46 protein-coding genes and 1 tRNA gene (2 of these 47 running past the window's edge) are annotated in these 57,671 nt (G+C 67.2%); 22 read left to right on the forward strand and 25 right to left on the reverse strand.

Going from position 1 to position 57,671, the window contains the following annotated elements; translation table 11 throughout:
- The 4 genes from Q3A80_RS03065 to Q3A80_RS03080 form a co-directional block, all read right to left on the reverse strand.
- Positions 1 to 81 carry the start of an alpha/beta fold hydrolase gene (locus Q3A80_RS03065; RefSeq protein WP_446327602.1) on the reverse strand. It extends 1,014 nt beyond the left edge of the window, so the window shows 81 of its 1,095 coding nt (coding positions 1-81); it begins with the start codon at positions 79 to 81; its stop codon lies beyond the left edge, outside the window.
- Between the two features lie 227 nt (positions 82 to 308).
- The gene (locus tag Q3A80_RS03070) at positions 309 to 2,435 is read right to left on the reverse strand and encodes a TonB-dependent copper receptor (protein WP_446327603.1); all 2,127 of its coding nucleotides are present in this window, start codon (positions 2,433 to 2,435) and stop codon (positions 309 to 311) included.
- Between the two features lie 83 nt (positions 2,436 to 2,518).
- Positions 2,519 to 2,878 (reverse strand): DUF2946 family protein, encoded by a 360-nt coding sequence (locus tag Q3A80_RS03075; RefSeq protein WP_446327604.1) that lies wholly within the window; start codon positions 2,876 to 2,878, stop codon positions 2,519 to 2,521.
- Between the two features lie 157 nt (positions 2,879 to 3,035).
- Positions 3,036 to 3,572: a cytochrome b gene (locus tag Q3A80_RS03080; protein WP_446327605.1), complete on the reverse strand. Its 537-nt coding sequence runs from the start codon at positions 3,570 to 3,572 to the stop codon at positions 3,036 to 3,038.
- A 230-nt stretch (positions 3,573 to 3,802) separates the two neighbouring features.
- Here Q3A80_RS03080 and Q3A80_RS03085 point away from each other — a divergent pair, with 230 nt between their 5' ends.
- Positions 3,803 to 4,441: a Pr6Pr family membrane protein gene (locus tag Q3A80_RS03085; protein WP_446327606.1), complete on the forward strand. Its 639-nt coding sequence runs from the start codon at positions 3,803 to 3,805 to the stop codon at positions 4,439 to 4,441.
- Positions 4,442 to 4,489: 48 nt separating this feature from the next.
- Here the strand turns inward: Q3A80_RS03085 and Q3A80_RS03090 are convergent, their stop codons facing one another.
- Positions 4,490 to 5,224: a peptidoglycan DD-metalloendopeptidase family protein gene (locus Q3A80_RS03090; protein ID WP_446327607.1), complete on the reverse strand. Its 735-nt coding sequence runs from the start codon at positions 5,222 to 5,224 to the stop codon at positions 4,490 to 4,492.
- A 425-nt stretch (positions 5,225 to 5,649) separates the two neighbouring features.
- Between Q3A80_RS03090 and Q3A80_RS03095 the strand changes: the two genes are divergently transcribed.
- A complete protein-coding gene (locus Q3A80_RS03095; protein ID WP_446327608.1) occupies positions 5,650 to 5,970 on the forward strand; it encodes a hypothetical protein in 321 nt (106 codons plus the stop codon).
- Positions 5,971 to 6,085: 115 nt separating this feature from the next.
- Here Q3A80_RS03095 and Q3A80_RS03100 read toward each other — a convergent pair whose 3' ends face one another.
- The 4 genes from Q3A80_RS03100 to Q3A80_RS03115 all read right to left on the reverse strand — a co-directional run bounded on the left by Q3A80_RS03100 (position 6,086) and on the right by Q3A80_RS03115 (position 9,677).
- Positions 6,086 to 6,430, reverse strand: a complete 345-nt coding sequence (locus tag Q3A80_RS03100) for a DUF4148 domain-containing protein (RefSeq protein WP_446327609.1) — start codon at positions 6,428 to 6,430, stop codon at positions 6,086 to 6,088.
- A gap of 199 nt (positions 6,431 to 6,629) precedes the next feature.
- Positions 6,630 to 8,042 carry an NADP-dependent phosphogluconate dehydrogenase gene (gndA, locus tag Q3A80_RS03105; protein ID WP_446327610.1) on the reverse strand — a complete coding sequence of 471 codons (1,413 nt, stop codon included), beginning with the start codon at positions 8,040 to 8,042 and terminating at the stop codon, positions 6,630 to 6,632.
- Between the two features lie 97 nt (positions 8,043 to 8,139).
- Positions 8,140 to 8,784, reverse strand: coding sequence for a DUF938 domain-containing protein (locus Q3A80_RS03110; RefSeq protein ID WP_446327611.1), 645 nt, complete (start codon positions 8,782 to 8,784; stop codon positions 8,140 to 8,142).
- Complete coding sequence (locus tag Q3A80_RS03115) at positions 8,781 to 9,677, reverse strand: NAD-dependent protein deacetylase (protein ID WP_446327612.1); 897 nt, start codon at positions 9,675 to 9,677, stop codon at positions 8,781 to 8,783. Before Q3A80_RS03115 ends, Q3A80_RS03110 begins: the two co-directional genes overlap by 4 nt.
- Before the next feature lie 749 nt (positions 9,678 to 10,426).
- On the opposite strand from Q3A80_RS03115, the gene Q3A80_RS03120 reads away from it, so the two are divergent.
- The 3 genes from Q3A80_RS03120 (at position 10,427) to Q3A80_RS03130 (ending at position 14,509) form a co-directional block, all read left to right on the forward strand.
- The gene (locus Q3A80_RS03120; RefSeq protein WP_446327613.1) at positions 10,427 to 10,714 is read left to right on the forward strand and encodes a hypothetical protein; all 288 of its coding nucleotides are present in this window, start codon (positions 10,427 to 10,429) and stop codon (positions 10,712 to 10,714) included.
- Positions 10,711 to 11,670 carry an LLM class oxidoreductase gene (locus tag Q3A80_RS03125; protein WP_446327614.1) on the forward strand — a complete coding sequence of 320 codons (960 nt, stop codon included), beginning with the start codon at positions 10,711 to 10,713 and terminating at the stop codon, positions 11,668 to 11,670. Before Q3A80_RS03120 ends, Q3A80_RS03125 begins: the two co-directional genes overlap by 4 nt.
- A gap of 358 nt (positions 11,671 to 12,028) precedes the next feature.
- The gene (locus Q3A80_RS03130) at positions 12,029 to 14,509 is read left to right on the forward strand and encodes a mechanosensitive ion channel family protein (RefSeq protein WP_446327615.1); all 2,481 of its coding nucleotides are present in this window, start codon (positions 12,029 to 12,031) and stop codon (positions 14,507 to 14,509) included.
- 78 nt (positions 14,510 to 14,587) lie between these two features.
- Here Q3A80_RS03130 and Q3A80_RS03135 read toward each other — a convergent pair whose 3' ends face one another.
- A complete protein-coding gene (locus tag Q3A80_RS03135; protein WP_446327616.1) occupies positions 14,588 to 15,382 on the reverse strand; it encodes a CerR family C-terminal domain-containing protein in 795 nt (264 codons plus the stop codon).
- A gap of 92 nt (positions 15,383 to 15,474) precedes the next feature.
- Here Q3A80_RS03135 and Q3A80_RS03140 point away from each other — a divergent pair, with 92 nt between their 5' ends.
- The 9 genes from Q3A80_RS03140 to Q3A80_RS03180 all read left to right on the forward strand — a co-directional run bounded on the left by Q3A80_RS03140 (position 15,475) and on the right by Q3A80_RS03180 (position 29,641).
- Positions 15,475 to 16,593, forward strand: coding sequence for an HlyD family secretion protein (locus tag Q3A80_RS03140; protein ID WP_446327617.1), 1,119 nt, complete (start codon positions 15,475 to 15,477; stop codon positions 16,591 to 16,593).
- The gene (locus Q3A80_RS03145; protein WP_446327618.1) at positions 16,586 to 18,181 is read left to right on the forward strand and encodes a DHA2 family efflux MFS transporter permease subunit; all 1,596 of its coding nucleotides are present in this window, start codon (positions 16,586 to 16,588) and stop codon (positions 18,179 to 18,181) included. Before Q3A80_RS03140 ends, Q3A80_RS03145 begins: the two co-directional genes overlap by 8 nt.
- A gap of 13 nt (positions 18,182 to 18,194) precedes the next feature.
- The gene (locus Q3A80_RS03150; protein ID WP_446327619.1) at positions 18,195 to 19,682 is read left to right on the forward strand and encodes an efflux transporter outer membrane subunit; all 1,488 of its coding nucleotides are present in this window, start codon (positions 18,195 to 18,197) and stop codon (positions 19,680 to 19,682) included.
- Positions 19,683 to 19,997: 315 nt separating this feature from the next.
- Complete coding sequence (locus Q3A80_RS03155; RefSeq protein WP_446327620.1) at positions 19,998 to 21,158, forward strand: efflux RND transporter periplasmic adaptor subunit; 1,161 nt, start codon at positions 19,998 to 20,000, stop codon at positions 21,156 to 21,158.
- Between the two features lie 19 nt (positions 21,159 to 21,177).
- Positions 21,178 to 24,321, forward strand: coding sequence for a multidrug efflux RND transporter permease subunit (locus Q3A80_RS03160; protein WP_446327621.1), 3,144 nt, complete (start codon positions 21,178 to 21,180; stop codon positions 24,319 to 24,321).
- A gap of 4 nt (positions 24,322 to 24,325) precedes the next feature.
- Positions 24,326 to 25,771, forward strand: a complete 1,446-nt coding sequence (locus tag Q3A80_RS03165; protein WP_446327622.1) for an efflux transporter outer membrane subunit — start codon at positions 24,326 to 24,328, stop codon at positions 25,769 to 25,771.
- A complete protein-coding gene (locus Q3A80_RS03170) occupies positions 25,768 to 26,457 on the forward strand; it encodes a response regulator (RefSeq protein ID WP_446327623.1) in 690 nt (229 codons plus the stop codon). The genes Q3A80_RS03165 and Q3A80_RS03170 overlap by 4 nt, the downstream gene beginning before the upstream one ends.
- Positions 26,454 to 27,077 (forward strand): histidine kinase, encoded by a 624-nt coding sequence (locus Q3A80_RS03175; RefSeq protein ID WP_446327624.1) that lies wholly within the window; start codon positions 26,454 to 26,456, stop codon positions 27,075 to 27,077. The genes Q3A80_RS03170 and Q3A80_RS03175 overlap by 4 nt, the downstream gene beginning before the upstream one ends.
- A gap of 728 nt (positions 27,078 to 27,805) precedes the next feature.
- The gene (locus tag Q3A80_RS03180; RefSeq protein WP_446327625.1) at positions 27,806 to 29,641 is read left to right on the forward strand and encodes a S53 family peptidase; all 1,836 of its coding nucleotides are present in this window, start codon (positions 27,806 to 27,808) and stop codon (positions 29,639 to 29,641) included.
- 81 nt (positions 29,642 to 29,722) lie between these two features.
- On the opposite strand, the gene Q3A80_RS03185 is transcribed toward Q3A80_RS03180, so the two are convergent.
- A complete protein-coding gene (locus Q3A80_RS03185; RefSeq protein ID WP_446327626.1) occupies positions 29,723 to 31,273 on the reverse strand; it encodes a phospholipase D-like domain-containing protein in 1,551 nt (516 codons plus the stop codon).
- A gap of 243 nt (positions 31,274 to 31,516) precedes the next feature.
- Between Q3A80_RS03185 and Q3A80_RS03190 the strand changes: the two genes are divergently transcribed.
- Positions 31,517 to 32,869: an NERD domain-containing protein gene (locus Q3A80_RS03190; RefSeq protein ID WP_446327627.1), complete on the forward strand. Its 1,353-nt coding sequence runs from the start codon at positions 31,517 to 31,519 to the stop codon at positions 32,867 to 32,869.
- A 126-nt stretch (positions 32,870 to 32,995) separates the two neighbouring features.
- On the opposite strand, the gene Q3A80_RS03195 is transcribed toward Q3A80_RS03190, so the two are convergent.
- The 6 genes from Q3A80_RS03195 to Q3A80_RS03220 all read right to left on the reverse strand — a co-directional run bounded on the left by Q3A80_RS03195 (position 32,996) and on the right by Q3A80_RS03220 (position 39,843).
- Positions 32,996 to 33,074: transfer RNA gene (locus Q3A80_RS03195), tRNA-Ile, on the reverse strand.
- Positions 33,075 to 33,212: 138 nt separating this feature from the next.
- Positions 33,213 to 35,630: an RNA polymerase sigma factor RpoD gene (rpoD, locus tag Q3A80_RS03200; RefSeq protein ID WP_446327628.1), complete on the reverse strand. Its 2,418-nt coding sequence runs from the start codon at positions 35,628 to 35,630 to the stop codon at positions 33,213 to 33,215.
- 89 nt (positions 35,631 to 35,719) lie between these two features.
- Positions 35,720 to 37,594: a DNA primase gene (gene dnaG, locus Q3A80_RS03205; protein ID WP_446327629.1), complete on the reverse strand. Its 1,875-nt coding sequence runs from the start codon at positions 37,592 to 37,594 to the stop codon at positions 35,720 to 35,722.
- Between the two features lie 73 nt (positions 37,595 to 37,667).
- The gene (locus tag Q3A80_RS03210) at positions 37,668 to 38,114 is read right to left on the reverse strand and encodes a GatB/YqeY domain-containing protein (protein ID WP_446327630.1); all 447 of its coding nucleotides are present in this window, start codon (positions 38,112 to 38,114) and stop codon (positions 37,668 to 37,670) included.
- A 185-nt stretch (positions 38,115 to 38,299) separates the two neighbouring features.
- Positions 38,300 to 38,512, reverse strand: a complete 213-nt coding sequence (rpsU, locus tag Q3A80_RS03215; RefSeq protein ID WP_006479415.1) for a 30S ribosomal protein S21 — start codon at positions 38,510 to 38,512, stop codon at positions 38,300 to 38,302.
- A gap of 101 nt (positions 38,513 to 38,613) precedes the next feature.
- Positions 38,614 to 39,843, reverse strand: coding sequence for an NAD(P)/FAD-dependent oxidoreductase (locus Q3A80_RS03220; RefSeq protein ID WP_446327803.1), 1,230 nt, complete (start codon positions 39,841 to 39,843; stop codon positions 38,614 to 38,616).
- 122 nt (positions 39,844 to 39,965) lie between these two features.
- On the opposite strand from Q3A80_RS03220, the gene tsaD reads away from it, so the two are divergent.
- Complete coding sequence (gene tsaD / locus Q3A80_RS03225; RefSeq protein WP_446327631.1) at positions 39,966 to 41,006, forward strand: tRNA (adenosine(37)-N6)-threonylcarbamoyltransferase complex transferase subunit TsaD; 1,041 nt, start codon at positions 39,966 to 39,968, stop codon at positions 41,004 to 41,006.
- A 114-nt stretch (positions 41,007 to 41,120) separates the two neighbouring features.
- Here the strand turns inward: tsaD and folE2 are convergent, their stop codons facing one another.
- The 4 genes from folE2 to Q3A80_RS03245 all read right to left on the reverse strand — a co-directional run bounded on the left by folE2 (position 41,121) and on the right by Q3A80_RS03245 (position 45,244).
- Positions 41,121 to 41,930 (reverse strand): GTP cyclohydrolase FolE2, encoded by an 810-nt coding sequence (gene folE2, locus Q3A80_RS03230; protein ID WP_446327632.1) that lies wholly within the window; start codon positions 41,928 to 41,930, stop codon positions 41,121 to 41,123.
- 154 nt (positions 41,931 to 42,084) lie between these two features.
- Positions 42,085 to 43,989: a 1-deoxy-D-xylulose-5-phosphate synthase gene (dxs, locus tag Q3A80_RS03235; protein ID WP_446327633.1), complete on the reverse strand. Its 1,905-nt coding sequence runs from the start codon at positions 43,987 to 43,989 to the stop codon at positions 42,085 to 42,087.
- A gap of 80 nt (positions 43,990 to 44,069) precedes the next feature.
- Positions 44,070 to 44,954, reverse strand: a complete 885-nt coding sequence (locus tag Q3A80_RS03240) for a polyprenyl synthetase family protein (RefSeq protein ID WP_446327634.1) — start codon at positions 44,952 to 44,954, stop codon at positions 44,070 to 44,072.
- Positions 44,951 to 45,244, reverse strand: coding sequence for an exodeoxyribonuclease VII small subunit (locus tag Q3A80_RS03245; RefSeq protein WP_107309864.1), 294 nt, complete (start codon positions 45,242 to 45,244; stop codon positions 44,951 to 44,953). The genes Q3A80_RS03240 and Q3A80_RS03245 overlap by 4 nt, the downstream gene beginning before the upstream one ends.
- A 271-nt stretch (positions 45,245 to 45,515) precedes the next feature.
- On the opposite strand from Q3A80_RS03245, the gene Q3A80_RS03250 reads away from it, so the two are divergent.
- Complete coding sequence (locus tag Q3A80_RS03250; protein WP_446327635.1) at positions 45,516 to 46,622, forward strand: aromatic ring-hydroxylating oxygenase subunit alpha; 1,107 nt, start codon at positions 45,516 to 45,518, stop codon at positions 46,620 to 46,622.
- A gap of 117 nt (positions 46,623 to 46,739) precedes the next feature.
- On the forward strand, positions 46,740 to 47,609 hold the full coding sequence (locus Q3A80_RS03255) for a sulfurtransferase (RefSeq protein WP_446327636.1): 870 nt from the start codon (positions 46,740 to 46,742) through the stop codon (positions 47,607 to 47,609).
- Between the two features lie 82 nt (positions 47,610 to 47,691).
- On the opposite strand, the gene Q3A80_RS03260 is transcribed toward Q3A80_RS03255, so the two are convergent.
- The 3 genes from Q3A80_RS03260 to polA form a co-directional block, all read right to left on the reverse strand.
- Positions 47,692 to 48,567, reverse strand: a complete 876-nt coding sequence (locus Q3A80_RS03260; RefSeq protein WP_446327637.1) for a dienelactone hydrolase family protein — start codon at positions 48,565 to 48,567, stop codon at positions 47,692 to 47,694.
- A 388-nt stretch (positions 48,568 to 48,955) separates the two neighbouring features.
- Positions 48,956 to 50,290 carry an NAD(P)/FAD-dependent oxidoreductase gene (locus Q3A80_RS03265; RefSeq protein ID WP_446327638.1) on the reverse strand — a complete coding sequence of 445 codons (1,335 nt, stop codon included), beginning with the start codon at positions 50,288 to 50,290 and terminating at the stop codon, positions 48,956 to 48,958.
- Between the two features lie 279 nt (positions 50,291 to 50,569).
- Entirely contained in the window at positions 50,570 to 53,323 is a 2,754-nt protein-coding gene (gene polA / locus Q3A80_RS03270) for a DNA polymerase I (RefSeq protein ID WP_446327639.1), read from the reverse strand.
- Position 53,324: 1 nt separating this feature from the next.
- Between polA and Q3A80_RS03275 the strand changes: the two genes are divergently transcribed.
- Both Q3A80_RS03275 and Q3A80_RS03280 read left to right on the forward strand, forming a co-directional pair.
- Positions 53,325 to 54,086 carry an LOG family protein gene (locus tag Q3A80_RS03275; protein ID WP_446327640.1) on the forward strand — a complete coding sequence of 254 codons (762 nt, stop codon included), beginning with the start codon at positions 53,325 to 53,327 and terminating at the stop codon, positions 54,084 to 54,086.
- 393 nt (positions 54,087 to 54,479) lie between these two features.
- A complete protein-coding gene (locus Q3A80_RS03280; RefSeq protein ID WP_446327641.1) occupies positions 54,480 to 54,758 on the forward strand; it encodes a hypothetical protein in 279 nt (92 codons plus the stop codon).
- A gap of 126 nt (positions 54,759 to 54,884) precedes the next feature.
- Here Q3A80_RS03280 and Q3A80_RS03285 read toward each other — a convergent pair whose 3' ends face one another.
- Positions 54,885 to 56,411 carry an AMP nucleosidase gene (locus Q3A80_RS03285; protein WP_446327642.1) on the reverse strand — a complete coding sequence of 509 codons (1,527 nt, stop codon included), beginning with the start codon at positions 56,409 to 56,411 and terminating at the stop codon, positions 54,885 to 54,887.
- Between the two features lie 140 nt (positions 56,412 to 56,551).
- On the opposite strand from Q3A80_RS03285, the gene Q3A80_RS03290 reads away from it, so the two are divergent.
- Together Q3A80_RS03290 and Q3A80_RS03295 are read left to right on the forward strand one after the other, a co-directional pair.
- Positions 56,552 to 56,959: a hypothetical protein gene (locus Q3A80_RS03290; protein WP_446327643.1), complete on the forward strand. Its 408-nt coding sequence runs from the start codon at positions 56,552 to 56,554 to the stop codon at positions 56,957 to 56,959.
- Positions 56,960 to 57,067: 108 nt separating this feature from the next.
- On the forward strand, positions 57,068 to 57,671 hold the 5' portion of the coding sequence (locus Q3A80_RS03295; RefSeq protein WP_446327644.1) for a homoserine kinase. Its footprint extends 395 nt past the window's final position; 604 of the gene's 999 nt are visible here — the first part of the coding sequence; the start codon lies at positions 57,068 to 57,070; its stop codon lies beyond the right edge, outside the window.

The following is a 57,671-nucleotide window of genomic DNA, read 5'->3' on the forward strand; positions in this document are numbered from 1 at the left end:
GGTCGTCCCCGCGAACGGCGCGACGCTCATCGCGCATGCCACTGCCCCTGCCACCACCCTGGAACGCATCGATCTGGCCATGCATGTTCTCCTGATTATTGTGCTGCCGGTGCGAATGAGGACCGACGCGCGCGGCGATTCGCGACCAGGCGAACGCACCGTGCGCGTCGAATGCGGGAGTGAATCACGAGTCGCGAACGTTTGCGCCCTGACTAGACATGGTTCTCTAATCGGTTGACGCGCGCCGCCCGTTCGGGCGGTGGCGCACCGATGCGCGCGCATGCTGCATCGCACACGCGCGCCGCGCGTTACAGTTTCGCGCTCACGCGCAGCCATGCGGTACGCCCCGGCTCCATCACCGGGGCATTCGCCGGATAGCCGAAGCCCGCGTTGCCGGCGAGGTTCAGGTGCTCCGTATAGGCCTTGTTCAATACGTTGTCGACGCCGACCGAGATCTGCACCTTCTTGCCGACGTTGTACTGCGCATGCAGCGACAGCACGCCGAAGCCGGCGCTGGGGCCGAAGTCCTTGCCGACCACGTTGCCCTCGTTCGGTGCATAGCGATGCTGCGGCGCAACGATCCGCCACAGGCCGCCCGCCGACCATGCGCCGTGCGTGTATTCGAGCCCGACGCGCGCCTCGAGCGGCGGCATCTGCGGCAACGGATCGCCGCCCGCCGCATTGCGCCCCCATGCATACGCGAGCGACGTCTCGACCCGCAGCGGTGCGATCGGCCGCCACGACACGCCGGCTTCGCCGCCCATGATCTGCGCATTGACGTTGGTCGCCTGCGTGGTCGGGCCCATCATCCCGGCCGCGTAATTGAACAGGATGTAGTCCTGCACATACCCGGCGTAAGCCGACACCCATGCATCGACGCGGTCGCTCTTGTACTGCGCGCCGATGTCGAGCTGCGTGGTCTTTTCCGGCTGCACTGCCGAGAACGCGTTGATCGAACCGGCGGGCCCGCGTTTCGCGGAAAACAGCTCCCAGTAGTCCGGATAGCGTTCCGCGTGGCCGACGCCCGCGTACCACGTGACCGGCAGCGACGCGAGATCGCGCTCGTAGCGCATGAAGCCGCTCGGCAGCACGCGCGCGCGATCGTCGTCGAAGGTCGGATTCGGCTTGCTCGCCATCATCCCGCTCGTCGTTGGACGCTTGTCGCGCGCGCTCGCGTAGTCGACCCGCGCGCCGCCGATCACGCGCGACGCATCGCTCGCGTACCACGTCAGTTCGCCGAATGCACCGGCGTTCCACATCGTCGCCCGCGCATTCCACGGCTGGTCGCCGTAGTTCTGCCGCCCCATCGCGGAACGCGCGTCGAGCCGGTTCGACTGCGCGTCGACGCCGGTCACGAGCTTGAAGTCGTCGCCGAAGCGCAACGTCGCCGCCGCCCGCGCACCGACCGTACGGCGCCGCACCTCGGACGCCATGCGCATCGGCATGCTGCTGGTCGGGTCCGGTTGCCGCAGCGAGTAGTTGTCCATCACGTGGTCGGCTTCGTTGTAGTACACGCGCGCATCGATCCGGTCGAGCACGTCGCCGAGATGCCGCTTGTCGAACGACAGGCCGAACGTCTCGCGGCGGAAATGCGCACCGTCCATTCCGCGCCCCGCGTAGCGCGCATAGCCATCGCCGGTACCCGCCGTCAGTTCGACGCGCGTGTGGTCGTCGGGTGTCCAGCCGAGCGCCGCATCCGCATTCCACTTGTCCCATTGCGACGGCACGGTATTGCCGTTGCCGTCCTCGTAGTCCTGCGCATGCGCGTGGTTCGCGCTCACGCGGCCATAGACGTCCGGCGTGCCGGCCGTCACGTCGACGTTCTGGTCGTTGCGGCCGAACGAGCCGCCGACCACGCTGCCGTCGAAGCGCATGCCGGGACGCTCGAAGCGCGGCGTCACGCGCTCGAACAGCACGGTGCCGGCCGACGCGCCGGGGCCGTACAGCACGGTCTGCGGACCCTTCACGACCGTGACCTTGTCATAGCTTTCCGGCGCGATATACGAGGTCGGCGCATCCATCCGGTTCGGGCACGCGCCGAGCGTCGGCAGCCCGTTCGCGAGAATGTTCAGCCGCGAACCGAACATCCCGCGCAACACGGGGTCGCCGTTCGTGCCGCCGCTGCGGATCGACGTGAAGCCGGGAATCGTCTTCAGATAGTCCGCGCCGTCGCTCGCCGGCAGCGGCTGGCGCGGCGTCTTCGGATCGGTGACGACGACGAGCGGCGTCGTCAGCGGCGACGCGACGACCTCGACGGGCGGCAGCAGCGCGGCCGCATCGTCCGTCGGCACGGCCGCCGCACGCGCGGTTTCGGCAGCAGCAGCGGTCATCGCGCCGACGGCGAGCGCGGGAACAGTGAGTGTCAGCATGCGCGGCACGCGCAGCGCACGGGAATGGCGCGACGCCGTCGGCGCGCGCAACGAAAAAACGGTCATGATCGAAAGCCCGAGTGACGCCCTCCACGCGGCCTCGACGGACCGCACGGATATCGGCGATGAAAGGAACGGAAGACAGCGCGTCAGGCGCGCTCGGGCGGTGCGCGCGGGTAAGCGCGCGGATAGCGTTCGGCGCGCGCCGCGACGGCAGGCGGCGCGGCGGCGGAAACGGTCTTGGCGGGGACGCAAGCGAACGATGCGGCGGCGGCGGCGCCGACGGCGGGCGCGTGCGCGAAGAAGCCGCAATAGCCGCACGCATCGAGATGAAGCGCATGATCGTGCGCGGCGGCGGCGCGATGCGCACCATGCTCGGCACTGCAGACGGTCGCGTCGGGCACGGCCGCCTGCGCGATGCGCCACTGCGACACCAGCGGCGCCGCGATCGCGAGCCAGATCGCGAACACGCCGAGCCAGGCGGTCAGGTGACGATGTCGATGCAGCATGCGCGGCGATGCGTAAGCGGAATGTAAAAACAGCCGAGATGTTACAGAATGTTCGTCGCGCTGGCCAGCCGCGCACGGCGGTAAACGAACCGGGGGCGCATGGTTGTCGACACAACCATGCGCCCCCGGGCCGATGCGCGGCTTCAGCGCGCGGCGATCACGGCGCCATGCGCCGCAGCACGTCGTCGCGCCGGATGAAATGGTGGTAAAGCGCGGCGAGCGCATGCAGGCCGATCACGAAATAGAACGCGTTGCCGATCAGTTCGTGCGCTTCCTTGATCGTCGGCCGCAGCGCCTTGTCGGGGCCGAACAGCGTAAACGACACGCCGATCCAGTCGAGCGATACGGGCTTGCCGCCCATGTTGACCATCATGATCCCGAGCAGCGGCTGCGCGATGATGAATACGTACAGCGCGAAATGCGCGAGCTTCGACAGCCACTTGAGCACCGTTGCCTGCGGAATCGGTTCCGGCACGCGGCTGACTACCCGCCACAGCACGCGCAGCACCGACAGCACGAGCACGGATGTCCCGGCGAGGAAATGGACGTTCATCCAGAACGCGCGACTGTCGCTGCCTTTCGGCCCGCGAATCTCGATGGCCAGGTAGGCCAGCGCCACCAGCAGGAACACGATCCAGTGGAAGAAAATGGCCGGCGAACTGTAGCGCGTCTGTTTCGCGAGGATGTTTTTCATGCTTTGTCTCGTCTTTCTCGTGTGGTATGCGGGGCAGGCACATGCCGCGGCTGGCCGGTGCCCGGCGATTGCCCCGATTGTAGCGTCACGTGCGGCCGGCATTGCACGACCCGATCAAATATCCGAAGAATCGGCACTGCCCGGCGCCGCCGCGCCATAAGGAAAATCCGCATCGCGCCCGCGCGCCGCTGTGGCACGATGAAGCTTTGGTGCGACGTTGCGCGGGCATCATGAGCAAAGCGTTCTTCGTTGCGGCCTACCGGCTGATCGCCGCGTTGCTCGCGGTGTCGACCACGCTGCACAGCGTCGCCGACTACTGGGACATGCCGACCTTTCACCTCGGCAATTTCCTCAGCTACTTCACGCAACTCAGCAGCCTGTATGCGGCGGCGATGCTGGTCGCGGGGCTGTCGCGCGTCACGCGCCCCGGCTCGGCGCGCTACGAATCGATGCGCGGCGCGGCCGTGCTGTACATGCTGATCACCGCGATCGTCTACGAACTGCTGCTCGCGCGGCTCGATGCACTGCATCACATCACGCCGGCGTTCAACAACTGGGTGCTGCACCGGATCGTGCCGTTCGTCGTGCTGTGCGACTGGCTGTACGTGGAGCCGCGCTCGCCGGTCCCGCGGCGCAGCGCGTTCGCGTGGCTCGGCTTTCCGCTCGTCTATCTCGGCTATACGCTCGTGCGCGGCGCGGTGGAGAACTGGTATCCGTACCCGTTCGTCGATCCGCGGCCGCACGGCTACCTGCCGGTCGCCATCCAGTGTTCGCTGATCGCGCTCGGCGCGGCGGGGCTCGCACTCGGCATTCGCTGGCTCGGCAATCATGCGCGGCAGTCGGGCACCGCGGAGCTCAAGGAGGGGTGAAGGCGGGAACGTGTGCGCCGTGCGGCGCACACGTCGCGATGCGGCCCGTCAGCCGCCGTTGCGCGGCAGGAAGTTCAGCGGATCGACGGCCTTGCCGTTCTGCCTGACTTCGAACTCGAACGTCGCGCGGCCGCTCGCGTCGGTGCCCATTTCGGCGACCGGCTGGCCCGCACGCACCGCATCGCCTTCGTTGACGAGCAGCTTGCCGTTGTGCCCGTACGCGGTGATGAGCCCGTTTTCATGCTTCAGGATCACCAGCGGGCCGTACGCCTTGACGCCCGAGCCGGCGTAGACCACCCGCCCGTTTGCCGCGGCACGCACCGAATGGTCGGGGCCGGTCGCGGCGATCACGATGCCGCGCGTCTTGCCGGCCGAGAACGGCGTCACGACTGCGCCCGTCGCCGGCCATGCCAGCGAGCCCGGCTGCGCGGCCGCCGCGGGCGGCTGCGCGAGCGACGTCGCGGCCGGCGGCGGCGCCACGCGCAGCACCTGGCCGGGCGACACGGCGTCGTTCGGCGACATGTGGTTCCAGCTCGCGACGTCCTGCACGCGCTGCCCGTACGCGGCGGCGATGCCGGCGAGCGTGTCGCCCGGATTCACGCGGTAATAGCCGGCGATCACGCCCGGCGTCGCAACCGACGCCGGCGTCGACGGCCGCACCGGCTGCCAGTTGTCGGTCCACGGCGTCATCGTGCAGCCCGTCAGCGCCGCGGCCGCGGCGACGAACGCCGCCTGCGGCAACCAGCGCGTCAGCGCATCGTGGATCGGAATCGTTTTTCTCAAGGGTCCTCCCGGATTTGCGTCGTTGCGCCGCCCACCGCCCCCCGGCGTGCGACGCACGATGTCCGGCCGAACGGCCGGACCAACCAGTATCCGACCGCTGTCGCGGCCGTCAGTTTCCACTGCGGGACGTCAGCGCGAAGCGGCTCACCGGCCCCTTTTTCGCACCTTTCTCGCGTCGTCCCGATCGGGAAAGATACCATTTGTCGCGGTCGGGGCTGCGACAGCCGGCCGATCCGGCAACAATCTTGCGGTGCGACGCGCGGCCGTCGCGGCGCCGCGAGCCGCGCCACGCGGCGCGTCCGGCCGGCGGGACGGCCGCCTCCCGGCGCGTTGCGCCGCTCGCGCCGAGCCCCGCGGCCCGGCGGCCGGGGCCGCCTCCTATACTCGCAGATGCACCGGGCGATCCGGACAACGAGGAGATAACGATGAACAATGCGACGTTTCTGTCCGTGCAGCTGAACGCCGAGGATTTCGACGGAACCGGCGGCCTCGTCGAACTGCTCAACCGGCACCTGCTGTTCGCGACCGACGTCGCCGAAGCAGCGGACGCGCTCGTCCAGCTCGCGAGCGTCGCGCACCTGAGCGGCGCGACCCGGCACAGCGTCGAGCTGCCGGTGCTCGCGATCGAACGGCTGCGCGATGCGCTCGATACGCTCAGCGGCCACGACGTGGCATGGCTGCAGGCGCTCGCGCCGACCGATGCGCTGTTCCGGGAAATTGGCCGCGGCCCGCGCCCGCTGCACTGATGCGGCCCGGCGCCACCAATGAAAACAGCCCGTCGTTCCGCGATGCGGAACGACGGGCTGTGCGTACTGCTCGGGGCCGGATCAGGCCGCGGCTGCGGCCGACGGCCGAGGCCGATTAACGACCCTTGTAAACCGGTGCGCCATCCGACACGCGCTTGACCTGCCAGCCGGTCTTGCCGACGGCCGGCGCGCCCGACTCTTGCTGGCCGACCGGTTGTGCACCGTAGCCGCTCGTATCGGCAGCGGCGACGTTCTGTTGCGGGTTCAGACGGGCTTCAGCTGCCTGAATGCCTGCCGGATAGTCGGTCCGGTCGCTGCCCAGCTTGTAGCCGGCTTGTTGCAGGGCGGACAGTTCGGCCTTCACCTGCGCACGGGTGACGGGCGCGTTCTGTTGGGCGAACGACACGGCGGGGACGGCGAGGACAGCAGCTGCAGCGAACGTTGCGATCAGCGATTTCATGATTACCTCCGGGATTTTTTTGCTTCGCCGCACACACCATGTCTGCAGCGATTGATCAAAGTTTAGTCCGGAGATCACCTAGGGAAAACCATGAAAGAACGAAAACACTGTTTCCTCGGAGCCAACAATTCCAGCATCCGGGACTGAAAAACCCTACTCAAAGAATAGAATTTCGCAACAATGCCGCCTCGCCCGCCGGTTACGACCAGTTCGCGTGGAAGCTGCCCGGCTTGTCGGTGCGCTCGAACGTGTGCGCGCCGAAGAAATCTCGCTGCGCCTGCACAAGGTTCGCCGGCAGCCGCTCGGACCGGTAGCTGTCGAAGTACGCGACCGCCGATGCGAACGCCGGCACCGGCACGCCTGCCTTCACCGCGGCCACCACGACGTCGCGCAGCGACGCCTGGTAGTTCGCGGCGATGTCCTTGAAGTACGGGTCGAGCAGCAGGTTCGCGAGCGCCGGATCCTTTGCATACGCGTCCGTGATCTTCTGCAGGAAGCGCGCGCGGATGATGCAGCCGGCGCGGAAGATCTTCGCGATCGTGCCGAGGTCGAGGCTCCAGCCGTACTCTTCGGACGCCGTGCGCAGCTGCGCGAAGCCCTGCGCGTACGAGATCACCTTGCTCAGGTACAGCGCGCGGCGCACCGCTTCGATGAACGCCGCACGGTCGCCGGCGAACGGCGCGGCGGCCGGGCCCGACAGGATCTTGCTGGCCGCGACGCGCTCGGTCTTCAGCGACGACAGCACGCGTGCGAACACCGACTCGGTGATGAGCGGCAGCGGCACGCCGAGATCCAGCGCGTTCTGGCTCGTCCACTTGCCGGTGCCCTTCTGCGCGGCGCGATCGAGGATCACGTCGACCAGGTGCTTGCCGGTTTCGTCGTCCTTCTTGCCGAAGATCTTCGACGTGATCTCGATCAGGTAGCTGTCGAGCTCGCCCTGGTTCCACTCGGTGTACACCGCGCCGAGTTCGTCGTTGGTCAGGCCCGCGACGTCCTTCAGCACCGCATAGCTCTCGGCGATCAGCTGCATGTCGCCGTACTCGATCCCGTTGTGGACCATCTTCACGTAGTGGCCTGCGCCGTCCGGGCCCATGTACGCGACGCACGGCTCGCCGTCCGACGGTGCCTTCGCCGCGATCTGCTTGAGGATCGGCTCGACCAGGTCGTACGCGTCGCGCTGGCCGCCGGGCATGATCGACGGACCGCGCAGCGCGCCCTCCTCGCCGCCCGACACGCCGGTGCCGATGAAGTGCAGGCCCGATTGCGCGAGCTCCTGGTTGCGGCGGATCGTGTCGGTGAAGTGCGTGTTGCCGCCGTCGATCAGCACGTCGCCCTTCTCGAGCAGCGGCTTGAGCGATGCGATCGTCGCATCGGTCGCTTCGCCGGCCTTCACCATCATCAGGATCCGGCGCGGCGTTTCGAGCGACGCGACGAACTCCTCGAGCGTGTAGGTCGGCACCAGATTGCGGCCGGGGAATTCGGCGATCAGTTCGTCGGTTTTCTCGCGGCTGCGGTTGTACACCGACACCGCGTAACCGCGGCTCTCGATATTGAGTGCGAGATTGCGGCCCATCACCGCGAGCCCGATCACACCGATTGCTTGTTTGCCCATTAGTCAATTCTCCGGAAAAAACGGGGCGCGACCCGAACCGGGCCGCGCGCACAGGCGAAAGGATAGTGGAAACCCGGCCGCGATGCGCGCGAACGCGTCATTGTTCGGCGTGCGGCAGACGCCGGAACACGACGCTCAGGTTGTTGGCCGGCATGTCGACGACTTCGATGCAGTCGAGCCCGCGATCGAGGCCGAGCGCGACGACCGCCTCGAGATCGCGCACGCCCCACGACGCATCGCGGCTGCGCAGCTGCCGGTCGAACGCTTCATTGGACGGCGCCGTGTGGCGTCCTTCGCGGCGATACGGGCCATACAGGAACAATACGCCGCCGGGGCGCAACACGCGCGCTGCGCCGGCGAACAATGCTTCGGCGCTGGCCCACGGCGAGATGTGGATCATGTTGATGCAGACGACCGCGTCGCGCGTCGCGGCCGGCCACGACGACGCGTCGCGCACGTCGAGCGCGAGCGGCTCGACCAGATTCGGCAGGCCGGCATGGGCGACCCACGCGGCGATCGAGCGGCGCGCGTGCGCGTCGGGGTCGCTCGGCTGCCAGTGCAGCGCCGGCAGCGCCTGTGCGAAATGGACCGCGTGCTGGCCGGTGCCGCTCGCGATCTCGAGCACGCTGCCGGCGGCCGGCAGTACGCGGCGCAGTACGTCGAGGATCGGCCCGCGGTTGCGCTCCGCGGCCGGCGCCGACAGCCGCGCGGACGGATCGGGCGATGCGGCCGGCCCGCTCACGATGCGTGCTCCGCCGCGCTGCCGGCGATCCCGAGCCGCACATTCAGTGCATCGAGCGCGGGTGCGCAGCGCGCCTCGACCTTCAGCGTCAGCATCGGATCCGCACGCGTATGGCCGAGGTTCAGCGCGGCGACGGGCTTGTGCTGTGCATGCGCCCATACGCAGAACCGGTAGCCGGAATACACCATCAGCGACGAGCCGACGACCAGCAGCGCATCGGCCGCGTCGAGCGCCTGCGACGCGAGCGCGACGCGTTCGCGCGGCACGTTCTCGCCGAAGAACACCACCGCCGGCTTCAGCAGCCCGCCGCACGCGGGACAGGCCGGGACGCGGAACGTGTCGAGCGCCGCCCATTCGAGGTGCGCGTCGCCGTCGGCGGCCGGTTCCGCCTGCGCGCCGAGCAATTCGGGATTGTCCGTCTCGAGCACGGTCTGGATCGTCGCGCGCGCGTGATGCGCGCCGCAATCGAGGCACGTGACGCCGTGGATGCCGCCATGCAGTTCGATCACGTCGCCGCTGCCCGCGCGCTGATGCAGGCCGTCGACGTTCTGCGTGATGAGCCGCTCGATCCGGCCGCTGCCGCCGAGCTGCGCGAGCGCAACGTGCGACCGGTTGGGCTGCGCGCGGCCGACCACGGGCCAGCCGATCATGCTGCGCGCCCAGTAGCGCCGGCGCGCCGCGTCGGAGCCGAGGAACTCGTGAAGCTGGATCGGCGGCGAGCGCATCCATCGACCGTTGCGGTCGCGATAGCCGGGAATGCCGGAATCCGTGCTGATGCCCGCGCCGGTCAGCACGAGCAGCCGCGGATGGCGCTCGACGAACGTGTGCAGTGCATCGAGCGCGGCCGGATCGATGCTGGCGGATGAGGGGTCGTGCAGGGTGGTGTCGTTCATGTCGGCGGCGCATGTTCGGGCGCTGGCCGCCCGTGCGGGCGCACGGGCAGCCGACGCTGCCAGCACATGATACCGAACGCCGCGCGATCGGGCCCGGGTCCCCGCAGGAATCCGGCAGCTCAAAAAAAGACGCCCATCAGCCATGGGCGATGGGCGCTTCAACAATTGATCCATCGGGGTAGTGGATCAACTGACAGCACAATGTCGTCTGAGCCGCCGCAGTACGGCCGGCGGGCCCTTCCCCTGGACTACCGCTTCGAATGCGTGATATCGCGCGGATCGCCGCGCGAGCCTTTCCCTGTTGCCCGGCCCGGTCTTGCCGATTCGCCGCGCATAGCCGCGGGCGGCATGCAGATGCATGCGACGCGCGCGGCGCACCGGCGTTTCGCGCGCCTGAATGACGATCCGGAATTCATGCTCGCCCATCAGCGTGTACGGGCGGTTGCTTCGCGACGGCCCCTGCGCATCGGCCGGGCCTCGTGCGTCACGCATGCACGCCGTCGTTCGGAACACACCCGCGCGGTTCGGATGGAACGGAAAGCCGTGCGTTCACGTCGCCGTCATCAGCGGCGAAGCGAACTCACGGGCAGGTCGGCGATTCATGTTTGCAACACGACACGTTGCGATTCGGTCTGTTCTCATTCTCTTGTCCCCGTCTTCGATGCGTCCGACCCACTGAAGCGATTGCCCGGCCCTTACCGCACCGGTGATCGCGCTCACGGCGCATACAGATATGCAAGGAGCGCACCATGCTTCGCAGCGCAAGGCTGCACGGGCCCTCAAATGACCGCGATGCAGATCGCGCGGCGGCACATACGCGCGAATGTTTCGAAATTGAAACGACCGGAAACCGCCGGCGGGATCCGCCGCCGGTCACAACGCCGTGGTTGCAGGAATGGATCGGGCGTCGATCTCGCGCGCGCATCTGCGCGACGCCGACGATCCGCTTACAATCGGCCGATCCCGGCCGCGCATGCAGGAACGATCGAATCCGCTCGTCGATCCTGCGCGCCCCGTCTCCGAAGGAATGGACATGACCCTGCCCGCTTCCGGTCGCGCCGACGTCGCGCGCCGCGTGTTCTCGGCCGAGCGGCTGTCGATCGGCCTGACGCTGCCGCTGCTGCGCCGTGGCCCGACGGTCGCCGATTTCAACGAGCAGCTCGAACTCGCGGCACTCGCCGATTCGCTCGGTTTTCGCGCGCTGTGGATTCGCGACGTGCCGCTGAACAGCGCCGACTACCCCGACCCGGTCGGGCACCTCGATCCGTGGGTCCTGCTCGGCGCGCTCGCGTCGCGCACGCGCCGGATCGTGCTCGCCAGCGGCGCGATCGTGCTGCCGCTGCGCCATCCGCTGCATGTCGCGAAAGGCGCGCTGTCGGTCGCGACGCTGTCCGGCGGGCGCTTCATTCTCGGGCTCGGTTCCGGCGACCGGCCGCCCGAATACGCGGCGTTCGGCGTCGATGCGGACACGCGGCGCGACCGCTATCGCCGCCATTGGGACATCGTCGCGGCCGCGCTCGGCGTGCCGTCCCGCGTGCTGCCCGACGAGACGCCACCCGATGCGCCGGACTTCGCGCTGTTGCCGCGAGGCGACGATTCCGTGCCGATGCTCGCGGTCGGCTCGGGCGGACAAAGCGTCGACTGGATCGCGCGGAACTCGATCGGGTGGATGACGTATCACCGCGATCCGGACACGCAGCGCGCGCGTCATTCGATGTGGCGCGCGGCCGTCGAGCGGCTCGCGCAACCGGCGTTTCGCGCGTTCGGCGTGTCGATGCGGCTCGACCTCGATGCGAATCGCGCCGCGCCGGCCACCGCGCTGTCACTCGGCTACGCGACCGGCCGGAACGCACTGATCGACATCCTGCGCGACATGCGGGCGGCCGGCACGCACCACGTCACGCTGAACCCGGGCTCGGACCGGCCCGTGCGCGAGGTCGTCGAGGAACTCGCCGAACATGTGCTGCCGGTCTTTCACGACGAGGACGACTGATTCGTCAGGAATCCGCAATGCGTTGCGTCACGTGCGCTGCAGAAGCCCGGTATTGCAACGAGCCGGTTCATCGGTTCATCGGCGAGCAGGTTTCGTTCCCGCCCTGCCTGCCGCACGCGCAACCTCGTTGCGTGAAGCTCGGGCCGTAGCGACCTGCTCGAATCCCGGAATGTGAACGGCGCGGGCGCAGCGCCGCCTGCTGTCGAAGCGCGCGCCCCTCATCGGCACCCGCGTGCCGGCTACCCCCGATTCGACGATTCGTCGCCGGAACTATTCGGTTCCGATCGCGATCATGTTAACTTCCGTCCATCGACTCGACCGCCGGGCCACGCACCGATGCGCGCCCGCATGCCTACCCATGCGACATTTCCTGCTCGGCTGGCTGCTCGCCGCCGTCGTAGCGGCTGCCCATGCGGCCGCTCCCGCCCCTGCCGCCGCATCGGCTGCGTCCGCTGCCGTGCCCGCGCTGACGCCGCAGCAGGCGCAGCAGGCGCTCTCCGTGCTGCAAAACCCGCGCGAACGCCAACAGGTCGAAACGACGTTGCGCGCGATCGCGGCCGTCGGCGTGCTGAGCACGCCCGCGCTGCCGGCGAGCGGCGCAGAGCCGGCCAGCGCGGCATCGGGTACGGCTGCCGCCGCACTCACGACGAACGGGCTCGCTTCGATGCTGGTCCGCCAAGGGGCGCGCTGGGCCGGCCAGATCGGCGGCGCGTTGAACGAATCGCTGCGCTCGCTGCTCGACGTCGGTTCGGTCGGCGTCTGGTGGCAGGAGCGGCTCGCGAACGCCGACGAACGTGCGGCCCTCGGGCGCGCGCTCGCGATCATCCTCGCCGTGCTGGGGCCCGCGTTCGTCATCGAATGGTTCGCGAAGCGCTTGCTGCGGCGGGCACTTGCCGCGCTGAGCGCGCGTCGCGCCGAATCGGCGCCGCACGCCGACGCCGAACCAGCCGAACCCGAGCCGCCCGAGCCGGACGGCGCGCCCGCGCCCGCGCCCGATGCGGCCGGCACCGCAGCCGGACCGGCCGCGGCAGGCGCACGCCCCGCGTCGTCGCAAGGCCGCGGCCACGCGCGGCGCCACACCACACTGCTGCGCCGGATGCCGCGCGCGCTCGTCAGCTTCGCGCTGCGGGTGGTGCCGCTGCTGGTGTTCGTCGGCGTCGCGAGCCTGACGATGTCGGTCCTCGACGGTGCCGGCACGCCGACCGAAACCGCACTCGAATCGCTGATCGACATCTACGTGATCTGCCGCCTCGTGACGATCGTGAGCCGGCTGTTCTTCCAGCCCGATGCGCGGCAGTTGCGGCTGCTGCACATCAGCGACGCATGGGCCGCGTTCGCGCAGCGTTCGATCGCACGGATCGCGATCGTGGTCGGCGCCTGCACGGCCGCGGTCGAGATCGCCGCGAGCTTCGGCCTCAGCGACGCCAGTCACGTCGCGCTGCTGAAGGCCGTCGCGCTCGTCGGGCATCTGATGGTCTCCGCGCTGATCCTGCGGTGCCGGCAGCCGGTGGCCGTGCGCATCCGCGCGGCCGCCGAAACGCGCCCGGCGTTCGCGATGGTCAGCCATGCGCTCGCCGACGCATGGGCGCCGGTGTCGGTATTCGTCGTGATGGCGTTGTGGTTCGTGTGGGCGCTCGACGTCCACCACGGCTACCGCGTGCTGATCACGCTCGGCGGCCGCTCGATCGCCGTGATGATCGGCATGCGGATCGTGTCGATCGTCGTGTTCGGCGCGCTCGCGCGACTGTTCCAGCGCCGCGACGACGATCGCACGCTCGTCCATCTGCACGCGTATCGCTACTACCCGCTGATGCGCCAGATCGTGTCGGCGGTGATCGCGGTCGTGACCGTCGTGCTGCTGTTGCAGATCTGGGGCGTGCCGATCTTCCGCGCGTTCCAGAACGGCACGATCGGCCATCGGCTCGCGTCCGCGCTGATGACGATCGCGATCGCGGCCGTCGTCGCGCTGATCGTGTGGGAAACCGCGAACATCGCGATCGAGCGCCGCCTGCAGCTGTGGACGCGCGAAGGCAATCTGGTGCGCGCGGCGCGCCTGCGCACGCTGCTGCCGATGCTGCGTTCGCTGCTGTTCATCATGATCGCGCTCGTCGTCGTGCTGACGGGCCTGAGCGAAATCGGCGTGAACATCGGCCCGCTGCTCGCCGGCGCGAGCATCTTCGGCGTCGCGCTCGGCTTCGGTTCGCAGAAGCTCGTGCAGGATTTCATCACCGGGATCTTCCTGCTGATGGAGAACGCGATGCAGGTCGGCGACTGGGTCACGCTCGCCGGCGTATCCGGCACGGTCGAATACCTGTCGATCCGCACCGTGCGGCTGCGCGCAGGCGACGGGTCGCTGTATACGATTCCGTTCAGTTCGGTGACGACCGTCAACAACACGAATCGCGGACTCGGCAATGCGGCCGTCAAAGTCAGCATCGCGTACGGGCAGGACATCGAGCAGGCGATCACGACGCTGAAGGAGATCGGCGCGGCGCTGCGCGACGATCCGAATTACAAGGACGGCATCCTGTCGGACTTCAGTTATTGGGGCGTCGATCAGGTCGACGGCGCGACGATCACGCTGGCCGGGCAGATGCAATGCAAGGACTCCGCACGCTGGGGTGTGCAGCGCGAATTCAACCGGCGGATCGCGGTGATGTTCCGCGAGCGCGGGATCCGCATCGCGAATCCGCAGCGCAGCGTCGTTGCGTATGACCCGGGCGCGCGGCCGGTCGCAGCGGGGAACGACGGCAGCAACGAGAACGGTGGCAACGCAGGCGGGCCGCCGGCCGCCGAACCGCCGCCGCCGCCCGCTCGACCGGCGCGCAAGCCGGACTGATCGCGCGGATGCCGGCGGCACGGCCGCCGCGCATCGCGCCGTGCTGATCCCATACCGCCGAACGGCTGACCTCCGCGCTCAGCGCGCGGTCTTCTTCGCGCGCTGCGCGCGTTTCGCTGCGCTCGCCGGCGCGGCCGGCTTCGCACCGACGCGCGGGTCGGCACCCGCTGCGCCGCGCTGCGCATGCCAGTGTTCGAGCAGCACGCGCGTCTGATCGGCAATGGTCGCCATCAGCAGCGCGCCACCTTCGCCGTCGAAACTGTCCCAGTCGAGCAGTTGCAGCGTGGAGCGCGGCACGAGGTGGAATACCGTCAACTGACCGAACAGGCTCATCGCGCGCAGCCGCGTGACCGGATCGCCGGGCGGCCGCCCCGAGATCCGGCCGATCAGTTCCGCGCTCACGTCGTTGAGCGGCTTGCGCACGCGCTTCATCAGGATTTCCGTCGCGCTCGCGGGCTCCTGCCCGACCTGCTCGCGCGCGAAGAACATCCGCTGCCCGAGCGTCTTCGGCACCGTGAACATCCGGTCGGCCAGCATCCGGAGGATGCCGATGAACGCGTCGATCAGCGCGTCGACGTCCGCATCCGCGTCCAGCACCGCTCGTGCATGTTCGACCGCCGGCCCGAGCACGCTCCAGCCGAGTTCGGCCATCGCCTCCACGCATGCGCGATAGACGCCTTCCTTGTTCTCGAAGTAGTACTGCAGCGCCGGCGCGTTCACGCCGGCCTTCGCGGCGATGTCGCGCGTCGATGCGCCGGCGAACCCGAATTCGCCGAACAGTTCGATCGCCGCGTCGATGATCCGCTGGCGTGTCTCGTCGCCGCGCGCATAGCCGGCCGCCGACGTGCGACGCAGCTTCTTCGCTTCGTTCATGCGTTCCTCGTCATTCGATCGACCGACATTCTACTTGACACAATTTTAGCAACTGGAATAATTCTTCCGATCGGAATAAATTGGATGCCCGCATGTCCACGCAGCAAGAGCCGCCATCGAAAGCAGATCGTCAGGAACCCGCATCATCGCCGCGCAACGGCGGCGCGAAGCGGCGCATCCTGATCGCCGTCGTCGTGATCGCGGCGATCGGCGGCGCCGTATGGTTCGGCCGCTGGTGGACGGTCGGCCGCTTCATCGAAAGCACCAACGACGCGTATCTGCAGGCCGACAACATGACGGCCGCGCCGAAGGTCGCCGGTTACGTGACCGACGTCTACGTGCGCGACAACCAGGCCGTGAAAGCCGGCGACGCGCTCGTGCGTCTCGACGTCCGCCAGTACCAGGTCGCGCTCGCGCAGTCGACGGCGACCGTCGACGCACGCCGTGCCGACATCGCGCGCGCCGAAGCCGACATCAGCCAGCAGCGCGCGAACCTCGAGCAGGCCGAAGCGCAGGCCAAGGTGTCGCAGATCAACGCGCGGCACGCGAGCGACGAATACGCTCGCTATGCGCCGCTCGCGGCGACCGGTGCCGAAACGCACGAACGCGTGGCCGATCTGAAGAGCACGCGCGACCAGGCCGCCGCGACGCTCGCCGCGAACAACGCGTCGATTGCCGCCGCCCGCACGCAGATCGCGTCGTTTACCGCGCAGCTGCAGCAGGCGCGCGCGCAGCTCGAAGCCGCACAGGCCAGCGCCGCGCAGGCCAGGCTCGACCTCGACAACACGATCGTGCGCAGCACGCTCGACGGCCGCGTCGGCGACCGGACGGTACGCGTCGGCCAGTACGTGCAGCCCGGCACGCGCTTGTTGACCGTCGTGCCGGTGGATTCGATCTATCTCGTCGCGAACTTCAAGGAAACGCAGATCGGCCGGATGCGCGTCGGCCAGCCGGTCGAACTGCACGTCGACGCGCTGCCGGACGACACGCTCACCGGCACCGTCGACAGCTTCGCACCGGGCACCGGCGCGCAATTCGCGCTGCTGCCGCCCGAGAACGCGACCGGCAACTTCACGAAGATCGTGCAGCGCGTGCCGGTGCGCATCCGCCTCGCCGCGAACGCGCGCGCGCAACGGATGCTGGTGCCGGGGCTGTCCGTGACCGTCGACGTCGACACGCGCTCGGACGGCAACGGGAAGCAGCATGGCTGACGCAGCGAACCCCGCCGCCACCCCGCCCGCGCCGCCGCACGAAGGCCGCGCGAGCGTCACCGACTGGATCGCCGTCGCGGCCGGCGCGCTCGGCGCGCTGATGGCGACGCTCGACATTTCGATCACGAACTCCGCGCTGCCGCAGATCCAGGGCGAAATCGGCGCGACCGGCACCGAAGGCACGTGGATCTCGACCGGCTACCTGATGTCGGAAATCGTGATGATCCCGCTCGCCGCGTGGCTCACGCGGGTGTTCGGACTCCGTAGCTTCCTGCTGACGAACGCGGCACTGTTCATCGCGTTCTCGATGATGTGCGGCTGGTCGAATTCGCTCGCGATGATGATCGCGGGGCGCATCGGCCAGGGCTTCACGGGCGGCGCGTTGATCCCCACCGCGCAAACCATCATCCGTACGCGGCTGCCGTTGTCGCAGCTGCCGGTCGGGATGACGCTGTTCGGGCTGATCGTGCTGCTCGGCCCGCTGTTCGGCCCCGTGCTCGGCGGCTGGCTCGCGGAGAACGTCAGCTGGAGCTGGTGCTTCTTCCTGAACCTGCCGGTGTGTCTGCTGCTGATGGCGTTGCTGGTGTTCGGGCTGCCGTCCGACCGGCCGCAATGGAACACGTTCTTCAACGCGGACTGGCTCGGGATCGCCGGCCTCGCGATCGGGCTGAGCTCGCTGACCGTCGTGCTCGAGGAAGGCCAGCGCGAGCGCTGGTTCGAGTCGCAGATGATCGTCACGCTGAGCTACGTGTCGCTCGCCGGGATGATCCTGATCGCGCTGTCGCAGCGCTTCGCGAAGCGGCCGATCATGCGGCTGTCGCTGATGCGCAATCCGCGCTATGCGAGCGTGATCGTGATCGTGTCCGCGGTCGGCGCGGGATTGTACGGCGTGTCGTACCTGCTGCCGCAGTTCCTCGCGATCGTCGCGGGCTACAACGCGGAGCAGGCGGGCGCGATCATGCTGCTGTCGGGCCTGCCCGCGTTTCTGGTGATGCCGATCCTGCCGCGCCTGCTCGGCAAGGTCGACTTCCGCATTCTCGTCATCTCGGGGCTGCTGCTGTTCTGCCTGAGCTGCATGCTCGACATCAGCCTGACCGCGCAAAGCGTCGGGCACGACTTCGTATGGTCGCAGCTGATTCGCGGCGTCGCGCAGATGCTCGCGATGATGCCGCTGAATCAGGCGTCGATGGCGGCCGTCGCGCGCGAGGATTCCGGCGATGCGGCCGGCCTCTACAACATGGCGCGCAACCTCGGCGGTTCGATCGGCCTCGCGATCATCGGCACCGTGATCGACCGGCGCACGACCTTCCATGCGGCCGCGATTCGCGCATCGGTGAGCGCGAATTCGCCGATCGGTCAGGAGCGGCTGTCGGCCTATGCGGCGAACTGGTTCGCGCACACGGGCGACCTCGCGTATTCGAACCTGCGCGCGCTCGGCCAGCTCGCGCAGCAGATCCAGGTGCAGGCGATCGTGATGACCTACTCCGAAACCTTCTACGTGCTGGGCCTTGCGCTGCTCGCGTGCGTGCCGCTTGCGCTGCTGCTGAAGACGCCGCGCGGCCCCCAGCCGATGTCGTCCGGCCATTGAACCGTCTTACGCGATGAAGCCCTTCTCCCTGCCCCGCCATCCTGCGCTCACGCTGTGCGCGGCCGCGTGCCTGCTCGCCGGTTGCACCGTCGGCCCCGACTACCGCGGCGCGCCCGCTGCGCCCGACGCGCCGACCTTCGTGCGTGCGCCGGCCACCGGCGTCGATACCGCCGCGCCCGCACCGAGCGCATGGTGGCATGCGCTCAACGATCGCCAGCTCGACGACCTGATCGCCGCCGCGCTCGCGCACAACCCCGACCTGCATGCCGCGCAGGCGCGCCTGCGCGCCTCGCGCGCGCAACTGTCGCAACAGCGCGCCGCGCAGTTGCCGAAATCGACGGCCACCGTCGCCGCGATCCGCATGCGCGAACCGGACGTGAGCGCGCTTGGCTCGTTGCTGCCGTCCGGCAATGCGAACCAGGCGGGCGCTTCATCGCCGTCGCTCGGCGGCACGGGTCCGCTGCAGCTCTATTCGGCCGGCTTCGACGCGACGTGGGAAATCGACCTGTTCGGCGGCACGCGCCGTGCGGTGGAAGCCGCGTCCGCGCAAGCCGAAGCGGTCGACGCCGACCTCGCCGACACGCAGGTGTCGATCGCGGCCGAAGTCGCGACAGCGTACGTCGACCTGCGCGACCAGCAGCAGCGGCTCGCACTGTCGCAGCGCACGGCCGAGCTGCAGCAGCGGATGCTCGAACTCACGCAGCAGCGCCGTACGCGCGGCGTCGCGGCCGATGCGGACATCGAACGCCTGACCACGCAAGTCGAAAACACGCGCGCATCGTTGATCCCGCTCGATGCGCAGGTAACGGAGTCGCTCGACCGGCTCGCGATCCTGACCGGCCGCGCGCCCGGCGCGCTCGACGCGGCGCTGTCGGCACCGGCCACGCCGTTGCCGATGCTGCCCGGTAGCGTGCCGGTCGGCGATCCGGCCGCGCTGCTGAAGCAGCGCCCCGACATCCGAGCGGCCGAGCGCCGGCTTGCCTCGAGCAACGCGCAGATCGGCGAGCACGTCGCCGACTATTTCCCGAAGGTCACGCTGCTCGGCGATCTCGGTTTCAGCGCGACGGACCCCGGCCACCTGTTCCGCAAGCAGAACTTCACGTGGGTCGGCGCGCCGTACCTGCAGTGGAACATCCTCGACTTCGGCCGCACGCGCGGTGCGGTGCGCGCGGCCGAGGCGTCGCGCGACGAAGCGGAAGCGAACTACATGAAAGCGGTGCTCGGCGCGCTGCAGGATGCGAACACGGCATTGCAACGCTATGGGCACCAGCGCGAGCACGTCGTCACGCTTGCCAGGGTGCAGGCCTCGGCCACGCATTCGGCCACGTTGATGGACCAGCGCTATCGCGCAGGCGTCGCATCGCTGATCGATCTGCTCGATACGCAGCGCGAGGCGCTGGCCGCGCAGCAGAACGTGATCGCCGGGCAGGCCGAACTGATCAAGGACTACGTGTCGCTGCAGAAAAGCCTCGGGCTCGGCTGGCAGACGAACGCGGGGTGATGCGCGGCGGGGCATAGCCCGCGCCCGCAGCCGATCCGGCATCCCGACCAACCGGGCCGCTCCCTCTCGACGCCCGCGCGCGAACCCGCCGCGGCACGACACCTCACGACGATCGCGCCGCGGCGCCTCGCGCCGCCGAGTCGGTTCGTCAGACGAAATTCTCGTCGCGCGTTCTCCCCGCATTGCGCCGCCTCGACGATTCTTTCGCCGTCTCCATCGAATCTCCATCTTTCCGCATGAAAGACGCCAACCAGGCGCTTCACACTCCAGCCCGTCAAAGCAGGCAGCGGGCTGCCTGCGCTTTCTGGAGTCGCTATGAAGAATCAACAACGATGCCGTTACGGCGCCGCCTGCGCGCTGATGGCGGCCCTGCTGGCGGGCTGCGGGCCTGCGCAGCAGCAGGCCGCCGCGCCGGCCATTCCGGTCGCGGCGATGACGCTGTCCGCCGCGCGTCTCGACGTGACCGAGGATCTGCCCGGCCGCGTCGCGGCCGTGCGAATCGCTGAAATCCGGCCGCAGGTCAGCGGCATCGTGCAGCGCCGGCTGTTCGAGCAGGGCACCGAAGTCCGCGCCGGCCAGCCGTTGTTCCAGATCAATCCCGCGCCGTTCAAGGCCGACATGGACACGGCCGCCGCGTCGCTGCAGCGCGCACAGGCCGCGCTCGAGCGCGCAAAGGTGCAGACGGCGCGCTTCAAGCCGCTCGTCGAAGCCGACGCGATCAGCCGCCAGGTGTACGACGACGCGGTATCGCAGCGCGACCAGGCCGTCGCCGACGTCGCTCAGGCCCGCGCGACGCTCGCGCGCCGCCAGCTCGACCTGAAATTCGCGACCGTGGAAGCGCCGATCGCCGGCCGCATCGACCAGGCGCTCGTGACGGAAGGCGCGCTGGTATCGAGCACCGACGGCCAGCCGATGGCGCGCATCCAGCAGATCGACCAGGTCTACGTCGACGTGCGCCAGCCGGCCGCGTCGCTCGAGGCACTGCGAGGCGCGCTCGCGGCGCAGCCGCGGGCGACCGACGGCAACGGCCTGCCGGTCGACGTGCTGCGCGACGACGACACGCGCTACGACGCGCGCGGCCGCATGCTGTTCTCGGGCGTCAACGTCGATCCGGGCACCGGCGACGTGCTGCTGCGCGTGCTGGTCGACAACCCGAAGCGCCAGTTGCTGCCGGGCATGTATGTGCGCGCCCGCATTCCGCGCGCGCACTACGCGAACGCGGTAACCGTGCCGCAACAGGCCATCGTGCGCGCCGGCGGCAAGCCGCAGGTGTGGGCGCTCGACGCGCAGGGCACCGTGCATCTGAAGGCCGTCGAGATCGGCGAGCTGACGAACCGCAGCTACCGGATCAAGTCGGGCCTGCAGGCCGGCCAGACGATCGTCGTCGAGGGAATGGAGCGCCTCGCCGACGGCGCGGCCGTAACTGCGACCGACTGGAAGGCGCACGACGCGGCCACGACCGCGTCCGCGCACTGAATCACGGGGGCCTCGAGTCATGGCTGAATTCTTTATCCGCCGCCCGGTCTTTGCGTGGGTGATCGCCCTCTTCATCATCCTGACGGGGCTGATCGCCATTCCGCAACTGCCGGTCGCGCGCTACCCGTCGGTCGCGCCGCCGTCCGTCACGATCACCGCGAACTATCCGGGCGCCACGCCGCAGACGATGAACGACGGCGTGCTGAGCCTCATCGAGCGCGAACTGTCGGGCGTCAGGAACCTGCTGTACTTCGAATCGTCGGCCGACACGTCCGGCAGTGCGCAGATCGTCGTCACGTTCAAGCCCGGCACCAATCCGGAGATGGCGCAGGTCGACGTGCAGAACAAGATCAAGTCCGTCGAGCCGCGGCTGCCCGCGGCCGTGCGCCAGAACGGTCTGATCGTCGAATCCGCGTCGTCCGGCTTTCTGATGCTGATCGGCCTGCGCTCCGATAACGGCCGCTTCGACGAAGGCGCGCTCGCCGACTACATGGCGCGCAGCGTGGCCGAGGAGCTGCGGCGCATCGACGGCGTGGGCCGCGTGCTGCAATTCGGCTCCGAACGCGCGATGCGCATCTGGGTCGATCCGCAGAAACTGATCAACTTCGGACTGTCGATGAACGATCTGACGACCGCGATCGGCCAGCAGAACGTGCAGATCGCGCCGGGCAGCGTCGGCGCGATGCCCGCGTTGCCGGGCCAGCGCGTGACCGCGCCGCTCACCGTGCAGGGCCAGCTCACGACGCCGGAGGAATTCGCGGCAGTGGTGCTGCGCGCGAACGCGGACGGCTCGAAGGTCGTGCTCGGCGACGTCGCGCGCGTGGAACTCGGCTCGCAGAACTACACGTTCGTGAGCCGCGAGAACGGCAAGCCGGCCACGCTCGCCGGCGTGCAGCTCGCGCCGGGCGCGAACGCGGTGAAGACGGCGGACGCGATCCGCGCACGGATGGCGGAACTGAGCAAGTCGATGCCGTCGGGCATGACCTACTCCATTCCGTTCGACACGTCGCCGTTCGTGAAGATCTCGATCGAGAAGGTGATCGCCACGCTGTTCGAGGCGATGGTGCTCGTGTTCCTCGTGATGTACCTGTTCCTGCAGAACGTGCGCTATACGCTGATCCCGGCGATCGTCGCGCCGGTCGCGATGCTCGGCACGTTCGCCGTGATGTTGCTGACCGGCTTCTCGATCAATGTGCTGACGATGTTCGGCATGGTCCTCGCGATCGGCATCATCGTCGACGATGCGATCGTCGTCGTCGAGAACGTCGAGCGGCTGATGGCCGAGGAAGGACTGTCGCCGAAGGAGGCCACGTCGAAGGCGATGAAGGAAATCACCGGCGCGATCGTCGGCATCACGCTGGTGCTCACCGCGGTGTTCATCCCGATGGCGATGGCGAGCGGCTCGGTCGGCGTGATCTACAAGCAGTTCACGCTGTCGATGGCCGTGTCGATCCTGTTCTCGGCACTGCTCGCGCTGACGCTCACGCCGGCCCTGTGCGCGACGATGCTCAAGCCGGTCGAGCCGGGCCATCACGAGAAGCGCGGTTTCTTCGGCTGGTTCAACCGCCGCTTCGAGCGCCTGACGACGTGGTACGAAACGCGCGTCGGCCGGCTGGTCGGCCGCACGGGCCGCGTGATGCTGGTGTTCGTCGCGATCTTCGGTGCGCTCGTGTTCGGCTTTCGCAGCCTGCCGTCGTCGTTCCTCCCCGATGAGGACCAGGGTTACTTCATCACCAGCTTTCTGCTGCCCGCAGACGCTACCACCGAACGTACGCATGACGTGGTCGAGACGCTGGAGAAGCATCTTGCTTCGCGCCCGGCAATCCAGTCGAGCATTTCCGTGATGGGCTACGGCTTCTCGGGCCAGGGTCCGAACGCGGCGATCAACTGGTCGGTGATGAAGGACTGGAAGAACCGCGGCGGCTCGTCGACCCTCGAGGAAGGCATGCTCGCGCAACAGGCGATGGCCGGCGTGACCGAAGGCATAGTGATGAGCCTGCTGCCGCCGGCGATCGACGAACTCGGCAACAGCTCCGGCTTCTCGATGCGCCTGGAAGACCGCGCGAATCAGGGCAATGCCGCACTCAAGGCGGCTGAAGCGAAGCTGCTCGAACTCGCCGCGCAAAGCAAGGTGGTGACCGGTGTGTACCCGGACAGCCTGCCGGCCGGCACGAGCATCCGCCTCGAGATCGATCGCGCGAAGGCACAGGCGCTCGGCGTGTCGTTCACGACGCTCAGCGACACGCTGTCCACCGCGATGGGCTCGACCTACGTGAACGACTTCCCGAACTCGGGACGCATGCAGCAGGTGATCATCCAGGCCGACGCGCCCGCCCGCATGCAGATCGACAACGTGATGAAGCTCTACGTACGCAACGCGGCCGGCGGCATGGTGCCGCTGTCCGAAGTGGTGCGCCCCGTGTGGGCCGACACGCCGCTGCAGATGGTGCGCTTCAAGGGCTATCCGTCCGCGCGCATCTCCGGCAACGCGGCGCCCGGCCAGTCGAGCGGCGCGGCGATGGCCGAGATGGAACGTCTCGCCGCGCAATTGCCGCCCGGTTTCGCGGTCGAGTGGACCGGCCAGTCGCTGCAGGAACGCCAGTCGGCGTCGCAGGCGCCGATGCTGATGGCGCTGTCGATGATCGTCGTGTTCCTGGTGCTCGCCGCGCTGTACGAAAGCTGGTCGATCCCGCTGTCGGTGATGCTCGTGGTGCCGCTCGGCCTGCTCGGTGCGATCGGTGCGGTGCTGTTGCGCGGCCTGCCGAACGACGTGTTCTTCAAGGTCGGGATGATCACCGTGATCGGCCTGTCCGCGAAGAACGCGATCCTGATCGTCGAATTCGCGAAACAGTTGCGTGAAGAAGGCAAGGGATTGATCGAGGCGGCAATCGAATCGTCGAAGCTGCGCCTGCGCCCGATCCTGATGACGTCGCTCGCGTTCGGACTCGGCGTGGTGCCGTTGATGATCGCGACCGGCGCGAGCGCCGAAACGCAGCACGCGATCGGCACCGGCGTGTTCGGCGGCATGGTGACCGCCACGGTGCTGGCCATTTTCTTCGTCCCGGTGTTCTTCGTGTTCGTGACGAGCATCCAGGAACGCATCGGGGCATGGCGCGCCGCGCGCCGCAAGCCCGACGCCGGGCATAACGAACAACGAGGTTGACGCCATGCGATCGCTCATTCTTTCCGCTGCGGTTTGCGCAGCCCTCGCGCTGTCCGCCTGTTCTCTGACGCCGGCGCTGGTGAAACCCGGGATGCCGGTGCCGACCGCCTATACGGCTGCCGCGGCCGCCGACCTGCACGCGAACGCGGCCGATCTCGGCTGGCGCACGATGTTCGGCGATCGGCGCCTGCAGCGCCTGATCGAAGTCGCACTGCGGAACAATCGCGACCTGCGGCTCGCTGCGCTGAACGTCGAGGCTGCCGAGGCGCAGTTCGGCATCCAGCGTTCGGCGCGCCTGCCGTCGATCGGCGCCGGTGCCAGCTTCACGCGCCAGCGCACCGCGGCCGACCTGCAGTCGAATCCGCCGCTGTTCGAATCGACGCAGAATCAGTACGGCGTGAACGTCGGCATCAGCGCGTTCGAGATCGACCTGTTCGGCCGTGTGAAGTCGCTGTCGGACGCGGCGTTCGCGCGCTATCTTGCGACCGATCACGGCCGCCGCGCAGTGCAGATCTCGCTCGTCGGCGCGGTTGCGGACGCGTACTTCGCCGAGCGCCTCGCGCAGGAGCAGCGTGCGCTCGCCGAACGCACGCTCGGCGACTGGCAACAGTCGCTCGATCTCGCACGGCGCCTGAAGGAAGCGCACCAGGCAAGCGGCGTCGACATCGCGCAGGCCGAAGGCCAGGTCGCGAGCGCGACCGCCGATCTCGAGGCGCGCACGCGCGCCGTCGAGCAAGCGCGCAACGCAATGCGCGCGCTGCTCGGCAGCGAGCCGCCAAAGGACCTCCCCGCCCCGCTGCCGCTCGAGCAGCAGCCGGTGATCACGCAACTGCCTGCCGGGCTGCCGTCGGAGCTGCTGTTCCGCCGGCCGGACATCCAGCAGGCCGAGCAGAACCTCGTCGCGGCCAATGCCGACATCGGCGCCGCGCGCGCCGCGTTCTTTCCGCGCCTGTCGCTGACGTCGTCGATCGGCTTCCTCAGCCCCGCGATGGGCAGCCTGTTCGCCGGTGGGCAGAACGTCTGGAGCTTCGCGCCGCAGGTCACCATGCCGATCTTCCAGGGTGGCCGCTTGCGTTCCGAACTGCGCGTCGCGGAAGTGCGCAAGTCCAGCGCAGTCGCCGAGTACGAACGCGCGATCCAGACCGCGTTCCGCGAAGTCGCCGACGGTATCGCCGGCCGCGAAACGTTCGGCCGGCAGATCGAAGCGCAGACGCGCGTGGTGGCATCGGCCGAGCGCCGCACTGACCTGTCGAACCTGCGCTATCGCGCGGGCGTCGAGGGGCGGCTGGAACTGCTGGACTCGCAGCGCCAGCTGTACGCGGCGCGGCAAGCGTTGCTCGACCTGCGCCGCAGCGAACTGGCGAATGCCGTCGCGCTCTACAAGGCGCTCGGCGGCGGACTGACCGATACCGACGTCGAACCGTCGAGCAACGTGGCGTTGCAACGATGAGCGCGCTGATCCTGATTGCGGAGGACGAACCCGACATCTCGGAGATCCTCGATGCGTACCTGACGCACGACGGCTTCCGCACCTATTGTGTCGGCAGCGGACAGGCGGTGCTCGACGTACAGCCGCACCTCGTGCCCGATCTGATCCTGCTGGACCTCGGGCTGCCGCGCACGCGCGGCTGGGACGTGCTGGCCGAACTGCGCCGGCGCTGCACGACGCCGGTCGTCGTCGTCACTGCGTTCGACCGGGACGTCGACAGGCTGCAGGCGCTCGGCAGCGGCGCCGACGACTACATCGTGAAGCCGTTCGACCCGGCCGACGTGGTCGCGCGCCTGCGCACGATCCTGCGCCGTGCGCGCACGCCGCGGGCCGCGCACACGCTGCGGATCGGCGATCTGGAACTCGACACCGCCGGCTATCTCGTGCGCGTGCGCACGGAATCGGCCGACGTGCCCATTACGCTGACGCTCACCGAGTTCCGGCTGCTCGCGCACATGGCGCGCTCGCCGAGCCGCGTATTTACGCGTGGCGAACTGCTCGACGCGGGCATGGCCGACGCGAGCGCGATGGAACGCACGGTCGACAGCCACATCAGCCGGCTGCGCAAGAAGCTCGAACAGGCCGGCGCGCCCGGCATGCCCGAGGTGATGCGCGGCGTCGGCTACCGGTTGCGAGGCAGGCGGTGAACGGGCCGGCGACGCCGGGCCGGCACATCGGGCGGGCAATCGCGCTGCTCGCGCTCGTCGCCGTGCTGGCGGGCGGCATCGGCATATTGATCGCCGATGCGCTGCGCCACCCGGCGGAACTGCCGCGCGACGCGCTGCCGCACGACGCATTCACCTATCCGATCCTGGCGACGCTGCTGGTGATCGGGCTGGCCGCGGCAGCCGTCGATCTGTGCAGACTGATTCGGCGGACGCTCGACGCACTCGACTCGGCCGCGCACGCCGCGGAGCGGATCGGCGCCGGCGATCTCACGGTGCACGCGCTTTCCCGCGACGGTTGCCCGCATGCCATGTCGCAATTCATCGAGGACTTCAATGCCATGACCCTTCGCATCAAACATGCAACTGCATTCGAAATGATGAACTCGTCCGCGAATGCGGACTGCATTGCACGCACTCTGCTTGCGGAAGTTGAAGCACGACTGGGCGAGATCAGGATGCTGACTGCGACAGCCGGCGACATGCCCGACGCACGCTTGCTGCACTGTATCGATGATCTGTTCCGCCTCGTCGACCACTTGCAGGCCGTGGAGCGGCACGACACACCGAAGCTCGAGCCTCGGCCACAGGCGCACCGCTGAAGCCGGCGAAGCGCCCGGAACCGGCCGACGGCCGCGCTTGCGCGGCGAACGCGTGCCGGGCGGCAGCAGCTGCGCACTGGAAGGTTTCCTCCACAACCATTCGCCCATTACGAATGGAAACATTGATTATCCGGTGACACGCGCCGCCATTACCTTCAGCGACACCGCCGAATATTACAAAACCCCCTCTTACTTTTCAAAAGCATTTCATCTTATTCTATTTAATTTTGTTTCATATAATCAGAAAAAGTTTGACATCGAACTTTCGTTCTTGATACCGTCCGATGCAAGCCATCTGACGAATTGCACATCACGCAAACGATTTCACTCAACGCAGTTCGCATTCGCCGCACCCGAGTTCTCGCCGCCGACGCCCCGCGTTCCGTCGGCGCATGCAACAACCCGATGCATTTCATTGGGCAGCTGCCGTCCGGCGGCGGGCCGAAGGACCGAACCGAATGAGCAGGACACCGAAACTGTTGCTCTAGCCACCCCGCCGGCGTCAGGCCAGCCGGCACGGCCGCGCCGCATCGCGGCGCAGCACTCCCGTTACCGAGCATTCCAGCATTTCGCCCCCGGAGGATCACCGCCTTTCCGGGTCGGGCGAAAGCCTCGTCGCGCCCGCGCCATCCGCGCAGGTGCGGCGAAAACCGGCGGCGCACGATCCGCGCCGTCGTCGACCGTTGTCGTTCGTGCAGTTCGATGTTCAACCGGAGGGGTAATTCAAAATGAATCAGGTTGCAGACAAGAAACAAAAGCACATCCGCATCGTCAAGCTCGCCTTCGCCGCCGCGGCCGCCGCGTCGTTCGGCATGGCTACCGTCCATGCCGCACCGGCCGCCGGCTGGACCGAAACGCGCACCAAGGGTTTCCTGCCGCTCGTCCAGCAGGGCGAAAGCAGCAGTACCGCCGGCGCGCCGGCGGCCAGCACGGCCGCCGCGGCTGCGGCTGCGACCGAGATGGCGCCCGGCGAATCGGTCGACATCGTGCTCGGGCTGAACCTGCGCAACGAAGCGCAGCTCGACCAGTACCTGCGCGACCTGCACACGCCGGGCTCGCCGCACTACAGGCAATTCCTCACATCCGCGCAGTTCGCCGCACAGTACGCGCCGACCGACCAGCAGGTCGCATCCGTCGTCGCGCATCTGCGCAAGGCCGGCTTCGTCAACATCGTGGTCGCGCCGAACCGCCTGCTCGTGTCCGCGTCCGGCACCGCGGCCACGGTCAAGTCGGCGTTCCGCACCACGCTCAAGCGCTTCACGCACAACGGCCGCAGCGTCTACGCGAACAGCGATGCCGCGCAGGTACCGAACGCGATCGGCGGCATCGTCGGCGCCGTGCTGGGCCTGCAGAACGTCGAGCTCGTGCATACCGGTGCCGGCGGCACGCCGGAAGGCAACACCAGCAACCTGACGATTCCCGCGGGCGCATCCGCGGTGCCGCACAACCCGACCGAGTTCTCGTCGATCTACGGCGGCGACGGCACGCCGACGGCCTCGCAGACAACGGTCGGCATCATCTCCGAAGGCGACCTGTCGCAGACGGTCAGCGACCTGAACACGTTCGCCGCGAACAACGGCCTCGGCACGATCAGCAGCAGCGTCGTGCAGACCGGCCCGGCCGGCAGTTCGTACACCGATACATCGGGCACCGTCGAATGGAACCTCGACAGCCAGTCGATCGTCGGCGCGGCCGGCGGCAGCGTGAAGCAGGTCGTGTTCTACGTCGCGCCGTCGATGACGCTCACCGCGATCACCGCCGCGTACAACCGCGCGGTGAGCGACAACGTCGCGAAGGTCATCAACGTGTCGCTCGGCGTATGCGAATCGTCCGCGTACAGCACCGGCTCGCAGGCGACCGACGACACCATCTTCAAGCAGGCGGTCGCGCAGGGGCAAACCTTCTCCGTATCCGCCGGCGACCACGGTGCGTACGAATGCGCGAGCGGCAAGCCGTCGCGTTCGACCTACACGGTGAGCGAACCGGCAACGTCGCCGTACGTGATCGCAGTGGGCGGCACGACGCTGTTCACCAATACGTCGACCAACGCGTACAACAGCGAAATCGTGTGGAACGATCCGAGCTGGCAGTCGGGCACCGTGTGGTCGACGGGCGGCGGCTACAGCAAGTACGAAGCCGCGCCGTCGTGGCAATCGTCGACGCTCACCGGTTCGACCCGGCGCGCGCTGCCGGACGTCGGCTTCGACGCCGACCTGCGCACCGGCGCGATCCTCGTGGTGAACGGCAAGACGTCCGACACGCTGTGGGGTTCGGGCTACCTGAACAACGAAGGCGGCACGAGCCTCGCCGCGCCGATCTTCACCGGCATCTGGGCGCGGCTGCAATCGGCGAACAACAACGCGCTCGGTTTCCCTGCGTCGAGCATCTACAAGTATTTCCCGAGCAACGCGGCGCTGCTGCACGATGTCACGTCCGGCAACAACGGCAGCGGCGGCTACGGCTACAACGCGAAGGCCGGCTGGGACGCAACGACGGGTTTCGGCAGCGTGAACATCTCGAAGCTGAACACGTTCATCCAGAGCACGTCGGATTTCGCGCGGTGATCGCGCGATGACGGAGCGGTCCCGGGCGCGAACGTTGCAGCACGCCCGGGGCCGTGCGCGCGCCGGCGCCGCCCGGCGGCATCACAGCTGCGATTCGATCGGGAACAGGCCGAGGAACCAGACCTCGATGCGCCGCGCCGTCGACACCTCCGGTTCGTGATCGAGCTCGGTCACCTTGCCGCCGTCGTCGGTCTGAATCCACTTGAGTCGCCCGTGTCCGGCCGGGTCGGTGCTCGCTTCGACACGCCACGCGATTCGATCGAGCCGCGGCTCCAGGTCATTCGCGACTTCGGATGCAATCGCCGGGCTCTCGCAATAAACGCCGATCTCGGTGTTCAGATTCAGCGAACGGGGATCGAGATTCATCGAGCCGATGAAGATGCTCTTGCGATCGAATACATACGTCTTCGCGTGCAGCGACGCACGCGACGAACCGATGATGACCTGCTTCGAGATGCTCCTGTCGCCGGACGGCCGCCGCTCGTAAAGCCGCACGCCGGCGTCGAGCAGCGCGCGCCGGTAGCGCCGGTAACCGGCATGCACGGCCGAGACGTCGGTCGATGCGAGCGAGTTGGTCAGGATCGTCACGCGCACGCCGCGCGCGGTCAGCGCATGCAGCCGCTCGACCATCTCCCTGCCCGGCACGAAGTACGGCGACACGATCAGCAGTTCGTGCTCGGGCCGCAGCGCGAGTGCGCGCAACTGCGGCATCAGGTGTCCTTCGCTGTCCTTCGGTGCGCGTGCGATCTTCGCCGGATCGTCGTACAGCACCGTCGCGTGCCCCCAAGAAAGTTCCGTGCCCTGGCCGTGCACGATCCGGTCGAGCCGCTGGTGCGCCTCGAGCACGTAGGGATTGTCCTCCATCGCACGCAGGTAATCGCGCAGCCGTTCGCGCTCGCGATCGAGGCCGCCGGGCGCCGCGTCGTGGCCCACCAGTGCACCGATCGAAAACGCATACGGTGAATTCCAGAACGTATCGAACTCGGTCGAGATGTCGTTCACGACGGGGCCGTGCACAACCACGTCGAGATCGCCGAATTCCAGCATCGACGACGCGCCGAAATACTCGTCGCCGATATTGCGGCCGCCGACGATCGCCGCCTGGTTGTCCGCAATCATCGCCTTGTTGTGCATGCGCCGGTTCACGCGTGCGAACTCGAACACCGTGCCGATCTTCTTGAAACTGCGCGTGGCGACTGGATTGAACAGCCGGATCTCGATGTTCGGATGCGAACTGATCTCGAGCAGCTTGCGGTCGTCCGCATTCGTGCCGAGGTCGTCGAGCAGCACGCGCACGCGCACACCGCGATCGGCGGCGCGCATCACCGCGTCCGCGAGTTCATGCCCGGTCAGGTCGTCGTGCCAGATGTAGTACTGCAGGTCCAGCGAGCGGTCCGCGCGATCGGCGAGCAGCACGCGCGCATCGAGCGCATCGACCGGGTCGCGCAGCAGATGAAACGCATCCTGCCCCGGATGGGCATCGGCCTGCTGGCGGAACGCGACGCCCAAGCGAGTGTTCGCGGTATCGGTGTACGCATGCGTCGGCGCGCGATCGGTTTGCGGCGGCAGGCTGGCGCACGCGGCAAGCATCAGCAACGACAGAATCGCACTCCACGAACGCAGCATGGTCATGATGGACGCTCCCCACTGTCGGGCGAAGTCGGTTTGTGATTGTTCTGGCTGCCGGGCGGAGCGCGGCGCCGACCGACGGTCCGATGGCCCAAGAGACGCTTCGTGCCCGGGCCAGCCGCGTTACAGAATACTTGATTGATGGCGGCGCGATTCCCTTTCGGGTTGTTTCGATAAAGTCTGCCCGATCCGACCAGCGATGGTTGGACTCCTCTGCGGCAACGTCGGCGAAAATGCGAATTGTGCTTGAATACGGAACTGGGCCATCCGTTCAACGGCAGCGCAAGCCGCCGCTCGATCGAATCAATAATGAAAAACATCGAACTCTATTTCGGCAGCGCCGAAGCGCTGAACTCATCCGAGAAGAATGTGCTCGAGCGCATTCTTCGCAGGCTTGCCGAGCACGGCCAGGCTGCGATCGTCATCTGCGACATCTCGTTGCGCGAACGACAGGTCGATATCGTCGTCGGCACCGAGACGACCACGCTACAGCTCGAAATCAAGGGCTACCGGGCGCCCGTGACCGGTCAGCAGAACGGCCAATGGACGCTCGCAGCCGCCGATGGCACGACCACGCTCGTCAAAAACGGTTACCAGCAGGCGTTGCGCAACAATCACGCACTACGCGATGCGATGTCGGAGCATCTCCCCAATGACCTGCCGGTCTCCTATCCGAAAGGTGCGGTGGTATTCGAACCCGGCATTCCGCAGGGATCGTGTCTGCGCATTCCGCCGGACCCGCGCGTCGATATCTGCGGCATCGACGCGCTGGACCGTCTGCTGTCGACACCCGGTCGCGACCCGTGGCCATTGCCATGGCTGCGTATGCTCGCGCACGAGCTGAACCTGATTCCACATCCGGTTCCGGACGCCCCGACAGCGCGGACGCCGGTTCAGCCAAGCCGTCCTGCAACTTGGCACGTTGTGCCCGCACCTGCGGCAGCGCTCGCGGCGGTCGTGCCGCCAGCGCTCGATACCGGGCGCCGTCAGTCCGACGCAGTCGACGAACGGCGAGGGTTCACCGTCGCGCCGCGCCCATCGGCCGAGAAAAAGCCCGTCGCAAGCGACTCGGAGCAACGCACACCGATCGCGATCGACCACGCTCGCGGACATGCGCCGTTCGGCACGGGAAACGCGATCGAGCCTCCACCGAAACAGCGTCGCACGCTACTTCGCTACGTGCCGCTGGTGTGCGCCGCCGCAGCCATTGCCTATTTGGCAGCAGGTCATCGACATCGGCCGGTCGCCGTCGCAACGACACCCGCGCCAGCATCGCAGTCCGGCGAGCAAGCGCGGCGTTCACCGCCGAAGACGCCGCACGGCAGTCGCCACGCGCCGGTCAGGCAGGCAGCTCCCGAATTGCGCGCGCAGGCAGCCCCCGCTTTTCCGAGCGATATGCGGACATCGGTACCAGGACGGTCCGGCGACACGCCCGCGCCCATTGCGACCGTTGCTGCCCCGGACACGTCCGCAGTGACTTGTCCCGTCGGCGTGGACCGCCTCGGATGCAACGGCAAGACCGGCACCCTCGCCGCCCCCGAGTGTCCACCCGCCTTCCATGCACTCGGGAATACTTGCATCCGCGATCGAGAAAATTGACGGCTCGGTCCGGAACCCGCGGCACTCCTGACGCCGCGCCCGTTGTGCGGTGCCCAAGAAAAAACCCGCGAGGCAGGAAGCCGTCGCGGGTTTGCGATATCCCTCGCATCTGCGTGGAATGGAATCTGGTGGGCCCCCCGGGAGTCGAACCCGGCACCAACGAATTATGAGTTCGCTGCTCTAACCAAGCATGAGCTAGGGGCCCAAACGAGAAGCACAGCATGCTACGCGCTGCCCCGGCAACGAAGCCGGGCCGGCATTGTAACAACAAAGACGCTACAGAGGACAAACGCCACCGGCATCGCGTGGACACCGGCGGCGTTCGCAAGTGAGACGCTGGAAATCAGTTCCCTTCGAGGAACGACTTCAGCTTGTCGGAACGGCTCGGGTGACGCAGCTTGCGCAGCGCCTTCGCCTCGATCTGACGGATCCGCTCGCGGGTGACGTCGAACTGCTTGCCGACTTCCTCGAGCGTGTGATCGGTGCTCATCTCGATACCGAAGCGCATCCGCAGCACCTTCGCCTCGCGCGGCGTCAGCGAATCGAGCACGTCCTTCACGACGTCGCGCATGCTCGCATGCAGCGCGGCATCCGCCGGCGCGACCGTGTTGTTGTCCTCGATGAAATCGCCGAGATGGGAATCGTCGTCGTCACCGATCGGCGTTTCCATCGAGATCGGCTCCTTCGCGATCTTCATGATCTTGCGGATCTTGTCTTCCGGCATCTCCATCTTCTCGGCGAGCGTTGCCGGATCCGGCTCGAGACCGGTTTCCTGCAGGATCTGCCGCGAGATGCGGTTCATCTTGTTGATCGTCTCGATCATGTGAACCGGAATACGGATCGTGCGCGCCTGGTCCGCGATCGAACGCGTGATGGCCTGGCGAATCCACCACGTCGCATAGGTCGAGAACTTGTAGCCACGACGGTATTCGAACTTGTCCACCGCCTTCATCAGGCCGATGTTGCCTTCCTGGATCAGGTCGAGGAACTGCAGGCCGCGGTTCGTGTACTTCTTCGCGATCGAGATCACGAGACGCAGGTTGGCCTCGGTCATTTCACGCTTCGCCTGGCGCGCCTTCAGTTCGCCGGCCGCCATCTGGCGGTTGGTTTCCTTCAGGTCCTTCAGCGGCAGCACGACGCGCGCCTGCAGGTCGAGCAGGCGCTGCTGCTGTTCGCGGATCGCCGGGATGTTGCGCGACAGGACCGCGCTGTACGGATGACCTTCGGCCGCGATCTTCTCGGCCCAGTCGAGATCCGTCTCGCTGCCCGGGAAGCGCGCGATGAATTCCGAACGCGGCATCCCGCACTTGTCGACGACGATGTGCAGGATCTGACGCTCGACCTGACGCACTTCGTCCACTTGCGCACGCAGCGTGTCGCACAGACGCTCGACGGTACGCGCGGTGAAGCGGATCGTCATCAGCTCGGTCTGGATCGTTTCCTGCGCCTTCAGGTAGGACTTCGACTTGTAGCCTTCCTTCTCGAACGCGCGGCGCATCTTGTCGAACCACTCGCTGATCTGCGAGAACTTCTCGAGCGATGCACGCTTGAGGGCTTCGAGCTGGGCGGCATTGGCCGACGCCTGCGCGGCGCCGTCATCGTCCTCCTCTTCCTCTTCTTCCTCTTCCTCTTCTTCTTCCTCGTTCTCGTTCTCGATCGCTTCGGCTTCCTTCGCGGAGAAACCGTCGGTATCGGCGGAGTCCGAAGCATTCGGATCGAGCAGGCCGTCGACGAGCTCGTCGACGCGGATCTCTTCGTTCGCGACACGCTCGGCCATCGCGAGGATGTCGGCGATCGTCGTCGGGCATGCGGAAATCGCCATCACCATGTGGCGCAGGCCGTCCTCGATCCGCTTCGCGATCTCGATTTCGCCTTCGCGCGTGAGCAGCTCGACCGTGCCCATCTCGCGCATGTACATCCGGACCGGATCGGTCGTGCGGCCGAATTCCGAATCGACGGTCGACAGCGCGACTTCCGCCTCTTCCTCGACTTCATCGTCCGACGACGCGGCCGGCGCGTTGTCGTTCAGGAGCAGCGTTTCCGCGTCCGGCGCCTGCTCGTAAACGGCCACGCCCATGTCGTTGAACGTGCCGATGATGCCTTCGAGGGCTTCGGTCTCGGTGAAGTTGTCCGGCAGGTGGTCGTTGATTTCGGCATACGTGAGGAAGCCGCGCTCCTTGCCGAGCTTGATCAGCGCGCGCAGCTTCACGCGGCGCTCTTCGAGCTCCTCGGCCGTGCCGGGCGTGCTCGTCGCGAACGCTTCCTTCAGCAGCGCCTTTTCCTTGGCGCGACGATCGCGCACCTTGGACTTGCCCGGAGCAGCCGCGGCTGCGGGCTGCTCGTCGCTCTGATTTGCGTCGTCATCGACGGATACTTCGTTCAGCTTTTTGGTCATGGAGTTCGCCGTACCGGCTATATCGACTCGCGGCTGCTGGACGACAGCCGGTTGAACCGTGGGTGCATGAGTAGTACGTACTGCCGTTTCGTCCGCGGCGGCAGTCGTGTCCCTTGCGCTTTTCGCACTTGCCCGCTTCGCCGCCGGCTTGGCCGGCCCGGAGTCGGGTCTGGCGGCAGCCCGTGATCTGGCTGCCGGCGCCGGCGCAGCCTGAGCAGTGCCGGCCGCGGTTTTCTTTCCTGCAGGAGCTGACGTGGCTGAAGACGTTGTCCTGGTGGAAGAAGCAGACTTGGCCGCTGTGACCTTTTTGGTCGGCTCCGTCGAGCCCTTGCCTGTTGCTTTCTTTCCGCCTGTCGTCTTTGCCATCGCGATTCTCGCCTCTGCTTGGAAAACAAACCGCTGGAAACCTTATATTATAGCACGCTGGGGAGCCCCTCTCTCGGCGCCCCGGCCGCCTACAGCCCGAGCCGACGCTTCATGTCGGTTCGCTGCTGGTTCAATTCCGTCAATTCAGCCAGTTCCTCGGGTGTGAAGGTGGATTGCCGCGCGAGCCGGTCGAGCCGGTCGCAGCAGGCGTCATAGCGCATCTTGAGCACCGCCGCCTGCAGCTCCTCCCCCGCGATCCGCTCCTGTTCACGCTGCCGCTCGGGCACCGTCTCGTCTTCCGGATTCTGTAACAGCAAATCGCGGACGTTTTCATCATAGTCCAGAATTTCGCGGAAGATTTCCTCGTAAGTCGCGGCATTCGCCGACGTTCGCAGGACATCGGACAGCAGCCGGAACTCGGCACCGTCGCCCAGCGCGCGCGCATGGTCGACGACTTCGGCGAACAGCTCGCCGATGCGCGGCAGCGCGCGCAGGGTCGCAAGCTGTTCGTCGTCGAGCTGCGACGCGATCCGCGGATGCATCACGAGCGTGCGCAACGCGCGCTTTTCGCTGTCGGTCACGCGCCGCCGCTCGCTGCGCGCGGGCGCCTGGCGCGCCGGCGCCGCGATGCGCGCATCGACCTCCGACAGCGCCGCGACCTCCTCGAACGGAATGTCGAGACGGTCGGCGAACATGTGCATGATCTGCGCGCGCAGCGCGTTCGCCGGCAGCGCCTGCAGCAGCGGCTTCGCGTCGAACAGCGCCTTCGCGCGCCCTTCCGGCTGGTCGAGCGCCTTGCCGGCAATCGCTTCGTTCAACAGAAATTGCGACAGCGGCATCGCGCGTTCGACCTGCTCGGAGAACGCGTCGGCGCCGAATTCGCGTACGTAGCTGTCCGGATCATGTTCGGCCGGCAGGAACAGGAATCGGATCGTCCGGTTGTCCGCCGCATGCGGCAGGCATGCTTCGAGCGCGCGGCGCGCCGCACGCCGGCCGGCCGCATCGCCGTCGAAGCTGAAAATGACCGTATCGGTCTGGCGCAGCAGCTTCTGCACGTGGATCGGCGTACAGGCGGTGCCGAGCGTCGCGACCGCATTCGGGAAGCCGAGCTGCGCGAGCGCGACGACGTCCATGTAGCCTTCGACGACCAGCACGTACTTGCGCTCGCGGATAGCGAGACGCGCCTCGAACAGCCCGTACAACTCGCTGCCCTTGTTGAACAGCGGCGTTTCGGGCGAGTTCAGGTACTTGGGCTCGCCGCTGCCGAGCACGCGGCCGCCGAAGCCGATCACCTGCCCCTTCACGTTGCGGATCGGGAACATGATCCGCTCGCGGAACCGGTCGTAGCGCCGCGCGACGCCTTGCGCGTCGGTCTTCTCGCTGACGATCACGAGCCCCGATTCGACGAGCGAATCGTCGCGGTAGTCGGGGAACGCGGTTTCGAGGTTCTGCCAGCCGTCCGGCGCGTAACCGAGCCCGAAGCGCGCGGCGATCTCGCCGGTCAGGCCCCGGTTCTTCAGATACTGGATCGCGACGGTCGCGCCGCGCAGTTGCTTTCGGTAGTAGTCGCACGCGACGGACATCACGTCCGACAGCGCAGTGGCGACCGATTTCGACACGGGCGCCGGATAATCGCCGCTCGCGCCGCCTCCGCCCCCGCCGCGCATCGACGGCTCGTGCGGCACGGTCAGCCCGACCGACTGCGCGAGCTCCTGCACGGCTTCCGGGAACGTCAGCCCTGCATGCTCCATCAGAAAGCCGATCGCGGTGCCGTGCGCGCCGCAGCCGAAGCAGTGATAGAACTGCTTGGTCGGGCTGACGGTAAACGACGGGCTCTTCTCGTTGTGAAACGGGCACAACCCCATGAAGTTGGCGCCGCCCTTCTTGAGCTGCACGTACCGGCCCACCACGTCGACGATATCGACGCGGTTCAGCAAATCCTGCAGGAACGAATGCGGAATCACCGTGGGATCGAGCGAAAAAAAAGACAATACGACACCCCGGCGCACGCGCATGCGACGCGCCGGAATGCGGGTTTTACTTCGACAGCGCGGCCTTGACCTGCGCGGAAACGGCCGTCATGTCGGCACGACCGGCGAGCTTGCCCTTCAGCACGCCCATCACCTTGCCCATGTCCTGCGGGCCGGCTGCGCCCGTTGCCGCGACCGCGGCCTCGACTTCGGCGGCCACTTCGGCATCCGACAGCTGCGCGGGCATGTATGCGGCCAGCACGGTGACCTCGGCCTGCTCCTTCGCGACGAGATCGTCGCGGCCGGCGGCCTGGAACTGGCTGATCGAGTCCTTGCGCTGCTTGAGCATCTTGTCGATCACGGCGGTGATGCCCGCGTCGTCGAGGGTCACCCGATCGTCAACCTCGCGCTGCTTGATCGCGGCCAGCAGCAGGCGAATCGTCGCCAGACGCTCGCTTTCTTTCGCGCGCATCGCGGCCTTCATGTCTTCGCTGATCTGCTCTTTCAAACTCATCTTGCACCCGGGATGGAAACGTGACTTCGACGCCCGCGAATGGACGTCAACACAAAAACCCGCTTGGGACTATGTCTCAAGCGGGTTGCTCGAATCCGGCATCGGCGACTCGCGAGCGCCGATCGAGGCCGATCGTGCGGCGGTCGCCGGTGCGCCGCTCAGCGAACCGCGCGGCGCTCAATCGTTCAGTACAGCTTCTTCGGCAACGTCTGGCTGCGGATGCGCTTGTAATGACGCTTCACCGCAGCAGCCTTCTTGCGCTTGCGCTCCGCGGTCGGCTTCTCGTAGAACTCCCGCGCACGAAGCTCGGTCAGCAGACCGTTCTTCTCGATCGTGCGCTTGAAGCGGCGCATGGCGACTTCGAACGGCTCGTTTTCTTTAACGCGAATGATCGTCATGATCCGACACGAATAAAGGTTTGCAGGGAAGATTTACGAGTATAGCAGAGCGCCGCACGAAGACATAAGGGCCCGGTCCCGTCAACGGCCGGCCGCGCGCGTTACTCCCCGCGCGCGAATTCGGCGGCCGCCTGGCCGGCCGCCGTTCCGGATGCCCATGCCCACTGGAAGTTGTAGCCGCCGAGCCAGCCCGTCACGTCCACCGCCTCGCCGATGAAGAACAGGCCCGGCACTCGCGCGCTCATCATCGTTGCCGACGACAGTTCGCGCGTATCGACGCCGCCCTTCGTCACCTCGGCCTTCTTGTAGCCTTCGGTGCCGTTCGGCGTCAGCGTCCAGCCGGACAGCGCGTCGCCGATCTGGCGCAGCGTCTTGTCGGGCAGGTCCGCGAGCCGCGCATCGGCCGCGACGCGATGCGTGTCCAGCCACACGTGCGCGAGGCGCGACGGCACCCAGTCCGCGAGCAGCGAGCCGATCTGCCGCTTCGACGTGCGCTTCGCGTCCAGCAGATCGGCCACGACGTCGCGCTGCGGCAGCAGGTCGATGCGGATCGGGTCGCCCGACTGCCAGTAGCTGGAGATCTGCAGGATGCCGGGGCCCGACAGGCCGCGATGCGTCAGCAGCAGATCCTCGACGAATTCGCCGCCGCGCTTGCGGTCGCCGGTCGACACGCGCACTTCGAGCGACACGCCGGACAGCGCCGCGAACGGCGCCCAGTCCTGCTGCGCGAACGTGAGCGGCACGAGCGCCGGGCGCGTATCGACGAGCTTGTGGCCGAACTGCTTCGCGAGCCGGTAGCCGAAGTCCGTCGCGCCGATCTTCGGGATCGACAGGCCGCCGGTCGCGACGATCAGCGCCCGCGCGCGGATCGGCCCCGCCTGCTGCGTGTCGAGCGTGAAGCCGTCGGCCGATGCGTGCCGCACTGCGTCGACGACGACCGGACGGCGCCACGCGATGCCGCCGGCATCGCATTCGTGCTTCAGCACGTCGATGATCGCGTCGCTGCCGTGATCGCAGAACAGCTGCCCCTTGTGCTTTTCGTGCCACGTGACGTGATGGCGCTTCAGCAGCCCGAGGAAGTCGCGCGGCGTGTAGCGCGCGAGCGCCGAGCGCGCGAAATGCGGATTCGACGACAGGTAGTTGTCGGGGCCCGCGTACAGATTCGTGAAGTTGCAGCGGCCGCCGCCCGAGATGCGGATTTTCTCGGCGAGCCGCGGTGCGTGGTCGATCAGCACCACGCGGCGGCCGAGTTGCCCGGCGACCGCGGCGCTCATCATCCCGGCGGCGCCCGCGCCGATCACGGCGATGTCGTAAGTTTCCATGGCGCGGATTGTACCTGCCCGGCCTTCCGCCCGGGGCCGCCCGCGGCGGCGCCCGGCCCCCGCCTGCTATAATTTCGGGTTACGTTGACCTTCCTGCGGCGCGCTCGAACCGGCGCGCCCCGCCCCGACCCATGCTCGTTCTCGGCATCGAAAGCTCCTGCGACGAAACCGGCCTCGCGCTCTACGACACGCAGCGCGGCCTGCTCGCGCACGCGCTTCACTCGCAGATCGCGATGCACCGCGAATACGGCGGCGTCGTGCCCGAGCTCGCGTCGCGCGACCACATCCGCCGCGCACTGCCGCTGCTCGAGGAAGTGATGGCGCAAAGCGGCACGCGCCGCGACGACATCGACGCGATCGCGTTCACGCAAGGCCCCGGCCTCGCCGGCGCGCTGCTGGTCGGCGCGAGCATCGCGAACGCACTCGCGCTCGCCTGGAACAAGCCGACCGTCGGCATCCACCATCTCGAAGGCCACCTGCTGTCGCCGCTGCTCGTCGACGAGCCGCCGCCGTTCCCGTTCATCGCACTGCTGGTGTCGGGCGGCCATACGCAACTGATGCGCGTGACCGACGTCGGCGTGTACGAGACGCTCGGCGAGACGCTCGACGATGCGGCCGGCGAAGCGTTCGACAAGACGGCGAAGCTGATCGGCCTCGGCTATCCGGGCGGCCCGGAAGTATCGAAGCTCGCGGAAACCGGCACGCCGGGCGCCGTCGTGCTGCCGCGGCCGATGCTGCATTCGGGCGATCTCGACTTCAGCTTCAGCGGCCTGAAAACGGCGGTGCTCACGCAGATGAAGAAGTTCGAGGCGGCGAAGCTCGAAGGCGAAGCGCTCGAACGCGCGAAGGCCGACCTCGCACGCGGCTTCGTCGACGCGGCCGTCGACGTGCTCGTCGCGAAATCGCTCGCGGCGCTGAAGCAGACGAAGCTCAAGCGCCTGGTGGTGGCCGGCGGCGTCGGCGCGAACCGCCAGCTGCGCGCGGCGCTGTCGGCCGCGGCAGCGAAGCGCGGCTTCGACGTGCACTACCCCGATCTTGCACTGTGCACGGACAACGGCGCGATGATCGCGCTCGCCGGCGCATTGCGGCTCGGCCGCTGGCCGGAACAGGCGAATGCCGACTATGCGTTCACGGTGAAGCCGCGCTGGGATCTCGCATCGCTCGCACGCTGAGCCGCGCGACGCGCCGGTGCACCCCGGCACACGCGCGAAAACGAGAAGGCCGCTCGATCGACCGGCCTTCTTTCATTGCAGCAGCAGAATGACGCAGCGCCGCGGCACCGGAAGTTACGCGGCGTGCCGCTTGTCGCGCTCGATCAGCGCATACGCGCTGTGATTGTGGATCGACTCGAAGTTCTCGGCCTCGAGCACGTAGGCAATCACGCGCTCGTCCGCATCGAGACGCTGCGCGACGTCGCGCACCAGATCCTCGACGAACTTCGGATTCTCGTACGCGCGCTCCGTGACGAACTTCTCGTCCGGACGCTTCAGCAAGCCCCACAGCTCGCACGATGCCTCTTCTTCCGCGATGCGGATCAGCGCTTCGACCGGCAGGTCGGCCGCGAGCTCGGCATCGATCGTCACGTGCGAGCGCTGGTTGTGCGCGCCGTACTGCGAGATCTTCTTCGAGCACGGGCAGAGACTCGTCACCGGCACGAGCACCTTCAGGAACACGCGCGTTTCGCCGTTGCGGCTGTCGCCGGCGAGCGTCACTTCATAGTCGAGCAGACTCTGCACGCCCGACACCGGCGCCGTCTTGTTCACGAAGTACGGGAACGTGACTTCGATGCGGCCGGCTTCGGCTTCCAGCTTCTCGAGCATCGACGCGAGCATCGCGCGGAAGCGCTGAACCGTCAGCGGCGCGCGGTTCTCTTCGAGCAGCGCGACGAAGCGCGACATGTGCGTGCCCTTCTGATCGGCGGGCAGGCGCACGTCGAGGTTCCAGACGCCGACGCTCGGCTGCACGTCGCCGCTTTCGGTGCACACCGTCAACGGATGCCGGACCGCCTTCACGCCCACGCGCTGAATCGGAATCTGGCGGGTATCCACCGTGCTCTGCACGTCGGGCATCACGAAGGCGGGATTCATCTGGTTCATCTTGTTCAATCCTTGTAAGCCGCGCGTTCGACGACGCGCACGCCGCGTCACGCGGCAGCCGGAAAAGCAACATGGGCCCGCAGGCCCATGTTTTCCGCATCAATGTAGACCGGTTGCGCCAGTCGCACCGACGCCGCCCGCAGGCGGCGCCAGCTTATGCGACGCGCTTCGCCTGACCGGCGACAGCGGCCGCCGGGCTCAGGAAGCGTTCGCGAATCGATTTCGCGATGCCCGCGCCGTCGAGGCCGCATTGCGACAGCAGCTTCGCGGGATCGCCATGATCGATGAACTGGTCAGGGAGGCCCAATTGTAGTACGGGTCGGATAACCCCACTCTCCATCAGGGCTTCGACGCATGCAGAGCCTGCGCCGCCCATCACGCAACCTTCCTCGACCGTGACGAGGTAGTCGTGCGTCTCCGCGAGTTCACGCACGAGCGCCGCATCGACCGGCTTCACGAAGCGCATGTTCGCGACTGTCGCGTCGAGTTCGTCGGCCGCCGCGAGCGACGGAGCGACCATCGTGCCGAACGCGAGAATCGCGACGCGCTTGCCTTCCGGCTGCGCGGTGCGGCGACGCACTTCGCCCTTGCCGAGCGGGATCTCGGTGAATTCCTTCACCGTCGCCACGCCCGTGCCCGCGCCGCGCGGATAGCGCACCGCGGTCGGGTTCGGCTGCTGCAGCGCCGTGTGCAGCATCTGGCGGCATTCGTTTTCGTCGGACGCGGCCATGATCGTCATGTTCGGGATGCAGCGCATGAACGCGAGATCGTATGCGCCCGCATGCGTCGCACCGTCGGCGCCGACGAGGCCCGCGCGGTCGATCGCGAACACGACCGGCAGGTTCTGCAGCGCGACGTCGTGGATCAGCTGGTCGTATGCACGCTGCAGGAACGTCGAGTAGATCGCGACGACGGGCTTCAGCCCTTCGGTCGCGAGGCCGCCCGCGAACGTGACCGCGTGCTGCTCGGCGATGCCGACGTCGTAGTAGCGATCCTTGAAGCGCTTCTCGAACTCGACCATGCCCGAGCCTTCGCGCATCGCGGGCGTGATGCCGACGACGCGCGTATCGCGCTCGGCTTCATCGCACAGCCACTCGCCGAACACCTGCGTGTACGTCTTCTTCGCGGGCGTGGGCGACGGCTTGATGCCTTCGGCCGGATTGAACTTGCCGGGGCCGTGATAGAGCACGGGATCCGCTTCGGCGAGCTTGTAGCCCTGGCCTTTCTTCGTCACCACGTGCAGGAATTGCGGACCGCGCAGTTCGCGGATGTTCTGCAGCGTCGGGATCAGCGAATCGAGATCGTGACCGTCGATCGGGCCGATGTAGTTGAAGCCGAACTCTTCGAACAGCGTGGCCGGCACGACCATGCCCTTCGCGTGCTCCTCGAGCTTGCGCGCGAGTTCGAGCACCGGCGGAGCGACGCTCAGCACGCGCTCGACGCCCGCCCGCGCGGCCGCGTAGAAGCGGCCCGACATCAGGCGCGCGAGATGGCGGTTCAGCGCGCCGACCGGCGGCGAAATCGACATGTCGTTGTCGTTGAGGATCACGAGCAGCTTCGCATCCTCCGACACGCCCGCGTTGTTCATCGCCTCGAACGCCATGCCGGCCGTCATCGCGCCGTCGCCGATCACCGCGATCGAGAAACGGTCGTCGCCGTTCAGCTGGCTGCCGATCGCCATGCCGAGCGCGGCCGAGATCGACGTGCTCGAGTGCGCGGTGCCGAACGTGTCGTATTCCGACTCGCTGCGGCGCGGGAAACCCGAGATGCCGTCGTACTGGCGCAGCGTATGCATCTGGTCGCGGCGGCCGGTCAGGATCTTGTGCGGGTAGGTCTGGTGACCCACGTCCCAGACGATCCGGTCGTTCGGCGTGTTGAACACGTAGTGCAACGCGATCGTCAGCTCGACCGTCCCGAGGTTGGACGACAGATGGCCGCCCGTCTTCGACACGCTGTCGAGCACGAACGCGCGCAGTTCATCCGCGAGCGGTTGGAGTTGGCGACGATCGAGGCGGCGCAGATCCGCCGGGTCGTCGATGGTTTTCAGCAAGTCGTACATCGTCGTTCCATTGTAGGAAATCAAACGCGCCCGCATTCTATTGCACGCACCGTAGCGTGTGCGCAGCGGCGGGCTTCGCGTCAGCTGACCCGGTTCACCACCAGGTCGGCAAGTTCGGCGAGACGCTGTGCGCGTGCGCCGAACGGTTTCAGCGCATCGTGCGCTTCGGCGCGCAGCTGCGCTGCGAGCTCGCGCGACGCGTCGAGGCCGAGGATCGATACGTAGGTCGGCTTGTCGTTCGCCGCATCCTTGCCGGCCGTCTTGCCGAGCGTCGCCGAATCGGTCGTGACGTCGAGAATGTCGTCGACGACCTGGAACGCCAGACCCACGGCGCCCGCATAGACGTCGAGTGCAGCCATCGCGTCCGCCGACGGCGTGTCGCCCGCCAGCGCGCCCATCCGCACGGCCGCGCGCAGCAGCGCGCCCGTCTTCATCCGGTGCATCGTCTCGAGCTGCTCGCGCGTCAGCTTGAGGCCGACGCTCGCCAGGTCGATCGCCTGCCCGCCGGCCATGCCGATCGAGCCGCTCGCCAGTGCCAGCTCGCGCACGAGCGCGGCCTGCTGCACCGGCGACAGCGCGGCGGCGTCGGTCAGCGCGACGAATGCCTGCGACTGCAGCGCGTCGCCGACCAGCAGCGCCATCGGCTCGTCGTACTGCACGTGCACGGTCGGCTTGCCGCGCCGCAGCGCGTCGTCGTCCATGCACGGCATGTCGTCATGCACGAGCGAATAGACGTGGATCATCTCCAGCGCCGCCGCCGCCGCGTTGCGCGCCGCCTCGGTCGCGCCGGTCAGTTCGCCTGCTGCATGGCACAGCAGCGGGCGAACGCGCTTGCCGCCGCCGAGGACCGCGTAGCGCATCGCTTCGTGGAGTTGCGTGGGCACCACGTTGTCGGCCGGCAAATAGTGGCCGAGTGCGTCCTCGACACGGTCGAGCACGGACCGCATCCATTGTTCGAATGTCATAGATCGTCGTCTTCGCCGTCCGTGGCGGCCGTTCCGGATGAGAGCGGCTTCAGCGTCGCGCCGTCGAGCACGCGAACCTGCTGTTCCACTTTCTCGAGCTGCTGTTGGCAAAACGCAACGAGGGTCGCACCGCGGCGATACGCAGCGAGCGAATCCTCGAGACTCAGCGCGCCACCTTCCATCCGGGCAACCAGCGTCTCGAGTTCCGCGAGCGCCGTTTCATAGTTGTCCGGCAACGGCTCGGTGCCGTTGTCGGGCGGGGTGGCGCCTGGGGATGCGGTTTTCGCCATGGACGAGGGTGTCAAATTTCAAAACAAGTCGGACATTCTACGGCAAAAGAGAATTTTCCGACCTGCCGACTTGCCCACCCGACCCCGCACTCCGGCCCCTTCCTGGGCACACATTGTGCGCCAATCGGTCGCAGGCCGACAAAAAATTGACACAAATCAGGCACTTAATCCTGGCCTTGCGGGGCGAACCGGGTATAATTCTCCGTTTCCCTAAATCGATTTTTCGATGGTTGGGTTGTTCACTGCTTTCACGCTAACACCGGGAGTGGGAATGTCCAATCTGAGCGATGCGCTTCAGTTGAAGTCGGCTCACAGCCAGCTTCCAGTCACTGCATATTTCGATGAGGCGCTACTCGAGCGCGAGATCGAAACCCTCTTCAAGAAAGGACCTCGTTACGTCGGGCACGAATTGATGGTGCCCGAGGCGGGGGATTACTTTGCGCTGCCGTCCGAGCAGGAAGGCCGCGTGCTGGTCCGCAATCCGGCGAACCAGATCGAACTGCTGTCGAACGTGTGCCGTCACCGGCAGGCGATCATGCTGAATGGGCGCGGCCACACGCAGAACATCGTGTGCCCGCTGCACCGCTGGACGTACGATCTGGAAGGCCAGCTGCTCGGCGCGCCGCACTTCCCCGACAAGCCGTGCCTGAACCTCGGCAAGAGCCCGCTGCAGAACTGGCAGGGGCTGCTGTTCGAGGCCGAAGGCCGCAACGTCGCGCGCGATCTCGCGAACCTCGGCACCAAGCATCACTTCGACTTCTCCGAATACCTGTTCGATCATGTCGAAGTGCACGAGTGCGACTACAACTGGAAGACGTTCATCGAGGTCTACCTCGAGGATTACCACGTCGTCCCGTTCCACCCGGGCCTCGGCAGCTTCGTGTCGTGCGACGATCTCAAGTGGGAGTTCGGCGACTGGTACAGCGTGCAGACGGTCGGCGTGCACAACGCGCTCGCGAAACCGGGCAGCGCGACCTACCAGAAGTGGCACGAGCAGGTGCTCAAGTTCCGCAACGGCGTGCCGCCCGAGTTCGGCGCGATCTGGATGGTCTATTACCCGGGCCTGATGATCGAGTGGTATCCGCACGTGCTCGTCGTGTCGTGGCTGATTCCGCGCGGCCCGCAGAAGACGACCAACATCGTCGAGTTCTATTACCCCGAGGAAATCGCGCTGTTCGAACGCGAGTTCGTCGAGGCCGAGCGCGCCGCCTATATGGAGACGGCCGTCGAGGACGACGAAATCGCGATGCGCATGGACGCCGGCCGCCGGGCGCTGATGGCGCGCGGCGAATCGCAGGTGGGCCCGTACCAGAGCCCGATGGAAGACGGCATGCAGCATTTCCACGAGTTCCTTCGGCGCCAGCTCGGCGACATCTGATCCCGAGTGCGGCGCATCGGCGCCGCCCGGCATTCGGCATATGAAAAGACGGGTTTCGGCCCGTCTTTTTTTGTTTAGACTTGGAGTATCAGGCCGTTTGCACTCCAGGGAGCCGTCATGCCACACACCCACTACACCACGCTGATCTCCGCAGCGAATCTCGCCGAGCGTCTGGCCGCGGCGCCGGGCAGCGTCGCCGTGTTCGACTGCCGCTTCGACCTCGTCGATCCGGCCGCGGGCGAAGCCGCCTATGCGGCCGGCCACATTCCGGGCGCGCAATATCTTCACCTCGACCGCGACCTGTCCGGCCGCAAGACCGGCACCAACGGCCGCCATCCGCTGCCGACGCGCGACGCGTTCGCCACGCTGATGGCCAGCCGCGGCGTCAAGCAGGGCCAGCAGGTGGTCGCGTACGACGCGCAGGGCGGCGCCTATGCGGCGCGGCTGTGGTGGCTGCTGCGCTGGCTCGGGCACGATTCGGTCGCGGTGCTCGACGGCGGCCTGCAGGCATGGGAAGCAGCGGGCCAGCCGCTGACGACCGACGTGCCGCACCCGGCCGCGGGCGACTTCCGCGCGGGACCACCGCTCGAATCGACGGTCGACGCGGCAGCGGTGCTGGCGAACGTGACGTCGGCGAGCCGCGTCGTGATCGATGCGCGCGCGCCCGATCGCTATCGCGGCGAAAACGAAACGATCGATCGTGTCGGCGGCCACATTCCCGGCGCGCGCAACCGCTTCTTCAAGGACAACCTGAACGCCGACGGCCGCTTCAAGACCGGCCACGAATTGCGCGAGACGTTCACCGCGCTGCTGGCCGGCACCGAACCGAACAACGTAATCCTGCAATGCGGGTCCGGCGTGACCGCATGCCACAACGCGCTCGCACTCGAGGTCGCGGGGCTGCATGGCGCGTCGCTGTATCCGGGTTCGTGGAGCGAATGGAGCGCCGATCCGTCGCGGCCGATCGCAACCGGCCCGAATCCGTAAGCAACTGCGGCGCGTTGATGATGAAGCGGCGGCCGGTGCCGCGGCGGCCGATGCCGCGGCGGCCGGTGCCGCCGCTCGTCGTTTACATCACGCCGTACTTGTGGAACCACTCGATCGCGCGCTTCCAGCCGTCCTCGGCATCGCCTTTCACGTAACTCGGCCGGTAATCGGCGAAGAACGCGTGACCGGCGTCCGGATACACGACGATCTCCGACTGGCGCGCGAGTTGCGAATCGCTCGTCTGGATCGCCTTGCGCATGTCGGCGAGCGATGCCTGCGTGATGTTCGTGTCCTTCTCGCCGTACAGGCCGAGCACCGGCACCTTCAGCAGCGACGCATGGTCGACCGGATTGAACGGCGTCATCTCGTCGGTCTTGCCCTCGACGAACCCGTACCACGCGACGGCCGCGCGCACGTGCGGATTGTGCTCCGCATACAGCCACGCCTGGCGCCCACCCCAGCAGAACCCCGTCACGCCAAGACGCGACAGGTCGCCGCCGTTCTTGCCGGCCCACGCGACGGTCGCATCGAGATCCTCGGTGACCTGCCGGTCCGGCACCTTGCTGATGATGTGGTCGTACAGCTCCTTCATCGTCGGATACTTCGCCGCGTTGCCCTGCCGCGCGAACAGGTCCGGCGCGATCGCCAGATAGCCGAGCTTCGCGAAGCGGCGGCACACATCCGCGATATGCGCGTGCACGCCGAAGATCTCGTGGATCACGATGACGACCGGCAGGTTCGTCTTGTCGACCGGCTGCGCGCGATACGCGGGGATGCTCGCGTCGCCCGAGCGGATCTCGATGGTGTCGACGTCCAGCCCGGTGCTGTCGGTGGTGACCGTCTGCGCCGACACGGGCAGCACCGCCGCCGCGAAAGTGCCGCCCAGCGCGGCCTGCATGAACTTGCGGCGCGAGAACGGAACGTGGGGAACCAGGCTGTCGACTTCGGGTTTCAACATGAATGCACTCCTCGATTGGGCGCCGCCGCCACGGCCGAATCGGGCCTGACGGGGCATCGCGCCGGCGGACGGCGCGGATGTCGCGGCGGTTGGCACCCCGCCGCCACGCGAAAACCCGGACAAGATGCCCAATAATCCGTTGTCGCGTCAACTGTCGGATGTGTAAGACTCGATTACGAGCAAGTAATGCGGTCGCATCGATCGCGGCGCCGCGGCGGGACGATGGGCGCCGCTGCGCGATCGAATGCGCTCGCATGAAGCGAAGAAGCGTGTGCGACAAACGGCCCCGCATCGGTATGCGCGACCATCACGGTCCCGAAACGACAACGAGCAGGAAACCCGCTCGATGCGTGCTCCCTGCCCGTCCGGTGCGCGGCTGTCCGCGGTATCAGTGCAGCTTGACGCGCGGCAACGTCGTGCGGCGCAGCCAGTGCGCGACCGTATCGAGCATCATCCGCGGATAGCCGTGCAGCGCGGCGATGTGCAGCCGGTACAGCGACATGTACATGAACCGCGCGAACAGCCCCTCGATCAGCATGTTGCCGCCGATCAGGCCGCCCATCAGGTTGCCGACCGCGCTGAAGTGACCGAGCGATACGAGCGAGCCGAAATCGCGATACGTGAATTCGGGTAGCGGACGGCCGTCGAGCCGGCAGCCGATCGCCTTCAGCAGGAAGCTCGCCTGCTGGTGCGCGGCCTGCGCGCGCGGCGGTACGTTGCGTTCGTTGCCCGGCCACGCGCAGGCCGCGCAGTCGCCGAGCGCGAACACGTTGTCGTCGGTGAAGGTCTGCAGCGTGCGGCGCACGTCGAGCTGGCCGAGCTTGTTGACCTGCAGGCCGTCGAGATTCGACAGCACGGCCGGCGCCTTGATGCCGGCCGCCCAGACCGTGAGATCCGCGCGCACGGCCTTGCCGCTCGCGGTATGCACGACGCCCGGCCCGACTTCGGTCACGCGCTCCGCGAGCATCAGCCGCACGCCGAGCTTTTCGAGCAGTTCGGCCGTCGCAGCCGACACGCGCTCCTGCAGCGCCGGCAGGATGCGCGGCCCCGATTCGATCAGCACGATGCCGACGTCATGCCGCGGATCGAGCTTGTGCAGACCGTACACGGACAACACCTGCGCGGTGTTGCGCAGCTCCGCGGACAACTCGACGCCCGTCGCGCCGCCGCCGACGATCACGACCTGGATGCGCGGCTCGGCCGCCGCCCCCGGCGCAGGCTCCGCCGGCGCCTGATGCTCGGCGCGCATGCATGCGGCGATCAGGCGCTTGCGGAAGCGCTCGGCCTCGCCGACCGTATCGAGCGCGATCGCGTTCTGGGCCGCGCCCTGCACGCCGAAGAAGTGCGTCGTGCTGCCGATCGCGATCACCAGCGTGTCGTATTCGAGGTCGCGCGCCGGCAGCAGTTCCGCGCCGTCGCTGTCGTTGACCGGCGACAGCGTGATGCGCTTCGCCGCGCGATCGAGCGCCGTCAGTTCGCCCTGCTGAAACTCGAAGCCATGCCAGCGTGCCTGCGCCGCATATTCGAGTTCCTGCGTGAACGGGTCCATGCTGCCCGCCGCGACTTCGTGCAGCAGCGGCTTCCAGATGTGGGTCGGATTGCGGTCGACGAGCGTGACGAGCGCACGCGCGGGACGATTGCCGCGCGCACCGTAACGGTCGCCGAGCCGCGTCGCCAGTTCGAGGCCGCCCGCGCCTCCCCCTACGATGATGATCCGATGCATCTGATTCCCCCTTTGCGATTCGAAACTGCTGCCGCCGGACGATGCAGACGCGATGCGTTCGCGCCGCCCGTTGGATTAACCGGTTCGGACATCATCGATGTGCAGTTCGAAACACTTCGATGCGTGCGATCCCGGAACGCGGGCGCGCTGCCCCCGCGACAATGGCCTGACTGACCTGCATTGTCCGGGAGCTTGCGCGTTGACCACAAGCAAACCATCTCGATATTCAGCATCCCTGCAACAATATGCCGCGGGAAACGGGAATCGCGCGGGGGTGCGTCAGTGTGCCTCTTCCCAGTTCGCGCCGGCGCCCACTTCGGCGACCAGCGGCACCTTCAGCTTCGCGACGCCGCACATCATTTCCGGCAGCTTCTCGCGCACGAGCGACAGTTCGTCGTCGGGCACCTCGAGCACCAGTTCATCGTGCACCTGCATGATCATTCGCGACGCGAGCCGGTCGCGCGTGAGCCAGTCGTCGACCGCGATCATCGACAGCTTGATCAGATCGGCCGCCGTGCCCTGCATCGGTGCATTGATCGCCGCGCGCTCGGCGGCCTGACGGCGCGGGCCGTTGCCGCCGTTGATCTCCGGCAGCCACAGGCGGCGGCCGAAAACGGTTTCGACGTAGCCCTTGTCCTTCGCGGCGGTGCGCGTGTCTTCCATGTACTGCGCGACGCCGGGGTAGCGCGCGAAATAGCGGTCGATATAGAGCTTCGCCGCATCGCGCGTGATGCCGAGGTTCGATGCGAGGCCGAACGCGCTCATCCCGTAGATCAGCCCGAAGTTGATCACCTTCGCGATCCGGCGCTGGTCGGAGTTGACCTCCAGCGGCGTCACGCCGAACACTTCGGCGGCCGTTGCACGGTGGATGTCCTCGCCCTGCGAGAACGCGCGCAGCAGCGACGCGTCGCCGGAGATGTGCGCCATGATCCGCAGTTCGATCTGCGAATAGTCGGCCGACACGATCCGGTGGCCCGGCGATGCGATGAACGCTTCGCGGATCCGCCGGCCTTCTGCCGTGCGCACCGGAATGTTCTGAAGATTGGGATCGTTCGACGCAAGACGGCCCGTGACCGCGACGGCCTGCGCATAATTCGTGTGCACGCGGCCGGTCGCCGGATTCACCATACGCGGCAGTTTGTCGGTGTACGTCGACTTCAGCTTCGACAGCCCGCGATGCTCGAGCAGCAGCTTCGGCAGCGGATAATCCTCGGCGAGCTTCTGCAGCACTTCTTCGTCGGTCGACGGCGCGCCGCTCGGCGTTTTCTTCACGACCGGCAACTGCAGCTTCTCGAAGAAGATCTGTCCGATCTGCTTCGGCGAGCCGAGATTGAACTCGCCGCCGGCCAGCTCGTACGCCTGGCCTTCGAGCTCGATGAGCCGCGTCGCGATCTCGCTGCTTTGCGCCTGCAGCAGTGCGTCGTCGATCAGCACGCCGGTGCGCTCCATCTTGCGCAGCACGAGCGACACCGGCATCTCGATGTCGCGGTACACGCGCTCGAGGCCCGCTTCGCGCGCGACCTGCGGATACATCGCGTGATGCAGCTGCAGCGTGATGTCCGCGTCTTCGGCCGCGTAAGCGGCGGCCTGGTCGAGCGCCACCTCGTCGAAGCCGATCTGCTTCGCGCCCTTGCCGGCCACGTCTTCGTACTTGATCGTCTTGACGCCCAGATGACGCAGCGCGAGGCTGTCCATGTCGTGCGTGCGGTGCGATTCGAGCACGTACGATTCGAGCAGCGTGTCGTGCTCGATGCCATCCAGTGCGATCCCGTAGTTCGCGAGCACCTGCGCGTCGTACTTCAGGTGCTGGCCGACCTTCTTGCGATCGGCCGATTCGAGCCACGGCTTCAGACGCGCGAGCACGTCGTCGAGCGGCAGCTGCTCGGGCAGGTCGGGGCCGCGATGCGCGACCGGCAGATACGCGGCCTTGCCGGGCTCGACCGAGAACGACAGGCCGACGAGCCGTGCGGTCATCGGATCGAGCGAAGTGGTTTCGGTGTCGAACGCGGTCAGTGCGGCCGCAGCGATCTTCGCGAACCACGCGTCGAACTGCTCCCAGGTCTGGATCGTGTCGTATTCGCGGACGATGTCCGTCGCCACCACCGGCGCGGGATCGCCTTCCGGCGCATCGGCGCCGCCGCCTTCGGCGGGTGCGCTGTCGACTTCCCGCAGCCACGTCTTGAAGCCGTAGCGCGCGAAGATGTCGCGCAGCAGGTCGCGTGCTTCGCCGTCCGTCTTCAGCGACGCTTCGATCGATTCGAGATGCGGCGTGAGATCGCACGACGTGTCGACGGTCACGAGCTTGCGGCCGAGCGGCAGGAAATCGAGCGCGCGGCGCAGGTTGTCGCCGACCACGCCCTTGATCTCGTCCGCATGCGCGATCACGCCGTCGAGACTGTCGTATTGCGACAGCCATTTCACGGCCGTCTTCGGTCCGCACTTCTCGACGCCCGGCACGTTGTCGACGGTATCGCCGATCAGCGACAGGTAGTCGATGATCCGCTCGGGCGGCACACCGAACTTCGCGATCACGCCATCGCGATCGAGCGTCTCGTTCGTCATCGTGTTGACGAGCGTGACGCGATCGGTGACGAGCTGCGCGAGATCCTTGTCGCCGGTCGACACGATCACGTTCATCCCGTGCCGCTCGGCTTCGCGCGCGAGCGTGCCGATCACGTCGTCGGCCTCGACGCCTTCGACCATCAGCAGCGGCCAGCCGAGCGCGCGCACCGCGCCGTGGATCGGTTCGACCTGCAGTGCGAGATCGGGCGGCATCGACGGACGGTTTGCCTTATAGTCGGCATAAAGGTCGTCGCGGAACGTCTTGCCCTTTGCATCGAACACGCAAGCGCTATACTCTGCACTGACTTCCTTGCGCATACGGCGCAGCATGTTGATGATTCCGTAGAGCGCTCCGGTCGGCTCCCCGCCAGGGCCACGCAAATCAGGCATCGCATGGTAAGCCCGATACAGATAGCTCGAACCGTCAACCAATAGCAGGGTCTTACCTTCCAGATTTCGTTCTTCAGGCATTATGAACAAGAGAAAAGTGATTCCGAGTCTGCGGTCGCTCGCAGATCAAGAACGCGCGACGGCCAAGAAGGCGCGCGCATCGTGGCAGATGTTCACGATTATGGCAGAGTTTATCGAGGCGACCGAGTACCTGTCGGAGATCCGCCCGGCCGTCAGCATCTACGGTTCTGCCCGTCTGAAGCCCGATACGGCGCACTACAAGCTCGCGGTGCAGATCGCGCGCAAGCTGTCCGACGCCGGCTTCGCGGTGATCTCCGGCGGCGGCCCCGGCATCATGGAAGCCGCGAACAAGGGCGCGCACGCCGGCAAGGCGCCGTCGGTCGGCCTGAACATCGAACTGCCGCACGAGCAGGCCGGCAACCACTACCAGGACATCTCGCTGCGCTTCCGCCACTTCTTCACGCGCAAGGTCACGTTCGTGAAGAACTCCGACGCGGTGATCGTGATGCCGGGCGGCTTCGGCACGCTCGATGAACTGTCCGAAGTGCTCACGCTGATCCAGACGAAGAAGTCGCGCCTCGTGCCGATCATCCTCGTCGGCAGCGAGTTCTGGAAGGGGTTGCTGCAGTGGTTCCGCGACCAGCTGATTCCGAATGGCCTGATCAATCCGGAAGACATGGACCTGATGCAGGTGATCGACGATCCCGACCAGGTGCTCGACGCGGTACTCGCGTTCTACGAGGACAGCGGCGAGGAAGAAGGTTCGGACGATGGCGACGGTCATCCGCCGCGGCCCGAAGAAGACCGCATGTTCTATCTGTAATTCGATCGACGTCGATGGCCGGCCTCGCGGCCGGCACGTCGCTTCCCGCGCGGCAGGCCCGGCGATGTCGCCGCCTGCCGCGTGTCATTTGTAACACCGCATTAATCGCGCGGTGCCGCCGCGCGCCGCCGAATGTCAAATCGGCGCGACCCGCATCGCGCGACGAAGGGGCCATGCTCGTCGCCTGCGGTGCGTCAATGTCAAATGAGGCCGGCTGCCATTCACCGGCCAAGCCTCTTTCGCGACAATCCGCCGTAACAAACTCGCCTCGCCTTTTTCGCGCCGCACCCGCACACTTCTTCTCGTCGGCGTGGCGTCCCCCCGGTGGAACGATCCCCCCTCGCGTCCATCGCGTCGCGCCGGCCTTTTGACAACGACATCACGGAAAACAACATGAAACGCTCGCTGATCGCGCTCGCCTTCGCCGGCCTCGGTCTTTCGCTGTCCGGCCTCGCCCACGCCGTCAACGTCGACGTCAACATCGGCACGCCCGCACCGGTCGTCGTGGCGCCGGCGCCGGTGGTGGTGATCGGCTGGCACGGCGACCGCTACTGGGACGGCCAGCGCTACTGGGAGCGCCGCGAGTGGGAAGACCACGAGCGCCATCATGGTCGCGAAGGCCGCGGCGGCTATCACTGCCCGCCGGGACACGCGAAGAAGGGCGAATGCTGAGCCGCTGAGCGCCGGGCCGAGCGGCTCGCGCGCTGACGCGTAAAGAAGCGCAAACAACGAGGCCGCACGCGAACGATGGTTCGCGTGCGGCCTTTGTCGTTGCTGGCGCGGCTGCGCAGCGTCGCGTTACTGGAACGCCACTTCCGCGAAGCTCCGGAGCTTGCGGCTATGCAGCTTGTCGAGCCCGTTCGTGCGCAGGATCTCCATCGCTTTCACGCCGATCTGCAGGTGTTGATCGACCTGCCCGCGATAGAACGTGTCGGCCATGCCCGGCAGCTTCAGCTCGCCGTGCAGCGGCTTGTCCGACACGCACAGCAGCGTGCCGTACGGCACGCGGAAGCGGAACCCGTTCGCGGCGATCGTCGCGCTTTCCATGTCGAGCGCGATCGCGCGGCTCTGCGACAGCCGCTGCACGGGCTCGCGATGATCGCGCAACTCCCAGTTGCGGTTGTCGACGCTTGCGACCGTGCCCGTGCGCATCACGCGCTTCAGTTCGGCGCCTTCGAGCCGCGTGACTTCCGCGACGCCGCGTTCCAGCGCGAGCTGCACTTCCGCGAGCGCCGGGATCGGCACCCACAGCGGCAAGTCTGCGTCGAGCACGTGATCCTCGCGCACGTAACCGTGTGCGAGCACGTAGTCGCCGAGGCGCTGCGTGTTGCGCAGGCCCGCGCAGTGACCGAGCATCACCCACGCATGCGGACGCAGCACCGCGATGTGGTCGGTGATCGTCTTCGCGTTCGACGGACCGACGCCGATGTTGACCATCGTGATCCCGCTGCCGTCCGCGCGCTTCAGGTGATACGCGGGCATCTGCGGCAGCCGCGGCGGTGCGGCACCCTCGGCCGGCTCGCTGCCGAGATTCGCGTTGTACGTGATCACGTCGCCCGGTTCGACGAACGCGCTGTACTGGCTGCGGTACTCGCGCACGTCGGGATCGGTGCTCTCCGTCATCAGCGTGCGGCCGAGCTTCACGAATTCGTCGATGTAGAACTGGTAATTCGTGTAGAGCACGTAGTTCTGGAAGTGCGTGGGCGACGTCGCCGTGTAGTGGCGCAGCCGGTGCAGCGAGAAGTCGACGCGTGCGGCGGTGAACAGCGCGAGCGGATGCGGCTCGCCGGGCGCCGGCTCGAACGTGCCGTTGACGATGCGATCGTCGAGATACGACAGGTCGGGCGTGTCGAAGATGTCGCGCATCGCGAGCAGGCGGTCGCGGTCGAGTTCGCCCTCGAGGTGGATGCCTTCGGGGAACGCGAAGTGAATCGGAATCGGCTGCGACGACACGCCGATCTCGATCTTCACATGGTGGTTCTTCGACAGCAGGCGCAGCTGCTCGCGATAGTAGTTCGCGAACAGGTCCGGGCGCGTGACCGTCGTCTCGAACACGCCGGGGCCCGCGACGAAGCCGTACGAACGGCGCGAATCGACGTGCGTGTTGACGTCGGTGCGAATCCGCACGAACGGATAGCACGCACGCACGTGCTCCGTGAACGGTTCGTGGCGGCGATAGCGCGCGAACGCGTCGCGCAGGAAGCCGGTGTTGGTGTCGTAGATGGCCGACAGCCGCGCGACGGCGGCAACGGAATCGTCGAAAGCTTCGACGGGCGGGCTCTCGGGCGTCAGCACCCGGTGCCGGCGGCTCAAATCGTTCTTCATTTTCATCACCTCGTCTGATCGAACGACATTACCACGGAACCCGGTCGCCCTCATGGCCGTACGCTTGCATGCCGCTTGCACGAGAGGGCCGGCCCGCGCGCAGTATTTGCTAAAATCGACAAGTTCACTGGAGACTCATCATGAAGCCGCTCATTCTCGTCGCCGCTGCCGCCGCGTTCGCTGGCACGTTTGCCGCCGCAGGCGCAGCCTACGCCGCCGGCGGCACGCCCGACGCCGACGCACAGGCCCGGGCCGAAGCCAACGAAGCCGCCGGCCTGCCCGATCTCCGCAAGATCAACCGGCCGGGCGCCGAAGTCACGTCGAAAGTCGACTTCGCCGACATTCGCCGCACGCCGAGCTTCCACGAGAAAAGCAAGAACGGCACCGAGGTCACCGAGTATCGCGATCGCGGCAAGCCGGTCGAGATCGACGTGAAGTCGAACTTCGGCACCCGCTACCAGATGAGCTCGACGCCCGACACGTCGCCGAAGCCGCACGACGCGGGCGTCCCGATCACGCGCCTGCCGTCGGTCAACCTGCGCTACTGATTTCCCGCCGCGCCGCGCCGAACCCGACGCGGCGCGCCGGCTCTCCCTTCACCTCCTGTCGCGCCGCACGCCACCGCGCGTGCCGACAACTGACCAGACGCATCTCGCATGGCCGTTTTCACCGCTGTTTCCGACTCCGATCTCGCGCAATGGATGCGCCACTACGAACTGGGCGACGTGCTGGCGTTCCGCGGCATCCCGTCCGGCATCGAAAACAGCAATTTCTTCCTGACGACGACGCGCGGCGAGTACGTCCTGACGATCTTCGAGAAGCTGACCGCGGAGCAGCTGCCGTTCTACCTGGACCTGATGCGCCATCTGGCGAGCCACGGCGTGCCGGTGCCCGATCCGGTCCCGCGCGATGACGGCGCGCTGTTCGGCAAGCTGCACGGCAAGCCGGCGGCGATCGTCACGAAGCTCGACGGTGCCGCCGAACTCGCGCCGGGGGTCGAACACTGCATCGAGGTCGGGCAGATGCTCGCGCGCCTGCACCTCGCCGGGCGCGACTATCCGCGCCAGCAGCCGAACCTGCGCAGCCTGCCGTGGTGGCAGGAGAACGTGCCGGCGATCGTGCCGTTCATTTCCGACGCGCAGCGCGCGCTGCTCGAGGGCGAACTCGCGCACCAGACGGCGTTCTTCGCGTCCGGCGACTACGCGGCGCTTCCGGGCGGCCCGTGCCACTGCGACCTGTTCCGCGACAACGTGCTGTTCG

The organism is Burkholderia sp. SR8 (genome assembly GCF_052851275.1).

Bases quoted from the DNA above. Each gene is read 5' to 3' on its own strand.
- Q3A80_RS03250 (WP_446327635.1), top strand. From the start codon at position 45,516: ATGTCCAATCTGAGCGATGCGCTTCAGTTGAAGTCGGCTCACAGCCAG.
- Q3A80_RS03145 (WP_446327618.1), top strand. From the start codon at position 16,586: ATGGCTGACGCAGCGAACCCCGCCGCCACCCCGCCCGCGCCGCCGCAC.
- Q3A80_RS03120 (WP_446327613.1), top strand. From the start codon at position 10,427: ATGCTTCGCAGCGCAAGGCTGCACGGGCCCTCAAATGACCGCGATGCA.
- Q3A80_RS03155 (WP_446327620.1), top strand. From the start codon at position 19,998: ATGAAGAATCAACAACGATGCCGTTACGGCGCCGCCTGCGCGCTGATG.
- gndA (WP_446327610.1), bottom strand. From the start codon at position 8,042: ATGGGCAAACAAGCAATCGGTGTGATCGGGCTCGCGGTGATGGGCCGC.
- tsaD (WP_446327631.1), top strand. From the start codon at position 39,966: ATGCTCGTTCTCGGCATCGAAAGCTCCTGCGACGAAACCGGCCTCGCG.
- Q3A80_RS03135 (WP_446327616.1), bottom strand. From the start codon at position 15,382: ATGAACGAAGCGAAGAAGCTGCGTCGCACGTCGGCGGCCGGCTATGCG.
- Q3A80_RS03085 (WP_446327606.1), top strand. From the start codon at position 3,803: ATGAGCAAAGCGTTCTTCGTTGCGGCCTACCGGCTGATCGCCGCGTTG.
- Q3A80_RS03150 (WP_446327619.1), top strand. From the start codon at position 18,195: ATGAAGCCCTTCTCCCTGCCCCGCCATCCTGCGCTCACGCTGTGCGCG.
- rpoD (WP_446327628.1), bottom strand. From the start codon at position 35,630: ATGGCAAAGACGACAGGCGGAAAGAAAGCAACAGGCAAGGGCTCGACG.
- Q3A80_RS03095 (WP_446327608.1), top strand. From the start codon at position 5,650: ATGAACAATGCGACGTTTCTGTCCGTGCAGCTGAACGCCGAGGATTTC.
- Q3A80_RS03290 (WP_446327643.1), top strand. From the start codon at position 56,552: ATGAAGCCGCTCATTCTCGTCGCCGCTGCCGCCGCGTTCGCTGGCACG.
- Q3A80_RS03170 (WP_446327623.1), top strand. From the start codon at position 25,768: ATGAGCGCGCTGATCCTGATTGCGGAGGACGAACCCGACATCTCGGAG.
- Q3A80_RS03240 (WP_446327634.1), bottom strand. From the start codon at position 44,954: ATGACATTCGAACAATGGATGCGGTCCGTGCTCGACCGTGTCGAGGAC.
- Q3A80_RS03265 (WP_446327638.1), bottom strand. From the start codon at position 50,290: ATGCATCGGATCATCATCGTAGGGGGAGGCGCGGGCGGCCTCGAACTG.
- folE2 (WP_446327632.1), bottom strand. From the start codon at position 41,930: ATGAACCAGATGAATCCCGCCTTCGTGATGCCCGACGTGCAGAGCACG.
- Q3A80_RS03125 (WP_446327614.1), top strand. From the start codon at position 10,711: ATGACCCTGCCCGCTTCCGGTCGCGCCGACGTCGCGCGCCGCGTGTTC.
- Q3A80_RS03285 (WP_446327642.1), bottom strand. From the start codon at position 56,411: ATGAAGAACGATTTGAGCCGCCGGCACCGGGTGCTGACGCCCGAGAGC.
- Q3A80_RS03185 (WP_446327626.1), bottom strand. From the start codon at position 31,273: ATGACCATGCTGCGTTCGTGGAGTGCGATTCTGTCGTTGCTGATGCTT.
- Q3A80_RS03100 (WP_446327609.1), bottom strand. From the start codon at position 6,430: ATGAAATCGCTGATCGCAACGTTCGCTGCAGCTGCTGTCCTCGCCGTC.
- dxs (WP_446327633.1), bottom strand. From the start codon at position 43,989: ATGTACGACTTGCTGAAAACCATCGACGACCCGGCGGATCTGCGCCGC.
- Q3A80_RS03275 (WP_446327640.1), top strand. From the start codon at position 53,325: ATGAACAAGAGAAAAGTGATTCCGAGTCTGCGGTCGCTCGCAGATCAA.
- polA (WP_446327639.1), bottom strand. From the start codon at position 53,323: ATGCCTGAAGAACGAAATCTGGAAGGTAAGACCCTGCTATTGGTTGAC.
- Q3A80_RS03080 (WP_446327605.1), bottom strand. From the start codon at position 3,572: ATGAAAAACATCCTCGCGAAACAGACGCGCTACAGTTCGCCGGCCATT.
- Q3A80_RS03130 (WP_446327615.1), top strand. From the start codon at position 12,029: ATGCGACATTTCCTGCTCGGCTGGCTGCTCGCCGCCGTCGTAGCGGCT.
- Q3A80_RS03075 (WP_446327604.1), bottom strand. From the start codon at position 2,878: ATGCTGCATCGACATCGTCACCTGACCGCCTGGCTCGGCGTGTTCGCG.
- Q3A80_RS03245 (WP_107309864.1), bottom strand. From the start codon at position 45,244: ATGGCGAAAACCGCATCCCCAGGCGCCACCCCGCCCGACAACGGCACC.
- Q3A80_RS03255 (WP_446327636.1), top strand. From the start codon at position 46,740: ATGCCACACACCCACTACACCACGCTGATCTCCGCAGCGAATCTCGCC.
- Q3A80_RS03160 (WP_446327621.1), top strand. From the start codon at position 21,178: ATGGCTGAATTCTTTATCCGCCGCCCGGTCTTTGCGTGGGTGATCGCC.
- Q3A80_RS03210 (WP_446327630.1), bottom strand. From the start codon at position 38,114: ATGAGTTTGAAAGAGCAGATCAGCGAAGACATGAAGGCCGCGATGCGC.
- Q3A80_RS03140 (WP_446327617.1), top strand. From the start codon at position 15,475: ATGTCCACGCAGCAAGAGCCGCCATCGAAAGCAGATCGTCAGGAACCC.
- Q3A80_RS03165 (WP_446327622.1), top strand. From the start codon at position 24,326: ATGCGATCGCTCATTCTTTCCGCTGCGGTTTGCGCAGCCCTCGCGCTG.
- rpsU (WP_006479415.1), bottom strand. From the start codon at position 38,512: ATGACGATCATTCGCGTTAAAGAAAACGAGCCGTTCGAAGTCGCCATG.
- Q3A80_RS03260 (WP_446327637.1), bottom strand. From the start codon at position 48,567: ATGTTGAAACCCGAAGTCGACAGCCTGGTTCCCCACGTTCCGTTCTCG.
- Q3A80_RS03070 (WP_446327603.1), bottom strand. From the start codon at position 2,435: ATGACCGTTTTTTCGTTGCGCGCGCCGACGGCGTCGCGCCATTCCCGT.
- Q3A80_RS03180 (WP_446327625.1), top strand. From the start codon at position 27,806: ATGAATCAGGTTGCAGACAAGAAACAAAAGCACATCCGCATCGTCAAG.
- Q3A80_RS03115 (WP_446327612.1), bottom strand. From the start codon at position 9,677: ATGAACGACACCACCCTGCACGACCCCTCATCCGCCAGCATCGATCCG.
- Q3A80_RS03280 (WP_446327641.1), top strand. From the start codon at position 54,480: ATGAAACGCTCGCTGATCGCGCTCGCCTTCGCCGGCCTCGGTCTTTCG.